Below are 57,671 nucleotides of genomic sequence, written 5' to 3'. Positions count from 1 at the left end.
CCTCACCGATGTAGATGTCGATGTGCTGAGGCCCGCCCAAGCCGGGAGTGAACTCGTCCCGGACCGTCCAGTGAGCCGACCGGATTCGCTCGCACACCTCGTCGGGTGGCTTTTCTCCCGAATCAAGTGTGCCGCACTCCGCGATCGTGAAATTCGTACCGGCTGCTAGTACATCGGGGTCGGCCGCAGCACTGACGAATGGTTCGAGCCGCTCACCGCGAGAATCTCGTGGGGCGTCGTCCAACCAATAGCCGAGATTGTGCGACCAGTTCAGGTAACGCCCGGCGTTCGGGCCACTCGTAATACGTCCGGTGCCCTCCGCCTGTACGGCGTCGACGAAGCCCTTGGGATATTCGCCCAGCGGCGAGTCGCCACGCTCACACTCGAGTCGCGAGCACCCGCGGACGGATTCCGCAGGATCGACGTGATAACTCTCGACGGCGGTGTAATAGACAGTGATGAGCCAGCCGGCGAGTCTCGGACCGGTGGACGATGGACGTGCCGAGCAGTTGGTCACCCCGAAGGCCAACATGGCACCGACCACCAGGGCGATGCCATGCAATGCGAGCCGGGTCGTGGTCATCTGAACTCCAATCGCCAGGAGAGCCCCGGCTGATCGACCGGGGCGCTCCAACCGTGAACTGTTGTCTGGGCATACCCGCTTGAGCTGCGGGAACGTCAAGCTTTCTCAGCAACGCGCTCGGTCTTCGCCCAGTCGTCACGACGAGCGAGGTGCCGGGCGATCCCCCGGCAACTCCCGGCGGCGCCGAGCAGGAGGAACACCGGGTAACTCAGTGAAATGAGAAGGCAGCGTTCCAGCGGTTCATCCCGCAGCCGCAACCAGTGCACCAGGCCCCAGATCGTCCCGGGCAGCAATAGCGCGGTCACTCCGATGGCCAAGGACTCCGGCATATCCGCCACGCTCGCGACGAGCGGAGTCGGGACCAGTTCGCCGAACTGGCCGTAGACGCTCAGGCCAAGCAAGATCAGCGCGACCACCGAGGCCGGCGGCACCAGCCACGGAGTGATCAGGTAGTGCAGGAAGTCGAGTAGTCCGAGACTGGTGACGCGCTGTGAGCCGAGCAGACCGGGCACGTGCCGCAGACACTGCAGGTTTCCCTGCGCCCAACGACCGCGCTGCCGCACCAGGCGGCGTACGTCGACCACGGCCTGCTGGGACACGTCTGCCTGTCTGACATAGCGGATTCGGATACCCGCCCGGTGCAGGCGTAGCCCCAGCTCAACGTCCTCGACCAAGCAGGACGACCACGGCGAGTCCCCGAACAGCATCAACGCGGACAGCTTGGTGAACTGGCCGTTACCGCCCAGCCCGACACTGCCGATCGCATCGCGCAGCACCTGGGCGGAGTCGGCGATACAGCCGAACTCGACGTCCTGCAGCAGGCCGAGCCGGGTGTGGCGGTTGCGGATACGGACCCGGCACTGCACTGCCCCGACGGCAGGATCAGCCAGGTAGCGGCTCACCTCCGGCACGATGCCGGGGCTGGCCCTGCCGTCCGCGTCGATGACTCCGATGACCGTGCGACCCACGGTGCCCTCTCGCTGCGCGACCTCTCGGATCAACCGATACGCGGCGTTGAGCGCAGGTCCTTTGCCGATACGCGCGTCAGGAGGCTCGCGCCGCAACACGACTAGACGTTCGTCGTCGATGCCGGCCAGCACCGCCGGTGTCCCGTCCGTGCTGCCGTCATCAACCACCAGCACACGTAATTGGGCGTCCGATGCCTCGAGAGCGAGCAGTGCCCGGACGGTGCCTGCGATGACCAACTCTTCGTTGAGCGCCGGTACCACGAGCCAGAAAATTGATTGTTCCGCCGCCATGGCCGAACTCGGCCGAGGAGTTCTCAAGCCCAGAACAGAAAGGACGAGATTGTAGAGCGGCCAGGCGAGCAAAAGCCCGAGCATCAATGCGGGAAGGTTCATTTTCGGTTTATTCGCCTATCGCCGCCCGCAACCGCAGGGATAGCCTGCGCAGGACCAGGAAGGACGCGACAATGACGACGGCATGCCCAACGCCTTGAACAGCGCCAGTACCTGCCGAAAAAGCGAATCCAAGAGAGACCGGAATTCCTACCCGACTGACCAAAGCAGTCGACATCTTGACAATCCTTTTAGTGAGTGGATAACTTGCTGCGTCGATTCAGAGAGCATGGCAAGCTCTACGTACCGCTACTACTCAACCTCCTTGCACGGTCTCGAGCAACTCTTCTCGACGACTTCGCGCAAGATTCACTGAGCGGGAGTAAGAATGGACTGCGCTGTTCGGAGCAGGCCAGGGGTCACCCTTATGGAGAATCCCCGTCCTGTTATGGCCGCTGCCGCACACAAACCGGAAGCAATGCTTGTCGGCGGGACCCGGCCGGAGGCGGTCAAACTGGCGCCTGTGGCGGAGGCGATGCTGACGCGTGGCCGGATGTGCCCTGTCCTGGTGGCCAGCGGCCAGCACGAGTCGATGTTCGAGCAAGCCCTTGACGCGTTCGCCTTGCGTCCCAACGTCCGCTTGCGCATCGAGCGCCCGACCGGAAGCCAGCCCGAGTTGCTGGGCGAACTCGTGCGAGTGCTCGACCGGCAACTCGTGCAACGGAATCCTTCGATCGTCGTGGTGCAGGGGGACACAACGACCGCCCTGGCCACGGCGCTGACCGCGTTCTGGCGCAAGGTGCCGGTCGCGCACATCGAGGCAGGGCTGCGATCACACGACCTGCACGCTCCGTTTCCGGAAGAGGCCAATCGCAAGCTGCTCGCTCAGATCAGCTCGTTGCACCTGGCTCCGACGAAGCGCGCCGTGGAGAACTTGCAGGCGGAGGGCATCACCGGACCGAACGTGGTGCTGACCGGGAACACCGTGGTTGACGCCGTGCTCTCGATCGCCGGCCGCCCCATGACATACAGCGACTCCAGGCTGGCCGCGGTGGAGAACCGGGTGCGCTCCAAACAAAACCGTCTGATGCTGGTCACAGTGCACCGCCGGGAGTCCTGGGGCCAGCCGTTGGCAGGCATACTGGCGGGTTTGCGGAATGTGCTGGAACGCCACAAGGACGTCGAGGTCGTGCTGCCAGTCCATCCGAATCCCGACGTACGCAAGCAGATCATGGCCGGAGTGTCCGGGGTGGACCGGGTACACCTCACCGCACCACTGAACTACATCGAGTTCTGCCGGTTGCTCTCGATAGCTCAGCTGGTCGCATCCGATTCCGGTGGCGTACAGGAGGAAGCTCCCAGTTTCGGCGTCCCGGTCCTGGTCCTGCGGGACGTCACCGAGCGGATGGAAGCCGTGGAGGCGGGCTGCTCGACGCTCGTCGGGACCGATCCCCGGGCGATCGCGGACCACGCGTCGCGGCTGTTGAACAAACCGCCGCTACTGCCAGAGAACAGGCCGGTCAACCCCTTCGGCGATGGGCTCGCCGCATACCGGACCGAACACGCGATCGCCAGCCTGCTCGGCCTGAAGAGTGCCGATTCGACGGCCCCGCCGATGCTTCGGACCGCGGCAGCGGGGGGCGAATGATGCGGTCATCCACCGGCACCGCATGGGGACCCGCATGGCTGCGGTTGCTGCTTGGCGTACTGACAGTCATCTGCGGAGTGCTGACCATGACCTCAAAGCCAGTGGCACCGGTGTTGCTGTCAGCCGAACCGAGATGGGAACCCGTGCCCTCGGCATCGCTCGCCGGCGAGCCGGGCGATCCGGCTCCTGGTGCCCCTGAGGGCCGCCGAACACTCGTGCTGTACAACACCTCCACTCCCGGCCCGGTCACCAGCGGCGAGGTCTATGGGACAAAAGCCGCCAACCTCGTCTCGCACAGCAGCGCTTTCGAACTGCGTCAGGCCGCGAACTATCAGCCGGACGACATGACGGGCTTCTCGGCAGTCGTCTACGTGGGGCCCGAAGACGGCGGACCACTTCCAGACGCGTTCCTGGCCGATGTCCGCGCGGGCCAGACACCCGTGCTGTGGCTGGGATACGACATCAACCGCTTGTTCGACGGTGACAGTGGATACGCGGTGAGGACCGGCTGGCGGCCAGACGGCTGGGCCGAGCGAGCCATCGTGGGGGTGGACTACAAAGGGGTACGACTGAGCCGTGACTCCCAGGCGGGCGCATCCGTACGCACCCGCCTGCTGGATACCGCGAAAGCCAAGGTTCTCGCTGAGAGCATTCATGACGACGACAGCCGAACCCCCTGGGCGGTACGCTCGGGAACGTTGACCTACGTGGCCGAAATACCTTTCAGCCATGTGGGGTCGACGGACAGGTATCTCGCGGCCGCGGACCTGATCCGGGCGACACTTTCACAGTCGCCGCCGCAGCCGGCACGCGCGCTGGTGCGGCTGGAGGACGTGGGACCGACAGCGGACCCCGTACAGCTCAAGCAGATCGCGGACCGTCTCCACAGCCGGGGCGTGCCCTTCTCGATCGCCCTCTACCCGTACTACCGCGATCCAAAAGGGATCGCCAACTCAGGGACACCGACCGAGCTACGGCTCGTGGACCGCCCGGAAGTGGTGCGGGCACTGCGATACATGATCGACCGCGGTGGAACGATTGTGCTGCACGGGTATACCCACCAGTTCGGGGACGGAGCCAGCGGCTCTGACTTCGAGTTCTACCGAGCGCGGTTGAACGACGAGAAGGCAGTCGAGCTCCTCGGACCCGTACCCGGCGACTCCGTGCGATGGGCGAGCGAGCGATTCGCTCTTGCCCTTGGCGAACTGGCGCAGGTCGGGCTGCCTGATCCGGAGGCGTTCGAGTTCCCCCATTACACGGCATCCGCCGCCGGATACCAGGCCGCGACCGAGACCTTCGGCGTCCGGTACGACCGGGGAACCTACTTCCCGGGCTGGTGCTCGACCAAATGCGGCGACATCGCGCAAGCAGACCCGGCTGGGATGTACACGCAGGCGTTCCCGTACCTTGTGCGTGACGTCTACGGCGCGGTCGTCGTGCCGGAAAACCTCGGCTACATCCCGCCGTGGTCCGACGCCGTCGAACTCGATCACCGCATCGGGGAAATCCTCTCCGCCGCTCGGGCGCTTCGTGTGGTCGACGACGGAATCGCGAGCTTCTTCTACCACCCTTATCTGGGCACCGAGGTACTCGATCGGGTCATCGACGGCATAACGGCCGCCGGCTACCGGTTCGTGTCCCTCTCCGACGCCGGCCACCGCTGACCTGAGGTCCACACCCGACTGTCCAATATGGACGTGATCAACCGGGTGAGCCACGACTGGCGCAATCACCACCATCACAGGAGTACCTATGACAATCCGCCGTCGCGTTCGTCGGCTGTCGGCCATCTTCGTCGCGCTGAGTATCACGTTCACCGGCATGGCCAACGCGACCCCCAGCGCGCCCGGCATCGCCGTGACGCCAGAGAACCACCGTCCGCAGCCGATCCATGTGTCAGGCGGCTGGCAGTGGCCCGTCCTGCCGGCCCCACCACCCGCGACACGGCCCGATCCCAAGGACACCACGACAAGTCCAGCGACCACGGATGCCCCACTGCGCACACGGACCTACCCATCCGCTCCGGGAGCCGATCCCCGTCGGCGGACGCTCGTGTTGTACGACACGGGTGGAATGTATGGCTGGCTGGGCGAGTCGTACGCCGTGATGGCCGGAAACCTCGTGTCCCACAACAGCGCGTGGACCATGCATCCCGTCCGTTCGTACCGGGCGGGTGAGATGTCCGGCTATACCTCGGTGATATACATCGGCTCCACCCCCGACGAACCGTTGCCGAAGGCGTTCCTGGACGATGTGCTGAAAGGCGGCACGCCGGTCGCGTGGATGTTCGACAACATCTGGCGTCTCGCCGAACATAGTGCGAACTTCGCGACCCGGTTCGGTTGGCGGCCAGGCCACGTCGACACAACCGAGGTGACAACGGTCCGCTACCGGGACGTGGACTTCACCCGTGACCGTGCCGCGATTCCCTCAGGCATCGTGCGTGCCGACATCGAGGACGCCGACAAGGCGCGCGCGGTGGCGGAGGCAGTCCGATCGGATGGCAACCGCTTCCCGTGGATCGTGCACTCAAAGCACTTGACCTACTTCGGCGAAGTGCCGTTCACGTACACCGGACCGGATGACCGCTATCTCGCCGCGGCTGACGTGCTGGCGCGGCACGCCGACCCAACCGCCCCGGATCGCAAGCGTGCTCTCGTGCGCATCGAGGACGTGGGCCCGGATGGTGATCCCGCACAGTTGCGCGCGATCGCGGACTACCTGGCAGACCGCCGAGTGCCGTTCTCGGTCGCGGTGTATCCGCGATATCGGGACCCACACGGCGTGTACCACAACGGCAAGCCGACGGACAGAACCCTGGTCGATGCACCCGAAGTCGTCGCGGCGTTGCGGTACATGCAGGACAAGGGCGGCACGTTGATCATGCATGGCTATACCCACCAGTACGGCGACACCCCCAATCCGTACAACGGCGTCAGTGCTGATGATTTCGAGTTCTACCGGGTGCGCATCGACGACAAGGGGGAGTTGAACTACGTCGGTCCGGTGCCCGAAGACTCGCGATCCTGGGCGACCAGCCGGCTACGAGCGGCCAAGTGGGAGTTCTTGGCGGCAGGCTTCGAGACGCCTGAGATCTTCGAATTCCCGCACTATGCTGGCTCTGCCATCGACTACACCGTGGTGAACGACCGGTTCGTGGCTCGCTACGACAATGGTCAGTACGCCGCCGGGTGGTGTCACAACGGCGACTGCGGTTCTGGCACTCCCGACTACTCACGGATCTACGGCCAGAGCTTCCCGTTCCTGGTACGCGATGTCTATGGGTCCGTGGTGATACCCGAGTCACTCGGCTACGTCGACCTGACGCAGGCTAATGACAACCGCAGCCGGTTGCCCGCCCAAATCCTCGCGACCGCCCGCCGTGTCGCGGTTGTGCGTGACGGCGTGGCGAGCTTCTTCTACCACCCGTACTTGGGCACGTCGCACCTCGGCGAGGTGGTCGACGGTATCCAGGAAATGGGCTTCACATTCGCAAGTCCTGCCGACCTCAACTGCTGCCGATGAACCAGGCTTGAGAAGAGCTTCAGCGGGAAAACCAATCGGGACAGGAAACAGAACGTGCATGATCAAGAGCCACCTGAGTCAATCTCTGAGCTGATCAGGTCGGCTCGGCACAGGCACAAGCTCAGCCAGCGCGAGCTCGCCGATGCGTTGATCGCGGCCTCGGGACGGGATACGGTTACGCGCTCCGACATATCCAGATGGGAACGGGGTAAACGTATTCCAACGGGTCATTGGCTGTACTGGCTGAGCCACGTGCTCCAAATACCACTGGCCAGCCTGCGGCATGCAGCGACCATTGCCAGGAAGTACCGGTTGATGGCCGCCGTACTCCAGCGGCCCCCGTGGCATGCCGAGCCACCACACGAGCCCGAACGAAAACCGGGCGATGTGAAAAACCGGCGAGACGGCAGACCGATACAACGGGGGCCGCATCAATGGCCACTTTCTTGAAGAATGGCCCTGGTGGAATGGTTTGATGACACAGGGATCCTCGACGGACTTGAGCATGCGATCGAGGCACCTCGCGCATATTGCCATGTACATCAACAACTGAACCGCATGGAGCTCGGGCCACCCGCGGCCCGAGCTCCACCGCGTTGTACCGGTAGTCGGTGTTCATGCCTTGCGGCTCAGGGCGTAGGCGATGGCGTACTCGCCGGTGAGTGTGGTGCCTCGTCGAGCAGGTGGTGAACGTGCGGTCTCCCCCAGCGCTTGACGGGCACTGCACGCAGAACGTGTGGCCAGGACGAGATGCCGCAGCTCGGACGGTGAGGTTCCGGTCGACCGCCAGAACCCTGTCGGCGGGCGACTGTGGAATACAGGGGAACAGGGGAACAGGGGAACAACAAGGTCGAAAATCGACGCCACCGGGGCCGCGTCAACGGCCTCTTTCCCGAAGTTCCCCCCGATGGAAAAGTCTAACACAGGGTCCCTCGATGTCCTGGAGAAACGTGATCGAGGCACCTCGCACATGTTGCCATGTGCATTATTCCTTGAAGTTACCTACTGAGGAGATTCCCTTCATGAAACGCACGATTTCCGCCGTTCTCGCGGCGGGTATTGCGGTTCTCGGGCTCGTCGGACTCGGCGGCACGGCGAACGCCTCCGAGCCACAGGGCCAGCACAACGTGACACAGATCATCCCGGAAGACATCTTCATCAGCGAAATCGCCACCCGCCTCAACGGTTTGCCGAATCCCGAACAGCAGGAATTCATCGAGATCTGCAACCGCAGCACCGAGGCTTTCACGGTGCCGATGGGCGGTTTCCGGGTACGGGCCACCTTCAGCGCCGCTGAACGACAGGGCCTGGTCGTCGACATCCCCGCAGGCACAGTGCTGCAGCCCGGTCAGGCGTTCGTGATCGCCAGCCCCTTCTACACCTTGACCACCCCCGACCTGGTCTTCAGCACCCCGAAGTCTATCCCCGACCTCACCGGGTTCCAGCTGCTGCACCTGTGGCAGAACGTCCCCGAGGACGTCGTCGGGACCGCTCCCACCACTATCACGCCATTCGTGTCGCCCCCGGCCGCGAAACCGCTGACTCCCACCGACCCTCAGCTGACCTCCCTCACCCGGGTGAACTTCACCGGAATCAACGCGTTGGACTTCGTCAAGCAGCAAGCCACCCCCGGCTACTGCTGAGTCAGCACCACCAATAACAACTAAACCACCAATAACAACTAAAGCGTGGGGAGCTCGAGCCGCCACGGCGACCCGAGCTCCCCCACGCCTTACGACTACCACAAGCTCTGCGGACGCCATCCCGACCAGTCTCCCGAGGGAGGTTGCAATCAATGAGACATACAATTTCCGCCGTTCTCGCGGCGGGCATGATTCTCGGACTCACCGGTGCGGCGAACGCATCCGAGCCACAGGGCGAGCACAACGTGACACAGCTCATCCCGGAAGACATCTACATCAGCGAAATCGCCACCCGCCTCAACGGTTTGCCGAATCCCGAACAGCAGGAATTCATCGAGATCTGCAACCGCGGCACCGAGAACGTCAAGGTGCCGCAGGGAGGCTTCCGGGTACGGGCCACCTTCAGCGGTTTCACCAAGAAAGGCCTGGTCGTCGACATCCCCGCAGGCACAGTACTGCAGCCCGGTCAGGCATACGTGCTCGCCAGCCCCTTCTACACCTTGACCACCCCCGACCAGATCTTCTACCCCACTTCGACCCCCATCCCCGACCTCACGGGGATCCAACTGCTGCACCTGTGGCAGAACGTCCCCGAGGACGTCGTCGGGACCGCTCCCACCACTATCACGCCATTCGTGTCACCTCCACCTGCGAAACCGCTGACCCCGACCGACCCTCAGCTGACCTCCCTCACCCGGGTGAACTTCACCGGAATCAACGCGTTGGACTTCGTCAAGCAGCAAGCCACCCCCGGCCTCTGCAACCCATGAGTCAATACAGGTATGAGCTTTCCACAAAGTGAGCCGAGATTTGGCGAGTATTCGCAACCGACCGGTACGCGCCACTCGGGTACGCTGCCGGAAATCGTCGGCGGCTTCATACTTGACGAGTAATTCGACAGGATCGTAGGCAAGCGACTTGTCGATGGGAGGACAGCCGAGCGATGCGTCGACGTGGTTTTGGGCGCAGCCGAGCGGTCCCCGGTGTCCATGGCTACCGGGGGCCGTTCTGTGTATGTCAGCGGTCAAACCGGCCGACGCGCACCATTCTGACGAGCATGCGCACGTCCACGATGAGCACACTCTCCGGATGCTTGCTGTCCCGGACAGCCGCGAGAGATTCTCTGTCATCGCAATTTCGACGCAGTCCGACTGCGAGCCGCTTCGTGACGACTTGCGCCACGCCGCCGCAGATAAATCCATAGTCAGCTCTCCATCTCGCCCTTCCTGTGGGAGATCCACTGACTCGATTCTGTCTCACTCAGCTACCCCGGACAGGGTGTCGAAGTACGGCCGTGTCAGGGACGGCTCGTCCAGGCCGTTCCGATTTCGATCCGAAGCGCCGGAACAGCTTCCCCCGCCTTCCACGCCCCGAGGAGTCACGGCTCGCCTTACCGTGCCCGGTCGGCAGATGCGGCACCTACGTGGTCGGCGCGACGGCTGAGGAGGCAGCCGTACGACTTACCAAGCACAAGCACGCTGCTCACCCGTGAACCCCTGAACGTGGACGAGATCCAAGATCGCAGCGTGTCGCGCTCAGTTGACTGAACCGCCGGCGGTAGGAGGAACGGTGGAACCGTCGGCTCGGTGACCCGCGAGCCTGTCGCTCTCGCGGGCCAGGAAGTCCTCTACGTGGAAGAGGTTCTCGCCTGCGCGTTCCACGACGTGCAACAGCCGGCTCATCCGGGCGACTTCCTCCACCTGTTCGGAGAGGAACCAGTGCATGAACTGCTCGCCGACGTAGTCCCCCTCGTCGCGGGCGGCGCTGGCGAGCCTGGTGACCTGCTCGGTGACCACCTGCTCCTGGTGCAGTGCCAAGGCCACGAGCTCGTGCGCGTTCTTGAAGTCGTTGCGGACCTCGTCGACGCCGGGGATGGCCACCGGAAGATCGTTGTCCAGGAAGTACTGCACGATCTTCATGGCGTGGTCACGTTCCTCCAAGGACTGCCGGTAGAAGAATGCGCCCAGGCGGGGCAGATCCTGGTCGTCGAACCAAACGGCAAGGGCGATGTACTGCTGTGACGCGGTGAACTCATTGCGGATCTGCGCCCGCAGCAAATCGAGGAAAGTGGTGGTGTCACTCGTGGTGGTGGTGTTCGGGAGCATGGTTTGTCCTATCCGCGCGATCAATCCTTCATGAAGGAATTCTGGCCGCAGGGGTTGGGGCGAGGTAAGAGGCCAGCCACCCATATCCTGGCACTGGGGAATGATGTATTGAGATCATTGTCGCAAATGTGCCTTCGCGGAGAACGGATGTCACTCGCGCATCCCGAACCGGTTGTGCAGTGCGCGCAACGGCTTGGGGGCCCACCAGCTCCACCTGCCCATCATCCGCATGATGGCCGTTACCAGGACCGGCCGGATGAGAAGCGCGTCCAGCAGCACGGCGAGACTGGCGCCGAGCCCTAGGAGTTGGATGAGCGACACGCGCGAGGCGAGTAGGGCGAGCAGGGACACGCAAAGGATCGCCGCAGCGGCAACGATCACCGGTCCGCTGTGCGACTGCCCATGGACGACCGCCCCCTTGAGATCCGCGCCCGCGTCGTGCTGTTCCTTGATCCTGGCCAGGACGAAGACCTGATAGTCCGTCGATATCCCAAATACGGCGCAGAACAGCAGCACCGGGATCACCACCGCGAGCGGGGTCGGGGTGAACTCGAGCAGTCCGGACAAGTGCCCGTCCTGGAAGACCCACACCATCGCCCCGAATACCGCACCAAGGCCCAGCACGTTGAGCACTAGTGCGCTCACCGGCAGCAGCAGACTCCCCGTCATCATGAAGAGGAGCACGAAGGTACTCAGGGCGATCAGGGCGAGCGCGTACGGAAGACGGTCAGCGATCGACTCGATCACGTCGGCGAGTTGGGCGCCCTGCCCGGTGACCAGCACGTGACGGTCGTCAGGCACAGGAACAGCCCGCACGTCACGCGCGAGTTGTGCGCCCTCCGACGAGTACGGCTCGATTCCGCTGAGGACGGACAACCACATCACGTCGCCGGAATGGAATTGCAACTCCGCGCCCGGCATCGGCGGCTGCTCCAGGTCACCGCGGGCAAATGAGCCAGCCGCACTGTCCACACGGGTCACGCCCGGCACGAGGGACAGTCGTCGCCCGTACTCGGCAATGGCTTCCTTCGCGTCGACAGTGCTCCCCCAGTGTTCACCAACGACCGTGAGCGACCCGTTGCCGGTCGAGCCGAACTCGTCACGTACGCGCTCGGTGACCTCCCGGCTTTCCGCCGAGCGGGGAAGCACCCGGTCGTCCGCTATCCCGAACTGGACGTGCAAGAACGGTGCGCCAAGCACCAGGAACAGAGCAAGCACCGGCGTCGCGGTGAGGACAGGATGGCGCAGCACCGATCGCGCTACGCCACCCCAGAAGCCCGTTGCCCGCTGACGGTCGATTCTCCGGCAAGGCAACGCGAAAGAGTCGATTCGGTCGCCCACGAGGACCAACAACGCCGGCAGGACAATCGTGGCACCCACCACGGTCACGCCGACCACGGCAACACCCGCATAGGCGAACGAGCGCAGGAAGTACTGCTGGAAAACCAAAAGACAACACATCGCGACCGCAACGGTCGCCGCCGAGAACACAATGGTGCGGCCCGCCGTGCGCATGGTCGCCGCGAGCGCGTCCGTGTTGTTCAGGTACCGGCGGCGCTCCTCGCGGTAACGAGAGACGAACAGCAAGCTGTAGTCGACCGCGAGCCCAAGGCCAAGCGCGGCAGCAAGGTTCACCGAGAACACGGAAACATCGACGACGTAAGCCAGCGCTCCCAGAACGCCGAGAGCCCCGGCGATCGCCACGAGACCGATCAGCAGCGGTACACCGGCCGCGACGACCGTACCGAAAACGAACAGCAGCAGGACAAGTGTCAGCGGAATGGCAACCGATTCGGCTTTGACGAGATCGGCGGCGGCCTGTGCGTTGGCGTCGTTGTCGACCTGGGCCAAACCGCCGAACCGCACCCGAACCGGCCCGTGCCAACCGGCCAGTTCGTCGTGCAGTTGCTTCGTCACATTGGCGACGTGGTCCTCGTCGCCCGCGACTCGGGCCAGGATTAGGCCGGCGTCACCGCTGTGGCTACGGAGTTCAGCGACCGGAGTGTCCCAATAGGACGCTCCTACGGTGACATCGGGCGTCGCCTCGAGTCGTTGCGTCAGATCTCGCCCGATCTCGGTGACGTCCGGATCCACCACACTGCCACCGGGGTTGGCGACCAGGAGAACCAGATTGGGATTGGCGTGCGGGAACCGCTCGGCGAGGATCTCCTGGCCGCGGACCGACTCGGCCCCGGGGTCGTCGTACCCCCCGGTCTTGAGCTCGCTCAAGGCACCGATCCCGAACACACCCATGCCCACGGCGAGGAAGAAGGTCAGGAGCAGAATGCTCTTCGGCCTGGCGAGCGTCAGGCGCAACAACCGATTGACCGGCGGGCCGGCGGCGAGGCCCGCTTTTGTCGCCGCTGGGCGAAGATCGGCAGTGTTCTCCGTACTGTCTACCACTCGATTCACCTAACTACCTGACAATCAGGCTGAGCGGGCCATGGGTCTAGGGCGTGGTCGCCACTTGACCTGTTTCGAGGCGATCGAGTTCCTCGCCGAGGACGGCCACCGTGTGCGTGATCTGCTCGGGTGTGTGCTCGCTCGTGATGAAAAACCGCAACCGGGCCAGTTCCTCGTCGACAGCCGGGTACAGAATCGGGCAAACGCTGATACCGCGCTCGAACAACGCGTTGGCCAGCCGGACACAGCGCAGGGAGTCGCCGACGACACACGGGATCACCGGAGTTCCCGCACTGCCGCCGGTGTCGATACCGGCCTGGTCGGCCAGCCGGTGGAACAACAGAGCGCGCTGGTGCAGCCGGACCAACCGCTCGGGCTCGGCTCGCATCTGACGTATCGCGGCGAGACTGGCCGCCGCATTGGCTGGTGTCATGCCGGCGCTGTAGACGAAACCCGGCAACGTGTATTTCAGGTAGTCGATGACGGCGTGGCTGCCACCGATGTACCCGCCGCAGCTGGCAAAGGCCTTGGACAGCGTGCCCATCCACAGGTCCACGTCGGCGCGGTCCACCCCGAAGTACTCGCCGATGCCCCCGCCGGTGGCGCCGAGGACACCGATGCTGTGCGCTTCGTCGATCATGAGCAATGCGCCGTGCTTCTTCTTGACCCGGATCAGCTCAGGCAGATCCGGGATGTCGCCGTCCATGCTGTAGACACCCTCGACAACGATGAGCACACGCCGGAATTGGCTCCGGATCCGGGTGAGCAGCTCCTCGAGCGCGGCGATGTCGTTGTGCGGAAACGGCCTACGTGTCGCGCCGGACAACTTGCACCCCTGGAGAATGCTGTCGTGGGCGAGCGCGTCATGCACAATGAGGTCGCCCGGACCGAACAGGTGTCCGATCACAGTGACATTGGTGGCGTGACCGCTGACGAGTCCGAGCGCGTCGTCGGTCTTGAGCAGATCGGCGAGCGTCATGTCCAGCTCACGATGCAGCGGACGATCCCCGGAGAGCAATCTGGCCGCGGACACCGACGTGCCGTACAGATCGATCGCCTGTTTCGCCGCCGCGCCGACAGCGGGATGACCGGAAAGCCCGAGATAGTTGTAGCTGGAGAAGCAGATCAGCTCTTTGCCGGCGACCTGGGTGAGATCGCGCGCGGTGCCTTCATGGGTCAGGAAGTACGGGTTGGCCACCCCGGACTCCGTCAGGAGACGAAAGCGCTCCTGATGCCGCAAGATCTCGGGAAATGCTGATATGTCTGTGAATTCCGGCCCATCGCCGAATTCCTGCCGGTGCGCCGGCGGGTCGACCTGCTCCTGACTGGGCTGCACGGCCACACCCGGTGTCCGAGCGCCGAGCCGCGTGGCGATGGCCTGCACGAAGTCATCGATGGTGGTGACGGCGTGCAGGTCGCTCGCGTCCGCCCGCAGCTCTGGCCAGTGTTGCTGGAACGCGGCGAACAGGTCGGCGAGCATGATCGAGTCGAACCCGAGATCGCCGACCACCGCGTGGTCGCCCCGCAGATACTCGTACGGGTACGCGCTGATCTTGGCGATCGCGCCGAACACCCTGTCCCGGATGTCCTGATCTGCTGTGACCGGGATGGGAGGGGAGCCAGCGCCTGGCGGGCGTTGTGACGCGATGTCCTGATCCGGCTTGGCCATGACCGCCGGGACGACTGCGGGTGACGGGGAAACCTCGGCAGCCGCGGTGCCACGGACACCTGTGGCGGTGCGCAGAACGTCAAGCTGGTCACGAAGAAACTGGACGACATCGCTCATACCAACCTCCGGTTGCGAACAACGGCGTGCGGGCAGGCCCGGCTCGGCCTTGCGGATCGTGTACGGCTGTGTGGCCAGCGGGCTGGCCGGCAGGGTCACCAAGTTGCGTTCGGCTTCCTCGAACAGCGGCAGCAGATCCACCGGAATCCCCAGCGCTGCGAGTCGGCCGAGCCCCAAAAGGAACGTGCGTCCCTCGTCCGGCTCCGCTCCGGACAGGCTGACGAAGTGGTGGGCGAGGGGATCGGGAACAGACTGTCGCGCCATCGCGAGCAACCCGTTCCCCCCGAACGCCTGGACGAAAACACGGTTGCCGCCCTCTGCGGCCACCCGGATGGCCGCGCCGAACCGTACCGGCGACGAGCAATGCCGTCGCCAACAGCTACGCAGCTCGTCTGGGTCCACGCACACCTGGCCGCTCACGGTGGAGACGAAAACGCGGTCGGGTTGGTGCAGTGGGAGCCGGGCCAACTGCTCGGCGACCCGCGCGTCAGCCTTTGCCACGAGGGGCGAATGGAAAGCGTGCGAGACACGCAGCGGGATGGCCGGGACACCAGTCAGTGCGCAGCGCTCGGCAAGTTGGGCGAGCGCGTCAGCCGTCCCGCTCGCGACAATCTGCCCGGGCTGGTTGAAGCAACCGGGCCAAACCCAGTCGATGTCGGTGACCAGTTCGGCGAACTGCTCTTCGGTCGCCTGAACGGCGAGCATGCCTCCGAGCCCTGTGTCGCCGACATCGGCCATGGCCGCCCCTCGGTGTACGAGGAAGTCGGTCGCGTCCCCGGCATCCAGCGCGCCGGCGGCGACAGCGGCCGGGAACTCGCCCACGCTGTGGCCGAGCACGATGTCGGGGTCAACGCCACACCCAGCGAGCAGCGACGTCATCGCGATGCTCAGCACACCCAGTGCGGGCTGGCAGATCCTCGTGTCGGTCAGTGCGGGCTCGGCGCTCTGGTCCGCGAGCTGCGCGGGCCAGACCAGGCTGGTCAGCGAATTGCCGATACCCCGGTTGACGCCTGCTTCGAGCCTCGCCACCGCCTCGTGGAAGGGCGGGAAACGACGGCGAAGGTCACCGAGCATGCCGACTCGCTGAATCCCTTGGCCGGGGTAGAGGAACACGACCTTCGGCCGATCCTTCTCCGACGGCGCCGCTGCCACGCGGATGTCGGCGCCGAGATCACCACTGACCCCTGATCGCAGGGCCACAACCGCCGTACCCAGGCGATCGATCAACTCGTCTCGGGTCGCCGCGACGAGAGTCAGGCGGATTGACAGCGGTGCACGGGTCGCGAGGGTGTACGCGACCGACGCCGGTGTCAGATCAGGGTTCGTGGCGATCTTTTCCCGGACCGCGGCGGCGTGTTCGGCAAGCAGCAGGAGCGATCCGGCCGAGAGCACGAAGAGCCAGGGCTTCGCACCGATCTCGGCACTCCAGACGCGGGCTGTCCGTGAAACCCGCCGATCCGGTGCCTCCTCCAGCACGACATGGACGTTGGTGCCGCCGAAGCCGAACGCACTCACCGCCGCGCGCCGCGGATGGTCGGCGGGGCCGTTCCAGGCGAGCGCCTGGTCGGGGATTTGGAATCCCGCCTCGGCCAACGGCAAGTGCGAGCCAGGGGCTGTCTCAGGCTGTGGGGGGATGGTCGCGCGGTGCAGTGCGAGCGCGACCTTGACCAGTCCCGCGGCGCCTGCCGCGGGCAGTGTGTGTCCGATCAGCGCTTTGACCGAGGAGAGATAGCAGTGTGCCCTCCCAGAGCCCGAGTTTTCCGTCCGCGCGGCACGAAGAGCTTCGATCTCGACGCGGTCCCCTACCGTCGTAGCGGTGCCGTGCGCCTCGATGAGCTCGATCGTCTCGGGGTGCACTCCAGCGTCCTGGTACGCGGCACGAAGGGCGGCGAGTTGGCCTTCGACACGCGGCGTCAGCGGGCCTTCGGCCGCAGCGTCATTCGACATCCCCACCCCCTTGATCACCGCGTAGACCCGGTCGCCGTCGCGCATCGCGTCATCGAGCGGCCGCAGGACGGCAAGCGCACCGCCCTCGCCGAGCACGAACCCGTCCGCACGCTCATCGAACGGCCGGCACACGCCGTGCGCTGACACCGCGCCCACCAGACAGAACCCGAGCAGCGCGTCTGGGGTGAGGTTGAGAAAGGCACCTCCGACGAGGGCTGCCGCGCAACTACCCGACCGAAGGTGGTGCACCGCCTCCTGCAGCGCGACCAACGCCGACGAGCAGGCGGCATCGATGACGAAGGACGGCCCTCCGAGCCGGAACGCCGAGCTGACCGCGCACGCGCCCATGTTCAGCAGGGTTCCGGGCAGTGAGAACGCCTGGGCGGGAGCGAATGCCCTGGCAGCCGCGTCCTCGATCGCGGCGCACAAGCCGGGGTCGGAGTGTCCCGCGTGCAGCGAACCGTCGGCGAGCAACCTCGCCCGTAGACGTGTGGTCAACAGGTCCCGGTAGTCGGACTGGCTCATACCGATGAACACGCCGGTGCGCGATCGGTCGAAGGGGCGGCGTTCCCAGCCAGCGTCCTGGAGTGCCTCCCTGGCGAGGTCGACGAGCAGCCGGTGTTGTGGATCCATGGCTTCCGCTCGCAGCGGCGGTATGCCGTAGTGCAGCGGATCGAACTGATCCACACTTTCGAGGAAGGAGACCTGGTCTGTGTACGCCTTGAGCGGATCGCCGCTCTCGTCCGGGGTGTAGTACAGCTCATGCCGCCAGCGGTCCGGGGGAACCGGACGGAACTGGCGTGCCGTCTGGAGAATCGTCTGCCAGTACTGGTCCGTATTGGCCGCACCCGGGAATCTGCAGGCGAGTCCGACGATGGCGATATCGTTCACCCTGCGGCCCTAAGCATTCCATATTCTCCCTCGGGAATGTCATCCGGTCACGTTATTCGCGCAGCGCCGAACCGGGCCGAAGGGTAGAACGAAATCCCGTGCCCCGTTATTGCGCGAAGAATACTTCCAGTTTAAGACCCCTGACCGACGAACACAGGAGGCCACTCGACTGGCCCCTGGCCCGAAGCGCACGCTAGGTTTCGCACAAACTCTTCCACTTTTTCCGGGCGAAACTGATCGCATTGCCGATTCGACACGGCGAATGCTGGATCATCACCAAGAGCAAAGCTCGGAATCACACGGTCGCTTTCCTTCCACCGGAAAGGCTCATCGCGTCGCGCAGGTCACGGATGTCCGTGAGCTTCAGTCCGCGGCGACGCAAGTCGCGCAGCATCCGTCGGTCGGGAAAGGGACAGTAGGGCAGTACCGGAGCGTCCCGCCCCTCCGGTACTGCTCCCGTGCGAGCGATGTCGTCGAGCAGGGTTTCCAGCATCGTGCGGCCATGCATGTACAGAAGGACTGAGGCACGCGTCGCCGTCACGTCGGCGGGAAGCGAGACCGGCTCTTGCACGAGGATCGCGCCCGTATCGATCCTCGGCCCCAACCGATGCAGCGTCATGCCGAAGCTGTCCGGTGCACGCTCAGTGTGCGGGCGACCTCCACGCCATTCACGTCGTCAACCTTGAGCGTTGGCACGTGCAGGCGCTCGCACAGTGTCTTGAGCGGCGTTGCATCGGGTGAATCCCTGGTGCCGACCCAATCCTGGGTCAGTGGCGCGAGCGGCCTCAGGAGGTCCGGCAGACCGGAATTCACCATGAGGTAGGGCATGAAGCCCGAGCCGGAGTGCCGAAGATGTCGGCTCACCTGCCCCAGAAAGCCGCCAGTCGAGGGCCGCCTGGGGTTCGAGAGGCCGACGAACGCGATGTCCGCCACATGGTCTGCGACGAAGCGGCGTACCGTGCGCGCATTCGGAAGCGCCTCAAGAACAAACAGCGCGATCCGTGCTCTCGCCATCAGCGCCGCAGGATCTGAAAGCGGAATCCACGCATCCCGAGGCCTCACAGGGATTTGGAAAGAGCCTGCCGTCCTACCTTCACGACTCGACCTGACCTGGTCGGACGATGTCAGCGATGTCAGCGAACGCCGCGATGACCTGGTCGATCTGGGCTTCCGTGTGGGTGGCCATGTAGCTGGTGCGGAGCATCCCCCGGCCTGGCGCCACGCCTGGAGGCATCACGGGGTTCGTGTAGACGCCGCGATCCAGCAGCTCCTTCCAGGCGGCGGCCGTTGTTGACTCGTCGCGGGTGAAGACCGGCACGATGGAGGTCTCGCTTGTGCCGCAGTCGTATCCCATCGCCCGCAGTTCCCGGCGGACTCGGTCCGCATGTCGCTGGGTGCGGATCGGGCGGTCGGGCTCGTTCTCCAGTACGTCGAGGGCTGCCAGTGCCGCTGCTGTGTTCGACGGCGGCAGGGCCGCGCTGAACAACATCGACCGCGCATGGTGCCGGATGAAGTCGACCACCTCGGCCGAACCGGCGACCACACCACCCACTGATGCCAGTGACTTGCTGAACGTGCTCACGATGAGATCAACATCGCGCACGCGGTCGAAATGGGCGGCGGTCCCTCGTCCGCCGGGGCCGACCACTCCGAGGCCATGGGCGTCGTCGACGTACACCCGGGCGCCGCGGCGGCGTGCCACGCTCACGATCTCCGGCAGTTTCGCGAGATCGCCACCCATCGAGTAAACCCCGTCCACGATCACCATGGCAGGCGTGTCCGCGTACAGCTCCAGCACGGCTTCGAGGTCTTCGGGATCGTTGTGCCGGAACCGTGCGAGTTGGGAACCGGCCATGTGCACCCCGTCAAGGATGCACGCATGGACTTCCTTGTCGCATACGGCGATGTGAGCCGGGCCCAGCAGCGCGGTGATCGCGCCGACATTGCTCTGGTAGCCGGTGGCGAAGACCAGCGCGTCTTCCTTGCCGAAGAACCGCGCAAGCCGCTCCTCAAGTTCGAGGTGGATGGCCAGTGTGCCGTTCAGCAGTCTGCTGCCGGTGCAGGACGTGCCGAATCGCTGCACGGCCTCGACGGCCGCTGCGCGCACCCGCGGGTGGGCGGTCAGCCCGAGGTAGTTGTTCGACCCGGCCATCACAAGGCGTTTACCCTCCATGACGACCTCGGTTCCTTCGCTCTCCTCAAGCGGAAGGAAGTACGGGTAGATGCCGTGCGCGCGTCCCAGGGCGGCCATCTCGGCTGCCGGGTCATCGGCCACGACATTGAACACGTCGTTCACGGTGGTCACTTGTTCACTCTCCACTTAGGCCTGATAGCGCGGCGACCGAGCAGATCTCGCCGCCGTGCATGACCTGCCCCACGGTCGTCGCGAAAAGACCGTCCTCGACGACCTGGGCTATGACTTCGATCTCGCCGCCGGGAGGTACCGGCCGCGTGAACCGCGCAGCCTGTACATGCGTCATGGAGAAGCTCGTGACCGCACCGTTGCGGATGCCGCCGATGATGATGCCGGCCTGCCCGACGGTCTCGATCTGCAGTGCCCCTGGGTATACCGGCCGGCCGGGGAAGTGCCCGGCGAATATCTCTCGTGCTCGCGCCAGGTCGTAGCGGGCGACTACGATGCCGCGTTCGCTGTCCAGCATGGTCACGCGGTCCACAAGCAGGAACGGGTCCCGATGCGGCAACAGCGCTTTGATTTCGGCGCGGTCGAGCACAGTCGCCGTGGGCCGGTCGTCGACCAGCGGGCTTTTCTCGGCGCGCCTGTACAGAGCCGCGATCTCGTCGCTCATCGTGGCGATCATCGGGCCTCCTGACCAACGCCGGCGGCCAACGCCGCGCCATCGCTGGTGAACTCGGACCGTTCACGGCGGCCGACGAGAAATTCCAATGGGCCGAGCAGCGACATACCTTCATCCACCTTCAGGACCTGCCCGGTGACCGAGTCGAGCAGTCCGGACGACAAGGCCACGCAGGCCCGGCCGACACCGGCTGGGTCCATCGTGACGACGTCGACGCGCTCCTTGACCGATTTCACGACGTCATCGCCGACGACTGCCCGTGAGCTGGGCGTATCGACATAGCCGGCACGCACGACATTCACGCGGACACCATGCGGTTTGAGCCGCACCGCAAGATATCGGCAGAGCGTTTCAAGGGCGGCTTTGGACACACCGGCCAGGTCGTAGCCGTCGTGGCAGAGTTCGACACCGTCGCTCGACATCGTCGTGACGTACCGTGGGTACGAGCCGAATGTGGCGTGTGTGCTTTGCACCAAGTCGACGACAGGCCATGCCGAATAACCGAGTGACAGCTCCATGCTGGACCTCTTCAGGTCGTCCATGTCGTTGACGACCTTCGCGAAGGACACATTGCTGACCACGGTGTGGAGCTGACTGGCCTGTGACTTGATGTGAGCCATCAGGGCGCGCGTCGCGGCGTGGTCGCTCGCGTCGGCCTCGACGACGACCGGTGGTGAAAGTCCAGCGGCGTCGAACTCACCGATGAGCTCGGTCTCCTCGACACTGCCCCATCGGTGCGTGACGAACACACTCGCGTTGGCACGCGCGAACTCCATCGCTATGGCCTTGCCGAGGCCACGAGTGCCTCCGGTCACCAGAACCGCCCGGCCGGCGAAGTCTGGCATGATCATGCTGTCTCCTTTTCCTGGCCGGCGACGACCGGCGCGGGGTAGCTCTCGTTGATGCGTGTGCGGGTCTCCGGATGGCCGAACACCGTCGTATGCATGGCGAGTTCATCCGCGATCGCACGTTCGAGCTGGGCACGACGTCTCTTCGAGATGTGTCCTTTGAGCAGTCCCATCGCTGCCTGGGGTGCCTGAGCCATTTCGCTGGCGAGCGCATACGTCCGGTCTCTGACGTCACGACGAGGCACTACGGCGTGCGACAGCGGCACCCCAGCTTCGCGGATCTCCCGGCCCTTGATCATTCGCCCAGTGAGCAAGAGGTCCCGTGCGAGCGGCACCCCGAAGACCTCTTCGAGCAGCGCTGTCGAACCCATGCCCGGCGTGAAGCCGAGAGCAAGGAAATTGGCTCCGTAGAGCGACTCCTTGGCCAGTACGGCGACATCACACCACAGTCCGAGCATCAGGCCACCGCCGACCGCGTGCCCGGTCATCATCGCGAGCGTCGGGATCTCCAGGCTCAGCAGCAGTCGCGGAAAACCACCCATCAGCCGCGCGATGGCATGTGGTGCGTCGGCGCCGAGCAGCGTGTCGCGGGTTGCTCCGCTACAGAAGTGCTGCTCGCCACCTTCGAGCACCAAGACGCGGATGGATGGATCACGTTTGATGACATCGACAGCATTCGCGAGTGCCGTCAGGGCAGCGTCGCCGACATGGGGTGTCTCATCGGTGGTGATCCGCAAAGTGGCTACGCCGTCAGCGGTTTGTTCGAGTCCGTACAGTGCGCTGGTCACATCGCCACCTCGGCCAAGCCGCCAGTGGCCGATACGGCCTCACCGTTGATGTATCCGGCGCGCGTCGACGCCAGGAACAGTACTGCCGCGGCGATCTCTTCCGGCTTTGCGTTGCGCCGCAAGGGGGTCGCCTCAAGCAGCAGTCGGCGCAGACCCTCATCGAAGTGCTGGGTGAGGTCCGTTTCCACGTATCCCACAGTCACCAGGTTCGCGATGATGGACTTGTGACCGTACTCCTTCGCGATCGTCCGAGTGAGCCCGAGCAGTCCACCCTTGCTCGCCGCGTACGCCGCCTGGGATGTCGCACCGTGTTGCGACAACGAACTGATCGACACGATCCGTCCACCGCTGCCTTGTACCAAGAACTCCCGGACAGCTCGACGGCAGATGAGAAACGCGCCGGTCAGATTCGTGGCGATCACATCGTCGAACGCCTCGGTCGTGGTGTGCACCAGCAGCGCGTCGCGATTGATTCCGGCATTGTTGACCACGACATCCACCCGGTCGAACCGGTCGACGACCGCATCGAACAGATCCTCGACGTCGGACTCGCTGGCCACGTCCGCGGCGACCGCAAGCCCACGATCCTTGCCGGCCAGGCTCTCCACCTGGGTGATGACCTCATCAGTCGCAGGACCAAGCTTCCGTGCGCAGAAAGCCACCTGTGCACCCGCCGCGGCAGCCGCGAGCACGACCGCACGGCCGATACCGCGTGATCCACCCGTGACGACCACGACCTTGTCGCGCATGGTTCCAAGAGTGGTCACAGCTCTCCTTCGCTGTCGTCAAGCCACGGTGGCTCACCGGCCGCCATGCGTACGATTCGCCGCTGCGTTTCGGCTGTGGCGAGCAGCTTCGTGAACCGGCGCATTGCTTCGGCGTCGGCATTCGGGGCGTTCATCTCCGCGCTCGCCACCTTGACTTCGTGCTGTGCACGAATGTCCGTCCGCAGCCACCGGCGTGCGTGCCGGGCAACCGCGACGTCGAGGTCGTCGGCTATCTCGTCAACCAGGCCAATCCGGAGCGCGGTAGACGCGTCGACAGTCCCGCCGTCAAGTGCGAGCAGCCGGGCCTTGGCCACCCCAAGACGTTGGGTGAGCTGGGGCAACGCGATCGCCGGAACAAGTCCAACCAGGACATCCGGAAGCCCGAATGTGGACCTTGGCGTCGCGATCACCAGATCGGCCGCGGCCACAAGCCCGAGTCCGCCGCCAAGAGCGACACCGTCGACCAGGGCGACGACTGGGCATGCAGCACACTCGAGTGCCCGCAGCATATCCGCGTAGCTATGATGGATAGCCGCCCAATCCTCGGCTGGGTCCGACAGACGGCCCAAGTCCAAGCCTTCGCAGAACGCACCCGCTTCACCTTCGACAGTGATGTAGCGAGCCTTCGCCTCGGTCAGGGTGGTCACGATGTGTTCGATAAGCGGGCCGGTGATCGTGGGCCGGCCGGACACGGCCGACAGCTTGATCCGAAGTCGTTCGTTCAAGGTCACATCCAGCCGTATGTCCGGTAGTAGTCGCGCACGTCCTCGAGGACCAGCCGTGACCGGCCGGTGTAAGCCGCATCGAGAAGACCCGGCACGAGTGATGTGTCGGGCTTGAAATGCGCTTCGGTCAGGCTCCGCTCGGTGTCCAGCACAATCCGTTCGTACACGGCCAGATCCACGTGCCTGCGGCTGGCGAGGTGCTGGCCGATCTGGTGGCGGCCAACGGTTTCGCGCGCGCTCGCACCGAACCGGCCACTGAAGAACTCGGCACAGGAACCGGAACCGTACGAGTACAAGCCGATCCGCTCGCCGGCCGCGACCGATGGCGCGTGATCCACCAGTGCGGCCAGTGCTGCCCACAAACTCCCCGAGTATGTGTTCCCGAGTTCCTGACAGTACTTCAGCGAAGGCCGGACCATCCGCTCGAAGCTCTCCGCCACGGCGCTCGGTTCCGCATCCGGCTGATGGGCCTCGACGACGAGTCCGTGCGCCTGCTGAACGAGTGGAGTGATCGGCGTGTGATAGATGACATGGCTGAAGGTGTCGAGCACGTCAGCGCCGACGTCTTCGCGATAGCCATCCCACGCCAGTTCCAGCAGGTCGAGATATGCGCCCAGAGAAAGTCCAGAATGGATGGTCTCAAGGGATGGGGTCGGCCGCATCACGTCGTAGACCTCCCGCGCGGCCACACCACTTGCCGGCTCAAACGCGAGCACCCGCGGCTCGGCCGCGACAACCATGGCGACGGCGCCCGCACCCTCGGCCGGCTCCCCGGGATCGTAAAACAGTCGCCGGGCCATGTCGGTCGTGATCACGAGCGCTCGGCGGGTGGGATTGCACTGCACCCACGCGCTTGCCAGCCGCAGTGCGGCCGTGCCGGCGTAGCAGGCGTGCTTGACTTCGAGATGCCGGCAGCGATGTGAGAGCTGGAGGTACTTGTGAACATAGGAGCTCAGCGGTTTCGCATAGTCCACACCGGACTCTGTCGCTACCACCAGTAGCCCGTAACGGTCCGGGTCATCCGGATCAGTAAGCGGGCGCGCGGCATTCACAGCCAAGGTGACCGGGTCTTCGAAACTCGGCGGCAAGGATCGGCGCACCAGTTGCAGTCTCCGGATCTCACGATCGGAGGTGCCACGGGCCGATGCGAGCGCGGCGGCGTCCACAGCCAGTGTGCTGCCATAGAGAGTGAGGTCGTCGATACCAACTGCCAACTGCATAGGTGCTTCCTTCGACGTCATGAGGTCATCCGCGGCACGTCACGTACCGCTCCTGCCACATACACCGCGTCACCCGTCACGAACGATGCCTCATCTGATGCCAGAAAGAGGACGGTCCCCGCGACTTCCTCCGCGAGCCCGAACCGCCCGTAGGGTGAGAGCTGAGCCAGTGCTGCCCGAGCAGCCGCACGGTATCCGGTGGTCATGTCGGTCTCGACGAACCCGGGAACGACCGCATTGCACAAGATCCGGCGGCGACCGTACTCTTTGGCCACACTCCGGGTCAGTGACAGCAAAGCGGACTTGGAGGCCGCATAGCTTGCCGCTCCCGCGAGACCGTTGGCCGTGAACGAAGCCACGTTCACAATCCGGCCACCACTGCCCTGGGCCAGCATTTCGTCCACCGCGCGACGGCATACCACGAACGGACCACGAAGGTTGACGTCCAGTACGTACCGCCAGTCCTCGAGAGTGGTCTGCACGAGCAACGAGTCACGAGTGACACCGGCGTTGTTCACCACGACGTGCACCTCGTCCAGCCATCCGAGGGCGTTGTCGAACAACCGCTCGACATCTGCCTCCACGGCGACATCCGCCGGGACGAACCGCGCCTGACCGCCCGCCGCACGGGCAGCGGCCTCGACCTCGGCTCCGACAGGCGCGGATTCACCGCGTCCACAGAACACCACGCGGGCGCCTTCAGCGGCAGCGCCGAGCACGATCGCCCGCCCGATGCCACGCGTACCTCCGGTGACAACAAAACCCTTGCCGTCAAACCGGCCCGACATGTGCACCTCCCACATGGCTCGCCGCGGCCGCGGTCTCCTCGAACGTCGCCCGTGGGACGTCCGGAATGGTCAGCGATGCGAACTTCAGCCCCGCGGTACCCGGTCCGCACCCGATCACACGCTGAACGCCCAGCTCTACCAGGGTGCGCAGGCTGTCATCGAACAGCACCGGCGCTTCAATCTGGTCCACAAGGGACTTCCGGACCGCGTCGGCGTCGCGCAACGGCTGCGCTGTGACATTGTCCACCACAGGAATCCTCGGCGTCTGTACTGGTGTTTCGGCCACCAGTCGAGCAAACCGCGGAACCATCGGCGCAAGGAGCGCGCTGTGGAACGGCGCACTCACCGGCAGGGCGATAACACCGCCGCCAAAGTCCTCGCAGGCGTCCGCAGCGACCGCGACGGCGTCTGCTTCTCCGGAGAGAACGGCTCGGCCGGGTGCGTTGAAGCAGGCCACACCAACCACACCGTGCTCGTTGCCGAGCTTGCACGCCACCGCGAGTACCTCCCGCGGCAAGCCCGAGACAGCCACCATCGCTCCGGCTCCGCGCGGGACAGCCCGCTGCATCAGCTGCCCACGTACCGCGACGAGTCGCACCGCATCGCTGAAACTCAGCGCTCCGGCGATCACCAAGGCGGTGTATTGGCCGAGGCTGTGTCCCGCGAGTGCCACTGGCCAGACGCCACGCGCCATCAGGTGTCCTGCTTGCGCGACACCGAGTGTCAGCAGCGCAGGTTGCGCGATCTCAGTGCTTCGCAGTACCTCCTCGGGCCCTTCCTCGATCCACCGCGACAACGGCTGGCCCAGTGCCTCGTCCGCTGCGGCGAACTTGGCGCGACAGGCCGCGCAGGCAGCGGTCAGGTCGGCGCCCATGCCGACCCGTTCGCTGCCTTGCCCTGCGAACAGGAACGCGTTCATCCTAGACATCCCACGACCAGGCACGAGTTGATCCCGCCGAAACCGAACGAGTTCGAGATCGCCACAGTGACGGCGTGCTCACGGGCCTCGTTCGGGACGAAATCCAGATCGAGCTCCGGGTCCTTCTCGTCCTGGTTGATCGTCGGGTGCAGAACGCCATGCTGGATCTGCAGCGTCGTGGCGATCAGTTCGAGGACTCCAGCCGAGGTGAGGCTGTGCCCGATCATCGACTTCGTCGCGTTCACCGGAACACTGCGCGCCCGGTCGCCGAGGACGGCCTTGACCGCAGCCACCTCGACCGCGTCACCCAGCGGCGTCGACGTCGCATGGGCATTGACGTAGTCGACCTGCTCCGCGCGGACACGCGCATCCAGCAGTGCGTTGCGCATCGCACGCTCCTGCCCGTCCTGGTGTGGCCGGGTCTGCCGGGAACCATCCGACGCCGCAGCGCCACCGAGCAGTTCCGCGTAGACGGTCGCGCCGCGCCGGCGGGCGCTCGCCATCGTCTCGATCACCACCGCGCCCGCACCCTCACTGGGCACGAAGCCCTCCCGCCGGGCATCGAAGGGCCGGCTCGCGCGAGCCGGATCATCGTTGAACGACCGGAAGGTCAGCGCCTCGATCTCCACCCATGAATGGATGACCGCGGGCTCCATGGCAACCGGGGCACCCGTGACGACGACCACGTCCGCCCGGCCGGACCGAATCATGTCCAGTCCACTGAGGACAGCCAAGTTGCCGCTCGCACACGCGCCGCCGACCATCAGGCTCGGCCCGCGCAGCTGCAACAGCTCGCAGACCAGACCGACGACGTCGGTGTCCAGGACCACCATCCCCAGCAGGGGTGCCATGTACTCGGGATCGTCGGCGAAGATACGGCTGTTCTCCGTGATCATCGGCGTGTTCAGGTTGTGACCGGCCAGCACGTGCCCGACTCGATCAGGATCGACCGTGACGCGACCAAGCCCGGCGTCGACATACGCCTGGACCGCGGCAGACGCTGCCAACTGCCCGGAAAGCGGCGTGATGCGAAGGAGTCTCTTGACTGCCTTCGTCAGCTCGGCGTCATACCCACGACCCACACGGTCCAGATGATCGTGGTAGTCGAAGTCGCTCAGGTCACCAGCGACCCGGCACTCCACACGCTTGTCCATGTTCTTCCAGTTCGTGATCCCCGACCGTCCGGCGAGAAGCCCTGCCCAGAACTCGGGAACACTCTCGCCGAGACACGTCACCACACCCATACCGGAGATCACGACACGCTGATCAAAAGTCCGTTCCATCAGGCACCTCAAGCGGCTGCGGCGAAGTGCTCGAAGATGTCCACCAGCTCCTTGAGGTTCGACACCGTCGACAGCTCGGTGCGGGGGATCTTGATCCGTAGCTCCTTCATCGAGCGCGACACCACCTCCACCATCTCCAGCGAGTCCGCGCCAAAGTCCTTCATGCTGGCTGTCTCGGTGACCTCTAGGCCTTCAGCTCCTTCGATGACGGTGGCGATGTTCTTCTTGACGACAGCGAAGATGTCTTCGCGAGTGACAACAGGGCGCGTCATAGTTGTTCCCTTCTTGCGTCCACAGAGGTGCTCTTGCGCTTTCCTGTAGTCAGGGCATGCCTGACCAAGTCAGTGAGTCGTTCCGCACAACAGTTTGTTGCGCTGGGTGGTCACGCGGTGGGGTCGTGCTCGATGTGCAGGATCACCAGTGCGGCTGTGGTGATCTCGTCGGCGGATTCGGTGGTGCGCCGCCGGAAGGGCACCGGTGTGTTCGATACGCGGTTGCCGAACGCCTGCCGTCACCGGACTCCGGGTTCTGCTGCCGGAGACAGCGCGCCGGTACCGCGGCAGTGAGCATCACGCTCTGACGAATCACACCAGACTGCACAGAAACTCCTTGCTCCATTGGCAACTCCGACGAGACTCGCGACACTCTTGTCGGGTACAAACGACACACTGTCGATGCCATGCCGCGCACTCCCTGCCAACAACTGTCTGCGACGGTCGGGCTCGGCACCGAGGGTGGGCCTTTGTCAGTCTCACGTTCCTTGCGTGATCGCGAAAGGGGCCGCTGAACTGGTCTGCCCAGCCGACAGCGGTGACGTCGGGTGGTACCGGATTGGGGCAGTCGGCAACACCGAACGCGTTGCGATACAACAAAACATAGAACGCCGGGATGAACATGGTCCTTCTGGGGGTCAACTACCTACCACTGGATCCGTGACAATGCCGAGCCCTCACAGGCACCATGTCCGACGCCGGTGAGAGGGCACCATCCGGTCACCGGCCTACCATCGCGTCGGTTCCCTTGGGACGTCGCGCCTTCAGATGCCGAGAGGAATACAGTTCGAAAGGAGGCGTATCAGGTGGGCGGGACAATACTGCGTACTGTCAGGTGATCGGCCGTCTGCTCGACATGCAGATGGTGGACCTCGCCCGGCCTCGCCTTCGGCCATGCCCGGTGCTCCCGCAGAGCTACCGCGACGGCCGAGGGATGCACACGGGCAAGTCGCGCCACGTGGTCCCGTATCGCGATAGACGGTAGGTGGTCCCTTCCTCGGGCTCCTGGCGGGAGATCGTAGAGCTGTGCGACGGTTCCCACCAGCCAGTCGAACTGCTCAACGTCCGCAATAGACACTGTGGTCACGTCTCCGTCGGTCACCGAGATACCGAGGCCGTCCACGTAGCGCCGGTCCCGCAGGAACGCCCGTCGGTCGCCTGGTTCGGCCATACCCAGACTTCCCTTGGGCACCAATGCGTCGACCAGACGGATGGTGGCGAGCAGCCGCCATTCGTCCGACAACCATAGGTCGAAGACCGGCCTCATCCTGTTGCCGTGGTGGAATCCGGCGAAGCGTGCTTCGACGTACACCCTCCCGATGTCCGGCAGTGGCGCGAACGACTGGAACGTCGTGATCTCGTGGGGGAAGCCCACCCACTCCCGGCCGATCTCACTGGACCACAGCCAGAGCCGATCATGCGGAATGACGTGCGTGGCGGCGTCCAGCAGTCCTTGGTTGAGCATTCCGCGTGGCACACTGCCCCGGCCGGCGTCGAGGACTCCCGACGCTCCGGCGCTCCCCATCTGCAACGACACGAGGTGCTGGAAGCTCGGCCCGTGGAAGACCACTCCAGAGCTGTACGGGTCGGCCGCCGGCTCGGCATCGGTCAGTGGTTCGGGTGCACGGTATTCGGCCGGCAGCCTGCCGACCAGCACGGTGGCGCTGGCAACCGGTTCGAAACGGGAGAGCGCTGGTGTCGCCGCCTCACGCCACATCAGGAGCGTCACGTCCAACTCGTCGCCCCATCCACTCACCTCTGTGCGCAGGCGAACCGGTTTCCAGACCTGCACCCACCGCCGCAACCGAACGTCGCGGATGGCTGTGACGCAGCGGCCCGAGTGGACAGTGGCTGCGCGGGCGAGCAGATCGAGTATGGACATCATCGGCAGAGCCGGCACCGTGAAAGTAGGACAATGATCGAGCAACCAGGTGTCGACCGCAGGATCCAGTACTACCACTTCGTCGGCCGAGCTTGCCAACGCCCCACCGCTCGTGTCCTCCACCACACGCATTCCCAGGTCCTTCACGTGGTAGATGCGCTTGCCGTCCACCCACAGCCAGCCATGCGCGACCGCATGGCGGTCATGCTCGTCGACCTCGACGATGTCCATCTCGACCGTGACGCGTTTGTTCGTCGGCACGACCTGACCGCGGTACTTCCAGGTCACCTGGCGGCCGGGCAGCACGGGTTCGAATCGCGGATTACGCAGTCCCGCACCGAAGTCGCGCTCGATGAGGTAGAACTGCAGCAGCTGGCACATGCTCTCGACACCCAGCGAGCCCGGCTGCACGGGATCCTGGAAGAAGTGGGCCTTGAAGAACCACTCCCCGGGGTCGACGTCCTTCTCGGCGCGCAACCGGCCGAGCCCCGCCTCGCCGCCGTCTGGCCAGTAGCCGGTGACCCGGTCGAGCATGAGCAGCATCGGTCCGGCCAGTCGCAGTGAACCGCTGAAGTAACGGTCCGGCCGCCGCGTGAGGTCGACGACGCTGTCACAAGATGCCTCAAGCTGGGCGCGTTCGGCATCGGATCCAGGCAGGCCGACCTGATTCTCGAACGCCTCCGGCGCGAAGAACCCGAACCCGCTGGACAGCGTGAAGACTGGTTGTCCGTCGGCAAAACACTCGACGTCGAAGGACATGAGGATCACGCCAGCCGCCCGCGAGGCGCGGGTCAGCACGGCACGAGTGCGTAGCGTGCGTGTCCCCGGCCGGATCTCACCGGTCACGGTGCCTGTGCCGTCGAGGTTACGTATCAACAGGTCTGTGTCGCCGCCTGCCAACGCGCCGCCGACGTACAAGCCGACCCAGCCGCAGGCCTGGAGGACCACCTCCAGGAGCACCGCGAACGGCATGGCCGGATAGCCGTTCTGCTCGAAGTACCAGACTTCCTCGGGAACGTCGTACTCGACCTCGGCCCGTGTACCGGTTTTCATACCAAGGAACGGGCCATCGAGCGACACCACGCGGCTCATGAAACCGTAAGGCGGGCCAGGCATGCGAGTGATCCGACGCGGGCCGTCGAAGGCCTCGTAGGCGGGGCCGAAAGCCTCGGATGGCTTCCCCCATGCGAGGGCGAGCAATGACGCGTAGTCAAAACGGAAACCGTCCACTTCGGCCACTGGCTTGCTCTCGTGGTAACCCCGGAGCCCAGCGAGTTCCGCGGGCGCCACTGGCTCACCCGTGGTCTGAACAGCGGGAGGACCGAGCTGGCGCCAGTACGACAGCGGCCAGTCTGGCACGAGCCGCAGACCAAGGCGATGAACGTGAAACACCTTGATTCCATCCACTGTGCACAGTACGTCGGCGAACAGCGTGGGCTGCGGACCGGCCGAGATCTCGCGGACGAACACCTCGACGGTCAGGTCGCGATTGTCCGGAGTCACGCGGCCGTGGTTGCGCACGTGGTAGGCGTGGTCGGGCACTGGCTCGAAGCGCCAGCCGTCGCGGTCGACCGTATATCCCATGGCCGCCAGGTAGAACGCCGATGCCTGCAAGCTTCCGTCGAGCATCAGCGATCCGGGCATGAACGGGTCGTCGGTGAACCGGGCCTCGAAGAACCAGTCCCCCCGCGCGACGGGTGTTTCGGCTCGCAGATAGCCCCGCCGCCACGGTCCACCCGCCGGGTCGAACTCGGTCACCTCGTTGATGAGCGGCGTCCGGCCCTCCGACATCCGTGGACTGCGGATGTGGCACCGCGTTCGCTCCCATCCGGGTCCGAAACAGTCAGCCGGACGGCCATCTGCGAACGCGCGCACCGCGTCGGGATCGAATCGGCGAACCGAGCAAACGACAACCGGTGGATCGACCTGTTCGGAGTCACTGAGCACCTCGGCCGCCGGATCCCACTGCACGCCGCCGAGCGCAGCGAGTTCCGTCTCGGTGAAATAGCCGGCAACGCAGTCGCGGGCTGTCATGCGGAGTTCGTCGCCGACATACCAGGTGCCGCGAAAGAACGACAGGCGCACACCGTCGTGGTCGCCGTATCCGTCGACGTGAGTCTCGCCGCGAACCGGCTCACCGATCTGGGGTGGGCTGCCATGGAAGGTCAACTTGGCACTGAGCAGCCGGTGGAATCGCTCGCCCGCGCCGGGCTGATCGGCACCGGCATCACCGAGCACGGCGGCGATACCGGCGTCGATGCCATTGATTTGGTTGACGCGCGGCTGTGGTGAAGACACCGGCACAGGAACCTCGCCACGCCGCACGGCGTCGCGGAATACAGCTTGCGTACGCTGCTGGGAAAGCAGGAACCTCTGGTGGACTTCTGCCTGGAGCGCCAGGAATTCCTGATGGCGCACGGAGATCTGCCGATAGATGTCCCCTGCCACCGGCGACGCCGTCCGAGGGGGCGCCGTGGCCGATATGTCCGCGGTTCGTACCTCGGGGGCGGCCACTGACAACGACGGCGGACGCGGCATTGTCTGTGGAGAGGCATTTTCCGCTGCCGACGCACAGTTTCGCGCCAAGTGGTCGAACAGCGGATCCGTCCGCATGGGCACGCCCGCCGCGACGAGTTCCGCGACAGTGTTGACGAGGTGGTGCACACCACATCCGTCCATGGCGACCGCGAGATACTCCCGATCGCCCAGGATCCGGTGAATCCACCCCGTGCACAGCGCCTGTGGACCATGCTCGATGAACACGCGTACCCCGTCAGCCCATGCGCGCTCGACCGTCGCGGCAAAGTCAACCGTGGTCACCGCCTGCGCGGTGAGCGCGTCCGCCGCAGCTTCGGGCGTCGGTGAATACCAGTCCACAGTGGCACAGGAGTAGAACCGTACGCCCGGTACGTCGAAAGTCGGCCGGTGGTGCAACTGCCGCCAGTGCTCCCGGACCTCGTGCAACTCGGGCGCGTGCACCGCGATCTCGTAGTCGAGGGGCAGCGCACGTCCCGGTCCGAGCCGACTGATGACTCGTTCACATCCCACCGCCTCACCGCCCACGACGCACGAGTCAGGAGCGTTGATCGCCATCAAGTGCACCGCGGGCTCACCGTCGAGCGCCGCGCGAACGTCTTCCACTGGTGCGTTGACGATGTGGCTCGCCCAACGATCGCCTTCGATCCCGAGCCGACGCCACACGCGACGCACCGCCTCGAACTCACCCACCAGTGCGCTGGTGAACAGCGCGGATCCCTGTGCGTCCGCGACCAGGCCGGGGACGTCCCGCCACACCTGCATGGCCACGAGCGCATTGGATTCGCCGGACGAGTAGCCGATGACCGCGTTCGGCGAGATGCCCAGCAAGCCCCGGTTGATCTCGGTGTGCACCTGGGCGAGCAAGCCGGCTCCCCAGATCTGGTCGAGGGCGGGCACACTGTCCACTTTGGTGTCCATGTACGCCCATCCGGCGGCGTCCAGCAAGCCGCAGCGTGCCTCGATGGTCGCCATGATCTCGGGGAACTCGTGCATCAACTCCTTGCCCATGCCTTGGTAGGCGGCGGCACCGTTGGTGAAGACGAATGCGATCTCGCCCTTTGTCGGAGTCTCACAGAAGGCCACACCTTCGGGTCGCCGCCCAGCACCTGTCAACCACCCGCGGGCGGCTGCCGCGCGTGCGGCGTGCTGCACCGATCCCGCGGCGAGGATGACCAAGCGCGCCGGCCCTTGGCCGGATTCACGGCCTGCCGCCAGCGCCCTCAGTGCGTCGTGGCGATCCCTGCCTGAGTAGACGTGCATGCGGAGCGGAACGTTTCGGCCGCCGTCAGCGGCAGTCGGTCCGAATCCCATGTGGACTGCCTCACCTTCCCATGACCAGTGTCATTCCGGGCGCAGCACGAGATTCACGGCGAGCAGTTCCGCCCGCGGTGATCCATCGGCGTCGAGAAGACCGATGTCGCATACAGCACGGTCGAGGTGGACCTGTTTGGCCCGCACGACGCACCGCATCGGCCTGTCCGCCGGGCCTTCCCTGTGCAACCGGTACTCGCCGACCGACATGGGCAACGTGGCACCGCCAAGCACCTGCTCGCCCCACAGCAGGGACAACTGGAGGCAGGCGTCCGTAGCCGCGGGGTCGGTCCGCCACACTGTGCCGTTCAAGCCGGTCCAGCCCAACGCCTCCAGACCGACGACGTCAGCGGTCGCTCCCAAGCGCGAGACGCCGTGCAGCGAACGGATCGCCTGGAAACTTCGGCCGTGGAAAAGGACACGCCCGTCGTAGATCTCCGCCTGCTCCACCGGTTGGAGATCCGGCGGAGAATCCCATGTGGTCGTCGGTCCGGCGCCCGCACTGCCGGAGTGCACGGTCGCCCGGTAGTGCGGCCTGCCATCGTCGCCGAGCAGTTCCAGCCTCAGCGCCGGACCGTCGGCAGCGCAGCGCACGGCGAGACGTGTGCCGCCGTCTTCGAAACGGTCCAGGCTGATCTTGCGCAGCATACTGATGTCGCGAATCACCGCGGCACGCTCCGGTGAACGTGACTCCCGTGCTGCTGCAGCGAACCACTCGAGCACCATGGCCACCGGCACGACCGACGCACCCGCGATGCTATGGTCCGCCAGGTACGGATGTGTCCGCGCGCTCAGCCGGATCTCCGCCCTCATGGCGCGCTGATGGGCAGCCCCTGGCAACTGGCCGCCACCTCCGCCAGACGCGATGACGACCTGGACCTCGCCCGACGGGCGACCGAGTTCGGCGACGAACGCCTTCGTTCCGGCGGCAACCGGGATCAGCGGCACCTGACGGCTGCGGAAGTGGCGCTCAACCTCCGGCGTGACCACGCCGCCATGCCACGGTCCCCACGCGATCGACCGAACCACGCTGCCCGGCCGCTTCGCCGCCTCGGCGCTCGCGACCTGGTTGAGCACCTCGTTGGCCATCGCATAGTCGCTCTGGCCAGGATTGCCATAACGTGCCACCACCGAGGAGAACACACACAGCACATCGAGAGGATCATTCGCCGTCGCGTCCAGCAGCGACAGCAGGCCGGTGACCTTCGTGTCGAAAACCCTTCCGAACTGCCGCAGGGTCTTGTCCGCGACCCGCTTGTCAGCGAGCACACCGGCTCCGTGCACGACGCCGGTAATCGGCCCCCAACTCCGCCGCACCTCGTCGAGCGCCTCGGCCAATGCCTTGCCATCCCTGACGTCCACCGGGAAGTAGCGCACCTTGGATCCGGCTCGCTCCAAGGCCTCGATCGTGCCCCTGATCTCACGCGCGGCCCTGACCGCCTCGACCAGCGAACCCACGTCGACGGGAGCCGGCCGCTGCCCGGTCCGTCGCCGCTCGAGCTCGGTCACGATCTGCTTGAGCGAGGCGTCGTCCGTGGCGCCTCGCAACTCATCCGGCTCATCAAGCAACGGCGTGCGTCCAATGAGGACAATTCGCGGGCGGTGCGCCTCGGCGAGGGCACGCAGTGAGGCAGCCGTCACCCCACGCCCGCCGCCAGTCGCCACGATCACGGATTCCGGTCCGATCCTCGGCGTGGCAACGGATTCGACACGTGTCTCGACAAGTTCCACTGTGGTCCTGATGCCGTCCGCGCGCAGACCCACCTCCAGCGTCGGCCCACCGGCGAGGAGTTCCCGGACGATGTCCTCGGCGATCGCCGAAGCCGTCCGGCCGCCGCGCTCACAGTCGATCGCCTTGACACTGGCGGCCGTCCATTCCTGAGCGACGGTCCTGGCGAGCGCGGCAACGCCACCGAGCCAAGCCCGGGTCGGCTCACGACCGCCGAGCCCGAAGTCCCCTCCGGTGTCCTGCACGGTCACGAACACGCCCCCGTACTCCTCGAAACACCGCGCCACCGTCGACGCGGCGCGGAACGCTTCGACGTTGACGGCTATGGCCTGCTCCTCGGAGTCGACATCTCGCAGGCCGCCAAGGAAGACCACACCGGCGACGTCAGGGACGACGTCGGTGACGACACTGGCGGACAAGCCGTGTTCGTTGAGCCTGTCCACGACCAGCTGAGCGATACCGCAACCGTCATCCGTGACCGCCAGCGGACCATCGCCCAACCCGGCCATCGCCAAACCCGATGCCTCAGCGGGCACCGTCCGCACAGCGAGCCGGGTGAGCGACGACACCCCGTCGGTACCGATGCTCGATCCTGCAAGCAGGTCCTCGGCAGCGACACTCGCCTCTGCAAGCGGGTCTTCGGTGGCTTCCCTGAGCTTGTCGACGATCTGACCAACCGTGCGCAACTTGCCGAGCTCCATGGCATCCACATCGGGCAGGCCCGGCACCTTTTCCCGCAGCGCCGACAGGATCTCCACCCGCTTGATCGAATCGATCCCCAGATCAGCTTCCAGCTCCATCCCGGCATCGAGGATCTCCGGCGGATAGCCCGTCTTATCCGCGACCACCGACAGCAGCACCGACGCCAGGTCCACCGCTTCGGTGTCCACTGTGCCGACGCTCGACCCTGCAAGCAGATCCTCGGCACCGACGCTCGACCCTGCAAGCAGATCCTCGGTACCAACGCTCGATCCCACAAGCAGATCCTCGGTGTCCGGCCCGGCAAGCAGGTCCCGTGACGTCCGCGGCATCAGATCGGGCAACTCCTCGTGCTCCGTGACTGTCGCGCGCAGAGCCCGTGCCCACGTGTCGGCAAGCTTCAGGAAAGCGACGTGACTGTCGGCCATCGCCCGCTGATACGCGGCATGCGCGTCCATCGTCCGGCGCGCGAGATCCTCGTGAACACGCAGCCCCCCATCACCAACGACGTCGGCGCCAATGCTCGATCCTGCGAGCAGATCTTCGGTACCGATACTCGATCCTGCGAGCAGATCTTCGGTACCGATACTCGATCCTGCGAGCAGATCTTCGGTGGGCTTTGGCGGATTCGGCGGCGGCAGCGCCTCCGCACCGCCGACCGGGGGATACCGGCGGTTGTAGTTGACACCTGAGATCTTCAACACCGCCTTGGACTTCCGCACCGGCTGACGTCGCGCAGGTGGCGCGTAGCCGACCCACAACGCGTCCAGATCCATCGCCATGCCTCGCGCGCAGAGCAGTCCCAATGCGTCGTAGAGGCTCGTGACGCCGTTGCCGCCCTTGCGATCGAGACTCACAGCCGTGTGCTCGCGGTCACCGAGTATCTTGCCGACCAGGCCGGTCACCGCAGAACCCGCGCCGATCTCGATGAACGTGCGCACCCCATGGGAGTACATCGCTTCTATCTGATCGACGAACCGCACACCGGACGCGAGGTGATCCGCGACACGGTGGCGTACGGCATCCGGATCCGCCGGGTATTTGGCGGCGTCCGCGTTGCCGTACACGTCAATCCGCGGGCCGTGGATGTCCATCCTGGACAGGAAATGCCGCAACGGGCCACCCGCCGCCATGACCAATGGGCTGTGAAAACCGGTCGCGGCGTTGAGTCGCTGTGCCAACAGCCCTGCCTTGGCGAGCTTGCCTTCGAAGACCTCGACCGCCGAAGCACTGCCCGACACGACGACCTGTCGCGGTGCGTTGTCGTTGGCCACCCATAGTTTCTCATCACCACAGCTGGCGATGACCGCCTCGACATCACCGCGGGAGCCGGAAACGGCCACCATCACGCCAGGAACGGCCGCCGCGTCACGCATCAGCTCACCCCGGCGTCGGGCCAGCCGTACCAGGGCTGCCTCGTCGAACGCCCCAGCGACGTGCAATCCGACCAACTCGCCAAAGCTGTGCCCTGCCACGCAATCCGGCCTCAGCCCAAGCGCACGCAGCACGTTGAGCAACGCCAAGCTCGACACCGCGAGGGCCGGTTGCGCCCACTCGGTCTCGGTCAGCAGCCGTTCCTGCGCCGCCCGTTCGGCATCGGTGAAGACGGGAATCGGGAAGACCACCTCGTGTAGTGGCCGATCGCCGATGTCGATCGCGGCCGCCCAATCCCAGACCACGCCCGCCGCTGGAAAGTGCATTGCCACGTCGGCGCCCATACCGACGTACTGGCTGCCCTGGCCGGGAAACAAGAACGCGACATCGCCGGGTGCCGCGGGGCCGGCCCCGTAGTGCAGTCCATTCGGCGTCGAGAACGAAGCGCCCGGCCTCTTCTCGATTAGTGCGACAGCCTGCTCGAGCCTGCTCGCAAGCTCGCCCGCATCGGATGCCACCACTGCCAGTCGGACGTGGTCGTCGTGGCGGAACATCTGCTGCGTCTCCCGCGCGACCCAAGCCAAGTCGTGTTGACCCAGATCGTCCTGGGCGATGCCCCGAGCACGGTCCACGAGTTCCGTCATGGTGGGCGCACTGAGGAGCACGAGTTCAGCGGGCATCGTGCGGGCGCGCAACGCCGGGACGCCACCGGCGTTCCCGGCCCCGGGGATGTATTCCTCAAGCGTCACATGGAAGTTGGTGCCACCGAAGCCGAAACTGGACACCGAGGCCCGGCGTGGATGCGTCGAGCCGCGTACCCACGGGCGGGCATGCGTATTGAGGTACAACGGGCTGTTTTCCATACCCAGCTCGGGGTTCGGGCACTCGACCTTGAGCGTCGGCGGAAACACCTTGTGCTGCAAGGCGAGCACGGCTTTCAGCATTCCAGCCGCACCGGCCGCGCCTTTGGTGTGGCCGACCTGGGATTTCACCGAACCGAGCGCACACCACCGGCCTGCCCGGCCGGTCTGTTCGAACGTCGCACGCAGTGCGGCGAACTCGGCCGCGTCGCCCGCTTTGGTGCCTGTGCCGTGTGCCTCGACGAGTTCGACGGTGTCCGGGCCGTAGCCCGCCGCTTCGTACGTCCGCCGCAGCGCCCTAGCCTGCCCCTGAGGCAGCGGCGCGTAGACCGCGGTTCCGCGGCCGTCCGAGGACGCCCCGATGCCGCGAATGACCGCGTAGATCCGGTCACCGTCCCGTTCGGCGTCCTCCAGTCGCTTGAGCGCGAACATGACCAGGCCCTCGCCGAGGACCGTGCCGTCTGCGGCATCCGAGAACGGCCGGCAGTCCCCGGTCGGCGAGAGCGCCGGTGTCTTGCTGAAGCACATGTACATCGAGATGTCGTTGAACGCATCGACACCACCGGTGATCACCAGGTCGGACTGGCCGAGGGCGAGCTCGTTCACAGCACTGGCCACCGCAGCGAACGAGCTCGCGCACGCGGCGTCCGCGGTGAAGTTGGTGCCGCGCAGGTCGAACTTGTTGGCGATCCGGCCTGCGACGACATTGCCGAGCAGCCCGGGGAAAGTCGCTTCCTGCCATGGCACGTAATGGCTGGCGATCTTGTCGCAGATCGTCTGTGCCTCGGGCTCCGCGACACCACTCTCCCGCAACGCCTTGAGCCACACCGGACGCTCGAGCCGAGCGGACATCGTGGTGAGCAGTTCCAGCGCCCCGAGGCCGAGGATGACGCTTACCCGTTCGCGGTTCATCGCGGTGAGGTCACCGCCGTTCGCGTCGGTCAGCACCTTCTCGGCCACCATCAGCGCGAGCAGCTGGGTCGTGTCGGTGGCCTCCACGGTGTTCGGCGGTATGCCGTACGCGACGGGGTCGAAGTCGATCGGAGGCAGGAAAGCCCCTCGGCGGCTGTAAGTCTTATCCTGGGCTGCCGGGTCCGGATCGTAGTAGTCCTCGACCAGCCAATGGGTCGGCGGAACATCGGTGATCAGATCGCGTCCTTCCAGCACGCTACGCCAGAAACCCTCGACATCCGTTGAGCCTGGCATCAGGGCGCCGACTCCTACGACGGCAACGGGCTGCTGCCGGACATGACCAAAGACCTGCTCGCAGGATTGAGCATCGGCGCTGTCGCCGGACATCATCTTGATCATCACCTCGAAATGTAGGTGTGCTGGTTCAGGCCAGCGGGCGCGGTGCGAAGGTGAACGCCGCCGCCGGCACGGGAACGCCGTAGGTACGCACCTGGTGTGCGCGAGTGACGACCGCAGCCCCTTCGAGGAGGTTGCGGGCGATCTGCACGACGGATCGATTCGCCGGCTCGGCCAGGAAAGTGCCTGCCGTCCACCGGTTGAACGCGCCCATCGCCGGACCGCACCAGATCTGGTAGTCCGTACGGCGAGACACCTCGCCGTCAATGGCCCAACGACTGGACTTGCCCAGATACCAACGGAACAGCAGTGCCATCCGGTGCTTGGGATCATGCTCGGCCCTTGCCAGCTCCGCCGGGTCACGCCGCTGCCAGAAACAGGCTGTTTCCGACCAGATTTCGTCAATGGGAGCACGCAGGATGTCACGTTCGAGCTTGCCGCGGACTTCCGCCGGGATCTGCTCAAGACCGGAATGGTTTCGGTAGATGTCGTACAGCCGGGCGGCACGGGCGGCGAACATGGTGCCGCGACGCAACACTTGCAGCCGGACTCCCAGTTCGAACATGTCCGCCGCCGGCGCCATGGTCACGTCGGCAACGTCCGCCTGTGCGAGCATGCGCTTGGCATCGTCCGACAGCCCGGCCTCGACCGACGCCTGGTTCACCGAACCGGTCACGATGTACGCGGCACCAAGAGCGAACGCGGCCGCGACACCTTCAGGCGAGCCGAGGCCGCCCGCGGCGCCGACCCGGATCGGACGGGTATAGCCATGCCGACTGACCAGCTGATCTCGCAGCGCGATAACCGCCGGCAGCAAAGCGCCCAGCGGCCGGTTGTCGGTGTGTCCCCCGCTGTCGGCTTCAACGGTGACGTCTTCAGCGACCGGCACCCGTGCCGCCAGCCTGGCTTCGGCCTCCGTCAGCTCCCCGCGCGCTACCAGCGCATCGAGCATTTTGACCGGCGCGGGTGACATGAACCGCTCGGCGACTTCGAGGCGAGAGACCTTGGCGAACAGCTGGGTGCGGCGTTCGATCCGTCCACTGTGGTCGGCGCGGAGACCGGTTGCCGCACACCGAACCACGGGCAGGGTCAGCCCCATGAACGCCGACGCCGAGACCCGCGGGACTCCGCGGCGCACGAGCAGGTCGGCGACCCGCTCCTCGAACTGCGGCTCGCCCGGCGAGTGGATGAGGTTCACACCCCAGTTCGAACCGCCGCCCACCTGGCCGACGAGCTCGTCGACGGCGCGCTCGACACGAACGAGGTCCAGGCCCGCGGCACCGAAGAAACCGAGCATCTCCGCGTGGGCCATCTCGATCACCATCCGCGTTGTGGCGATGCCGTTGGCCATCTCCCCTGCCACATAGGGAAAGCGCGTACAGTGCGTCGTACAGAAGGAGTGGCTGCCGAGCCACTCCGGATACAACGGCGGCAGCATGCCGACGATCTCTTGCCGATCGCCAGACACCGGTGGGCTGCCCAGGGCGACACCCACACACGCGGTGGAGGTGTCCGCCACGATGTGAAGCGGCTCGCGGATCTCCGCCACGGCCGCGGCTATCCCCTCGGGACTGAACTTCACCCTCGGTCCATCAGCGGGCCGGCCATCCACCTGTGCCGGTTCGGTCGTCGCGAAGCCGCTCACCGCGCGGCTTCCATGCCACGCACGTCCCGCTGAGACGTCGGGAACACCCCGATTGTCGTCTGGGCCGAGTGAATCGCGCCGCTGAGGTAGGCACGTCGGCATGCCGAACGGCGGATCTTGCCGCTAGTGGTCTTCTTGACCGTGCCCGCTGTGCCGAGCACAACCGCGTGACAGGTGATCTGGTGATCCTCTTGGACACGCCTGCGAACAGCCCGCAGGATCGCCTCCTGATCTGTGGGGTCCAGCCGCCCCCGACGAACTTCGACGAACAGCACGAGCCGCTCGTCCGGTGAATCGTCATCCGGCGGGACCGAGAAAGCGGCGAGCCCACCTGGCCGGACAAATGGATGAGCCTCGCGCGCACTGTCCTCGATGTCCTGCGGATACAGGTTGTGGCCCCGCAAGATGATCAGGTCCTTGTGGCGTCCGGTCACGAACAGTTCACCCTCGAAGAAGAATCCGAGGTCACCGGTCCGCAGGTATTCGCGCGAGGGCTCCTCGCCTTGAGCCCTGGCCCGGAAGACTTTTTCGGTCTCGTCGATCAATCCCCAGTAGCCGGCCGCATTGGTCGGGGAGTCGACCCAGATCTCACCGACGTGCCCGGGCGGGCATGGCCGACGGGTCACCGGGTCCACGATGCGCACGCACGCCCCCGGCTTGGTGACCCGCCCACAGCTGAAGTACCTGACCGCGGGCCGATCCGAGGCACCGTCGAGCGGCACAGCGCGGCCGGCCTCGAGTTGCTGTTTGTCCAGTGTCAGTGCGGTCCTGCCACCCGCGGTCACCGACACGGAGCACTCTGCCAGCCCGTACCCGGCATAGAACGCGTCCGGCCGCAGCTTGCTGTCGGCGAAGGCATCCAGGAATGTACGAACCGTTGCCGGGCGTACCTGCTCGCCCGCCGAACCCACCAGCCGCAGCGAGCTCAGATCCCAGCTCCGCCGCTGCTCCGGCGAGGTCTTGCGGACCAGTAGCTCGTACGCGAAGTTCGGGGCCGCCGTGTGGGTTGCCCGGACCCGTGAGATCACGTCGAACCAGACCGCCGGCCGCTTCAGGAAAGTCAGCGGCGACATCAGATAGGTGTTCAGGCTGTTGCCCACGATGGTGTTGAGGATGACGGTGATCAGACCGAGATCATGGAAGTGCGGCAGCCAGGACACCCCTCGGGTATCCGGTCCCAGGCCAAGATCCTCGGCGTTGGCCCGCACCTCGTGCCAGAGGTTGCCATGGGTGATGATCACTCCCTTGGCCGATCCGGTCGAGCCGGATGTGTACTGCAGGAATGCGGGCGTGTCCGCGGTGGGCGTATGCCAGGCTGCCAGCGTGGCTGGGCCTGGCGGGCAAAGATCGGTCTGGTACCAAGGGATCTCGGGCCAGCGAACGTCGCCAGTCGCGTCAGCCATGCTCAGCGCCTGATCAAGTTCGGTGCTGAACAGGACGACCCGGGCGCCGGAACTGTCCACGATCGTGGTGAGGGTGGCCATGTCGTGCTTGAGCTTGAACGGATTGGGTGGGCACACCGGAACCGGGAGCACTCCCGCCGCCAGGCAGCCGAGAAACGCCTTCACGAAGTCCAACGAGGGCATGTAGACGAGCACCGCCCGGTCTCCCACCTGGACACCCCATGACCGCAGTGACAGTGCGATCCCGTCCGCGTCCGCGGCGAGTTCGCCCACGGTGAGCGTCTCGCGATCCCTGCCCTTGTCATCGACGAAAGTGAAGAGAACCGCCTCAGGGTCAGACTCATGGAGCCGTCGAAATGCCGAGACAATCGAACCGGCATCTTGGACATCGCCTCTGCAGTTCTTTCGCGCCATCGAGACCAAGTCCACTCCAATTATCGTCGGAATTTCCGGGAACGTGATCCCATAGTTTGCTTGGCGGCCAGGACCCGAAAAAGGGGCCGCACAGCTGGCCCCCCGCTGAATACCATCACACAGGGCCGCGTCGTGGAAAACGACCGCGGTTGAGGGCCGCGTGATTGGCCACTTTCAGCTCTTCTCCCGCGCCAGCACACTGACCCAGGTCATGCGGAGGCAATAGGGCGTGGTGCTTGAGCAGCGAAAGCGATTCTCTGCGGACTTGCTTCTTCGAACGGAACTGTCGAAAGGACCGATGTGTCTCCTGACGCCCATATCGTGTCCACAGGCACCGCGCTTCCCGGTGAGCCCGTCGACAACGAAGCCATCGCCCGAAGGTTCGGCACGGATGTCGCCTCGGCCGAGGCGTTCATCGGCACCAGGCAACGACACTTCGCCGTGGACCTGAACACGGGCCAGGTCACGCACACCCTGACCGACCTCGGTGCGCAGGCTTGCGCGCAAGCCATGGCCAGGGCCGATCTGGAACCACGGGATGTGGATTTCCTCGTGCTCGGCACGTCGTCTCCGGACGCGCTCGTGCCTGCCACGGTGAACCTGATCGCCGACCGGCTCGGAATCGACCAGGTGTCCACCTACCAGCTGCAGTCGGGTTGCGCCGGCGCGCTGCAGGCGCTCGACCTCGCCTGCCGACTGCTGGACGAGGAGCACCTGATTGGCTTGGTCGTCGGGGCCGATGTCTGTGTGAAGCACCTTGTGCTGGACCGGAACACAAATTCGGTCGGGCGGACGGGCCATGTGCTCTTCGGCGCCGGCGACGGCGCCGGCGCGGCGGTGCTGGCGTCCGAACTGGTGCCCGGCTCCATCGCGGTGCGCCGTGTGCTCAACCGGTTCAGCGAGCTCAGCCGAACTCCCGGTCAGGTGGTCCGTTGGTTCGGCGCGGCCGACCTCGCTCACCCGGAACAGCCCGTCGAGCAGGACCACAAGGCCATCGCGCAACGAGTGCCGCTCCTGGCCCGGCAGGCCATGCGGGAGGTGCTGGGAATGACCGGCTGGTATCAGGCATCCGTGTCGTACCTACTCCCGCCGCAACTGCCTGGCCGCGTGCCACAGCATGTGGCCAACGAGCTCGGTCTGGCGGATGTGACGGAGATCAGCTGCGTCGCGGACGTCGGCAACGCCGGTAATGCCCTGCCGTTCTTGCAGCTCGACCTGCTACGCGATCGGATACTGGCCAAGGAGCGGGCGGTCGCGATCGCGATCGAGCCGAGCAAGTGGATCAAGGCCGCCGTCACCCTCGAAGGGATGTGACGTGAGCTCACGAACCCCGACGCTGGTGTGTTTCCCGCATGCCGGTGGCGGCGCTTCGGCCTTTTGGTCGTGGCGACGGAACACCGAAACGAAGATCCACGTTCACCCAGTGAGCCTCCCTGGCCGGGACGGTCGAAACGGCGAGCCCCTGCCGGCCGACATGACGATTCTTGCTGAGTTGCTGGCGCATGACCTGGCCGATGTCCTCGACGAGCCGCATGTCCTGTTCGGGCACAGCATGGGTGGTCTGGTGGCGCACCAGGTGGCCAAACACCGATGGGCTGCGGGCAAGCGAATGGCTGACGCCCTCGTCGTGGCGGCGTGCCCGGCGCCACATCTGGTCTCGCCACTGGCCACCGTGGTCGATCTTGACGATGCCAGGCTGGCGATCGGACTCGACACCATCGGCGGGCTGCCCCCCGAGCTTCTTGATCGACCGCAGTGGATGAGTACTTTCCTGGAAGGCGTACGAGCTGATCTGAAGCTCTGCTTCGCCCATTCGTATCGCGCCGAGCCTCGGCTGCCATGTGCGATTCATGTGTTCGGTGGCGAACACGACCCGCTCGTTCGCAGGTCGGCGCTGGCCGGTTGGCGGCGGCACACGTCGGCGTCGTTCACCCTCAAGATGCTCGACGGGAACCATTTCCTGGCATCGGACGAGAATTCCGGGCTGCGGTCCGAAGTGTTCGCACTCGTCGAAAATGTCACCCATTCGGATGCCCCCCGGCCGCAGTAACGCCAGGGCCAGCCGTCCGACCCCTTTCGGCAGCGGCTCCATGTTCTCCAGAATCACCGAGCCAATAACAACAACGAAAGGCAGAACCAGCGTGCATCGAATCGCAAGGGTCATCCTCACAACCATGGCCGTCGCCGCCGTACCGGTCGCTCTCGCGGCGGGAGCGAATGCCGATCCGCATTCGCCGCGACCGGTGGCGTCCGGCCTGCATTTCGAATCGCAGGTCGACGGTATGCGTGCGGGGATCCGCATCGATCACTGTGGCGTGTCCCCGTGGCTGTCCGAGGAAGACCTCGGGCTCGAGCTGGGCACCGGTATCGGCGGCTGCTGATAGCCAGGACACAACGATCCAGTGCGGCAACGACCGACGGGGTATCGGCCGGCACGTCGACTGCTGGCGGCCGATACCCCGTCGGCGAGCGGGAAAGGGCACCATGAGCGGCACCCAGTTTCTGGAGCGACCCGGGGGGAAGCTCGCCTACTCCGTCACCGGAGCAGGACCACTTGTCGTTTGCTCTCCTGGGGTTGGTGATCTCAGAAGCACTTTCACCGACCTGACTCGCCTGCTCCTTGCCGGCGGCCTCCGGGTGGCGACGGTCGAATTGCGGGGTCACGGGGAGTCGAGCACCGACTGGCCGTCCTACACGGAAAACGACGTGGCGGACGACCTGCTCGCGCTCTCGAAAGAGCTGGACGATCGGCCGGCGGTGTTGCTGGGCAGCGACTACAGCGGCAGAGCCGCTGTCATCGCGGCGGCCAAAGCACCTGACGCCGTGGCCGGGATAGTATTGAGCCGGGCGTTCGTCAAGGACCCGCCGTACAACCCTACGGAGAGGGCGATGACGAGTCTGGCCGCGCTGCCGGGAGTGGGCCAGACGTTGTGGATGTCCCACTGGCCAACGCTGTTCGCCACGAAACCGGCCAACTTCGAGCAGCGACGCCACGAACTGGCTGCCAGCCTGGCCGAGCCCGGCCGGTTCGAGCCGGTCTGCGAAATGTTCAAGAGGGATCACGCCGCCGAGCAGGCACTCCCCGACGCCGGTTGTCCCGCACTGGTGGTCGTCGGCGATCGTGACCCGGACTGTCCCGATCCCGCCGCCGATGCGGCCGCCACAGCCGGTCGACTGGGCGGCCCGGCGACTGTGTTGGTGGTGCCGGGTGCAGGCCACTATCCACACGCAGAGGACCCTGAGAGGGTCGCCCTCGCGGTCGTCGCCTTCGTACGGGACTCGTGCCAGCTCGCTGAATGACCCGAACGGGTTCGGCTTGATTCGGCGTGAAACCCACGTCGAATCAAGCCGTCCCGGCAACTACGCGAAAGCCCGATCTTCTGACCAAATTGGACATCATCTGTCGTTGTCAAGACAGTCGTCGTCCAGACAACAGACTCCGGGTGACCGAGCTGGTCACGGTATCTTCTCGGTGTCCACGTGACCAAGGTCTGCTCTTGGCGCCAGTGGGCAAAGGTGGAACACGACGCGCGCCTCCACCTCACCGGCGTTGCGCACGCGGTGCCGGACGTTACGCGGCACCAGTACGCCCTGGCCCGCGCACAAAGTGATCGGCTCGTCGTCGAGGTCCAGGGCCACGGCACCGCAGACCACGTACAGGAACTCGTCGGAGTACGGATGGTAGTGCTCGGTGATCCGTTCACCCGCCTTGAGGATCGCAACGCCGAGAAATCCGGTCGCCGCCCCAACCGTGGAGGGCGTGAGCAACAAGCGAATGTCGCCACCTCGCTTGGTCACGGCGGGTACGTCATCTATACCGATTACGCGACGGACATTCGTGGTCATCCAGGACTCCTCGGTCGGCCGCGCCAGTGCACACGACAGCCAGGCGGCTGACGAACGGAATGTGTTAGCGCACTGGGCACTTCTCATCAACACACTCTCCCGGTTGGTTTCCAGGAGGAGCTCCCCACGGCGCGACCCACCCGCGAATCGGTGACTGCGCACAGGATCGCCACGTTGATCGTGCCTCAACCGGCCAATGGCGAAAAGCGGCCAGTCAACTGGCCCCTTGGAGGCTCCGGCGATTGAGCGCCTGGGCCCCGCCCATACGCTCAATCGCCGGAGCCTCTTAGTCTGGCCGATCGTCCGGTGTTCTCGGTGCCGGGTGTTGCTCCCCGTCGGCAGGCCCCGATTCGCGTTGCGCCTGGGCCCCCGGCAGGTCCGCGGGTGGCGACGGGGCGGGGACCAGCCCGCGAAACGCGGCCTGCAGCCCAGCCTGAAACCGGGTCCGGACGCCCAGGTGTTCGATCAGCGCACCCAATCTGCGCTGAAACGTCCGGTAGGACAGGCCGAGCTGCCGAGCCACCGCCTGATCCGGAAGTCCCGCCGTCAGCAACGCGATGAGCCTGGCGTCTTCGGGGGTGAGCGAACTGGCACCTGCCAGCTTCGCCGTGGGAGCGGGTATCGGCAGCGCCGTCCGCCACAGCGCCTCGAACAACGCTCCGAGAGCGTCGAGCATCGCAGAGGGATGGACGGCGACGACACTGTCGATCGTCGTTGGATTGGACTGCAACGGCAGCAATGCGAGGCGACGATCCGACAAGATCAACTTGACCGGCGCCTGTGGTATCACTCTCGCCTGTTCACCCAGCGCGATCGCCGGTTCGATCTCAGCCTGGATGCTGCGAGTCGCAAGCCCTGCGGTGTCGTAGAGCGCACGATAGGTGATGCCTCGCCGCAGCATCTCCGCCTCGACCGGGGCGAGCACGGTCGGGCCGACGGCGTACGGATGTTTGTCGATGAAACGAATCTCGTGGCTGGTGCTCCGAACGATCTGTTCCACGAGCTGAGCCACTGCCTGCTGACCGGAGACGACCTCGACCAGTTCAGCCGGCTCCCGTCCCGCTGCCGTACGAACATAACGACCAGCGAGTTGTTCGACATACAGCCGAGCGCGCTTGATTCGCTCTTGTTGCTCCAGAAGCAGCACCTCCAGCGCGACGTCCGGTGCGGTGGCGGTGAACTTGGGCGGAACAGACGCCGTGCTCTTCACAAGCCCAAGGCACAGCAGCCTCTCGAGCACCTTACGCAGGCATGCGTCACCAATGTCGACCCGCGTGCATATCTCGTCGAACGTGGCCGGCGGGTTATCGATGAGCAACTCGTAAACGGTCTGCGCAGTGCTGTCGAGGCCAACTATCTCAAGCATGAGGCGATCCTCTTGCTGCACATTGCTCTATTGGGGAATGGACTTCGGCGAGCAATCGCCACTGTCCAGCATGCGCCAGCCGTCGCCATTGGTTTCGACACGGTAGTCCGGACAGCATGGTATTGCTGGAGGTCGGCGGTCCCCCGATCGGTGTCGGCGCCAGCGTATGCGAGGGGGACTCAGGCGGGAGTCGGCCGTTGCGCGTCCCAGTCGACTCCCGCCGCAAATGTCATGTGCGGTGGATATGAGTGTCCTGCACCAGAAGTACCGTGCACGCCCTAGGCGCCCATGCGAAGCGGGCCCGTCGCCGTCCACGGCAGGCTCATGTCCAACACCTCCCCAGTGACCTTGTCGAGTTGCCGTTGCACGGGAATTTGCAGCACTTCGGACAGCGGCTGGACGATCTTCTTCCCCTGCACGTAGAACTCCAGGTCGTGCACCGGCTTTGTCACGGCATAGAGCACGTTGTCGGCCGCCGCGCTGACCGGCCCACCAGGCCAGCAGAACGACTGACGTTGCAATTTCGTCTCGGTGAAGCCAGGATCGACGCAGACTGCGGTGAGCCGAGTCCCGGAGCAGGCAGACACCAGTGATGCGGTATGCGCGACCAGGGCGAATTTGGATTGCGCATACGCCACCACAGGGTTATAGCAACGGTTGCCGGGCGAATCTTGGTCAAAAGTCGCGACGTCACGATAGGCGTCACAGACGACATTGACGATCCGGCCACGCCTGGCCACGAGCAGCAGATCAAACAGCCCAGCGGTCAGGAAAGCCGGAGCCAGGTAATTCACCTGGAAGGCCAGCTCATGCCCATCCTCGGTCAACGTGTGCGAATGCCGACCGACCGTTGCCGCGTTGTTCACGAGAATGTCAAGGTGGCCGTAGATCGTGCGAATCCGCCGAATCAGACGTTCGACGTCAGCGAACCGCCCCAGGTCGGCGAGGACCGGAACGACGCTGGTACCCGGGTTCGCCGGTGCCAGTGTAGCGGCCAGCGCTGTCAGCGACTCCGGACATCGGCCGTGCACCAGTAGCGTGTCAACGAGTCCGGCCAAGCGCTGCGACACCGCTCGGCCGATTCCGTCAGTCGCACCGGTGACGAGTGCCGTCGGCCGTGTCTGACGCACTTCGACGTCCGCCTGTGGCGGATCTCCTCGCGCAACGCGCACTTCCGACCCGACTGTTGGATCCAAGAGGTGAGTCGCACTGATGTCCATTCGTCCATATCCGTCAGATTCTTCTTCGCGCGCCGACGGTGAATCCGATAGGTCACTTGAGTGCTCACGAAGTGTTCGTATCTCATGCGGTCAGACGCGGTAGCGCCTCATACTGAAAATGGGGATCACCCATGCAGAATTATCCCAGAGTGGAGTAGGCCGAGCAGACGAGCGCTCCAGAGCCGAGGGGCCAAACGGCTCCTCCGAACCGTCTCCACTCCTTGCCCCATCCAGCGTATCGTCAGCGAACCTAGACAACTTTGACGGGACACCATACGGGCCGCAAGGACCAGACGTGTGATGAAGGGGCACCCGTTTGAGCTAATTCCCGAATTACTTTCGGTTATAGGGCCGAGGCATCCTCCAAGAGGACCTTACTACTACGCACGGGTGACGTCCATCTGGATCTGCACCGATCCACCCGGACGGCTGGCGCGCCAGGAGAATTGGGTCTGAAAAGGTTCAGAACGTTCCGCCGACCTCGACATCGTCAGCAGCAAAACGCACAACCGGCAGCATGATGCGGGAGTGAGGACCCGGCCGGAGGAACTCGCATGACACTCGTGAGTCCGCCGGTTGCCGAACGGTGCAGGACACGAGTGATTACGACGTCGGCTTCGGCCCAACCAAAACACTATCGCCACATGAGCGCCGCCACTTCATTTCAATGTCATGTGTACCCCAGACCTGGTAGTAGAGAGGCATTTCGAGTTGGACATGCGTTACGAGGAGTTCTGCCTGGCAGACCCTTGGTTTTACGACACACCGGCCAGGTTGGGCTCCGACGCCGATTCGTTCGACCACGTGTGGCGTCCGCTGCCCACGGGCTGGGACTGCACCCGGCACGACATATGGGTGGCGATGAGCTGTCGCGGCGGAACTCTGCCGAGGCAGGGCTGGAAGGTGCACGTGTCGGCCAGGCTGGACAACGCCGAGCGCATATTGAAGGCGGTCTGCGACTACTGCTTCCCCCGGGGAATCGGCTTCAAGTTCCTGCACAGCAAGAAGATCTTGTTGACCAGGAACGCCAAGTACGCGCCGCGTGAGGACAGCGGCAAATTCGTAACGATTTATCCCGCGGACTACGCGGAGCTCGAACGGGTGCTGGTCGACCTGTCCGCCGAACTGGCCGGCGAGTACGGGCCGTACATTCTGTCGGACCTACGGTACGGAGCAGGACCGCTCTACGTGCGGTACGGCGCGTTCACCGAACGATGGCTGGCCGCTGACGGTGGCCAGCTCGTGCCGGCGATCGAGCGTCCCGACGGAACTCTCGTTCCCGAACAACGCACTCCGGTCTTTCGTGTCCCCGACTGGGCCGAGGTGCCTGACGTCTTGGCACCACACCTCGCACGGCGCGACCGTCCACATGAATCGGGCTTTCCGCATCTGGTGGAGCGCGCGCTGCACTTCTCCAACGGCGGCGGTGTGTACCTCGCCAGGCGCGACGGCGGCGACGAGTTGGTGGTGCTGAAGGAAGCGCGGCCGCACGCCGGTCTCGACGCCGACGGAACGGACGCCGTCGCGCGGCTGCACCGCGAACGAAAGTCCCTTGAGCGGTTGCAGGGCGTAGCAGGCGTGCCCGTGCTGCACGAGTGGTTCACAGCATGGGAACACCACTACTTGATGATGGAGTACATGCCGGGCCGTCGCCTCGACCAGTGGATGGCCGCCTTGTACCCACTGACCAAGTGTGATTCAGAGCAGGCCGACCTCGCCACCTACACGCGGCGTGCACTGGATGTGCTCGACCAGGTCGAGAAGCTGGTCCGCTCGATCCACGAGCGCGGAGTCGTCTTCGCCGACCTGCATCCCGGCAACATTCTGATCGGCGGGGACGACTCGGTCTCGCTGGTGGACTTCGATCTCGCGTTCGCCATCGACCAATCAGACGGCTGCCCCGTCCTCGCGGCTCCCGGATTCAGCCCGCCGGACGACCGCACCGGGCAGGCGATCGATGATTACGCACTCGCCGCCCTGCGGCTGCACATGTTCCTGCCGTTGACGCACATGATGCGGTTCCAGCCCGACAAGGTGAATCTCTACATGGAAGCCATCCAGGAGCGCTTTCCTGTTCCCGATGAGTTCGGCAAGGTCGTGCTTGCTGAGCTCGCGCCGACGCGCGGATCGGTCGGGGACGTCCAGCCGCGGGCGCGAGCAAAGGTGAACGTCGGGCGCGGAAGGACCCCGACAACGTCGGACTTCGATTCCGCACAGCCGGATTGGCGCGCGATCTGCGGGTCACTGATCGAAGCCATCCTGCTCAGCGCGACGCCGGACCGCCAGGATCGGCTGTTTCCCGGCGACATCGAGCAGTTCACTGTCGGGGGCACATGTTTCGCCTTCGGCGCGGCTGGTGTGCTGCACGCACTCTCGACCAGTGGCGGGGGTCGCTACGTGGAGCACGAGCGTTGGCTGCTGGAGTCGGTCCACCGAGACCCCCCGCACCGGCCGGGTTTCTACGACGGCACGCACGGCATCGCGTACGTGTTGCGCGACTTCGGCTACGTGCACGAAGCGGTCATGTTGATCGACGAATCGGCGCCACTGGTCGGGCCACTGCGTGATCACGGACTGCACAGCGGCCTGGCAGGGGTCGGTCTCAACCTCCTGCATTTCGGTCAGACCTTGCAGTCCGGGACGTATCTGGCGCAGGCGTTGTCCATCGGCGACCGGTTGGCTGAAAAGCTGACCATCGCGGCCGTTCGGCATGATGGGCGTGGACCTCGAGCCACGGCGGGCCTTTTGCGTGGCTGGTCCGGCCCTGGGCTGTTCTTCGTCAGGCTGTACGAGCACACGAATGACCGTTCCTGGCTCGACATGGCCGCGCGTGCCCTGCAGCGGGATCTCGACGAATGCGTCGCGCGGCCGGACGGCTCGCTACAGGTCCCCGGTGAGGGCGGGCAAACACTGCCCCACCTGGACGTCGGCACTGCCGGGATCGCGCTGGTGGTCCAGGAACTCGTCCGGCATGTACCGGACACGGAGTGCGCGACCGCGTTGCCGGCCATGCGGCGCGCCTGCTACCCGGAGTTCGTAGTCCAATCTGGATTGTTCGCGGGCAGGGCAGGACTGGTCGGCGCGCTCGCCACACTGCAGCGCGGACAGGCGGACTTCGACGGCGATCGCGCACTCACGCGCCACCTGGCACGACTGGGCTGGCACGCGGTGCCCTACCGCGGCGAACTCGCCTTCCCCGGCAACAAGTCACTGCGCCTGTCGATGGACTTCGCCACTGGCACAGCCGGTGTGCTCCGGGCCTTGACCGTCGCGGTGGATCGGTCCGGTGCCCTGCTGCCGTTCCTCGACGAGCGCAGTTCGGCGAAGTGATCAGCGTGTCCGCGATCTGCCCTATCCCACAACAGGAGGCCACATGAACCTCATCTTGAGCCTGCAGGGTCTCGAGGTCGAGCCCGCGGACGCCAAGCCAGATCCCGGTGCCGGCGCCTGCGGCAGCTGCAGCGGTAACACCGGCGGAGCCGGCCACCACCAGCACCCGGCATACCGACCAAGCGGCACCGGCTACCCCGCGTCACAGATAGAAAGCGATGACTATATCTATTCGAGTGAACTGGCGTGATACATCCGGGTGATGCACCGTTAGAAACAACCAATCGACGCGATACACCTACATGGGCACCACCAGTTGTACAGATGGCGACATCTCGCCGTCTGGCGATTTTTCGTCAATTCTTGAATCGAGCAGTGTGCGAGAAGTCACAACGACGATCACAACACAGTCGAGCACGGAGTTCGAATTGACCATCAAATGTCCATTTATAGTGGTTGCAGTGACAACTGCATTTGCGCTCTGCGGATTAGCGCTGCCGGGTCACGCCACGATCGTGAACACGCGTTCGCCGCAAGTACCCCAACCGTCCACCGAGCTGGACTTGACGATCTCCGAAGGTCTGGAGCCGGGCGTTACGCGAGCAAGGACACTGCGGTGTGACCCGCCGAGTGGAAGCCACCCATATCCCGAGACGGCATGCTACGACGTGGCAGTCGCCGAAGGTGACCTTGCCCGGCTCCCGGGGGAACCGGGCAAGGTGTGCAGCGGTGTATACAAGCCGGTGACGGTGAGCGCGCTCGGTGAATGGCGAGGTATCCCGGTGCGCTTCGCACAAAGCTATCGCAATGCCTGCAAGATGACGGCGAGCACCGGGCTGGTGTTCGGCTTCTAGTTCTTCCGGGTCTGTGCCGCGCAACTTGGTTCGCGCGGCACGCGTTGCGCGGCACAGTCCCTTGTGGTCACTGCACGGGATTCGCAGTCAGCGCGTACGTGCGCTGCATGGTTTGGTTCATCCGGTTGCCGGCGGAATCCCACACTTCAGCGCGCAGCGAGACGAATCCGTTCGTCTGGTCGAGCGCTGGATGTGTGATCTGAACCGTGTAACGGCCATCTCCCTTGGCCGTCACTTGAGCGCGCTGCCAACTGGTGCCATCGTTGGTCGAGTACCACAACCGGAACTCGGTGATCTTGCCTGCCGATTCGGCGCCCTCGTGATGTCCGGCCACCACGTCGAAGGTGTGCGTGCGGCCGGCAGGCGCTTGGTTGAGCAGGTCGAGCCCAAGTTGGTAGTCGAGCTGGATGATGGGTTGGTAGGCACACTTGGCCCAGATATCCGGGCACCCGTAGCCGGGTGGCACAGTGCGGGCCGGTGGCGCCGAGGAGAAGGTAGCCACCGTGTTGGTCCGGGGAGTCAGCCGGTTGATCGCCCCGTTGGGCAGGCCCTCCGTGGGTTTCGCCGGCCACTCGTCGTCGGTCTCGAGCCGGTAGATGTCGGACTGCTGACCGAGCGGGAACAGTGGCACCACCAGAGGACCGACACGGGCCGGGATCTCCTGGCCGCGGCGGTACAGCCGAACCTTGCCGGGCTGCTTTCCAGCCAGCCACGGTTCGATGAAGTGTCCACGGTGGGAATCCATCAACTGGACGGCGGGCAGGAAGTCACCTGTGTCGCCTCGGCACGGTGAGCACAGCCGGGGGAAAGCACCGTATGTATGTGCAGCTGCGCCGCTATGGATCGGTGCCTGGAACCAGCGCTCCTGGGATTTTGGTCCCGCCGTGGGAAACACGTCTTCGGACAGCAGGCTGAACGTCGTGGACCGATCGGGCACTCCGCCTTGGCCTGGCGCCATCTGGGATACGAAACGCTTCCAGAACACCTTGTCATCGGCTGGTCCGATGTACTCCTTCCACTGGGATGGACCCTGGAACCGGGTTCCGTTGAGCGCGATGCTGGACGGGACGTCCGTGGGCAACGCGAACCACCGCTTGCGGAACAGGTTGTCAGGCTTGTCGCTGTGGTAGCGGGTGTCGACCGCGACCAGCGTGGCCGGGTCGGCCTTCTTGACGTGCGACGCAGGCACTCCGTTGCGATCGCGGAAGTACAGGTTGTACATGTACTCCGGCTTGCCGCGGACAGTGATTGAGAGCGTGGTATCGCCGCGCTGGGAGAGCTCACGCAACCGCTCACCTTCCTCACGGCTCAACGACAGGTGCGGTTGCGAATCACCAGCCGCTCCCTGGATGGGCAGTGCACCCAGCGCATCGAGGAAGGTCAGGGTCGCTACCGCGCCGGCTTGCCTGGCCTGGGCCACCGCGGTCTGAACAGCTTGCGAAGCCTGCTCCGGCAAGTCGGCGCTGGCGACTCCGGCGGGAACGCCGATCCGGACCAGCGCCACCTTGTCCTTGGCCGCCTGGAAGTCCGTCGGCTTGGCCGAGTCGACAGAGACGACCTGCAACTCCCGGTGGCCGGCGAGTCCTGCTGCGATGCTGGACGCGTCGTACAGCGGGTGCAGCGTCAACTGCTGTGGTGCGCGGACACGCAGGTCCACCAGGGCCTGCCCCAGCGTCAGGTGATCCTGTGAGCCCACTGTTCCTCGTACCGCTGCCGCACTGGGTGTGATGTACGTCTGCCAACCGGCTCCAGGGGTGAGCACACCGCTGCTGAGGGCCATAGGTGCTCCCGGCAGATAGCGCTGCACTGCGGTGAACCGTTCTGTGGTGTCGGTCGGCTCCCTGGTCTCCACCTGCATGGGCACGGCTGTGCGCGCGTCCAACGCGATGGTGCTCGGCCCATTCACGGCGACCTCGGTGGCAGCCATCAGGGTGGCACGTCGGACATCGACCGTGTCCTCGAGCACGGCTGCGACGGTCGAATACCTCCCCTTCGGCACCGTGATGGTGCCGGTTCCGTTGTTCACCCACACATCGAACGTCGCGGGGATGAAGGGATCGTTGTTCTTAGCATTGGTCCAGTCGAAGTCGTCACGGGCGACGGTCAGTAGCTGCCGCGGGGGCGCAGTCCCCCGAGAGTCGCTCAGCTTCACGGTGAGCGGGAATTGCTCGGGCTCGTCGTAGAAGCTGATCGGTGTCCGGATGGCGGTACCGTCCGTCTTGTCGATGGCCGTGATCAACCCGCCGTACGCTCCTGCCGGGCCGATCGTGGGATCGATCCGCACCGCGAGTGTGGCCTTCCCCTTGGCCGGCACCACGACGGTGCTCTTGTCCAGTGACACCACACCGCCGGGCGCTGGGCCGCCGGCCCATGCCGTTGCCGACGCGGCCAGCGAGAGGGTCACATCCCGTTCGGTGATGTTGGCGTAAGTCACCGTACGCGTCGTCGCGGTCTGACCGTCCGGATAGGACAGTCGACCGAACGCGACCGACGGCGGCCCGACAACCTTGTCGGCCAACGCCCCAGGGATGTTGACTCGACCGGCGCCTTGCTCGTACCACGGAGCGCCGACGTCCTTGGCGCTCGTGGTGAGCGACGCCTTCAGTTCGCCGGATCGCCAACTGGGATGTTTCTGGGCTAGGAGCGCGGCCGCGCCGGCCACGTGCGGCGTCGCCATGGATGTCCCCGACAACTGGGTGTACTTGTCGCCGACGACTGGACCAAGGTTGGTCCCGGCGGCACGGGCGGCGACGATGTCCACCCCTGGCGCCACGATCTCCGGTTTCACCATGGCGTCGCCCAGCCGCGGACCACGGGCGGAGAAGGCGGCTAGGCGATCGGACTTGTCCACGGCGCCGACCGCGAGCGCGGAACTGGCCGCAGCCGGTGTCTCCACCGCCGCGATGCCACCGGAGTTGCCCGCGGCGGCCACGAACAGCGCGCCTGTCTCGGCGGTGAGCTTGTCGACCAGCTCACTGACCATGTCGTCGCCAGCGGAAGGGCCCCCGCCGAGACTCATGTTGACCACGCGCGCACCGGCGCGTACCGCCCATTCCATACCAGCCATGAGCTCTGAGAGCTCTCCGGAACCCGAGCTGTCGAGCACCTTGCCGTTGAGCAACCGCGCGCCGGGGGCCACTCCGCGGTACTTGCCGCCTGAGGCGGCCCCGGATCCGGCGATGGTCGACGCGACATGGGTTCCGTGGCCGTAACCATCACTGGTGTCCGGATCCGCGGTGAAGTTGCGCGAGTCAGCGATCCGGCCGGCCAGATCGGGGTGTTGGGCGTCGATGCCTGTGTCCAGCACCGCTACCGTCACTCCCTGGCCGTCCAATCCGGCCTTCCACGCCTCGGGCGCACCGATCTGGGGCACGCTCTTGTCGAGGCTGGCCTTGACCTTGCGGTCAAGCCGGAGTTTCGTGACGCCGCCATCAAGCACGCTCGTGCTGGCTCGGCCGCCTCTTGCCTCTCCGGCCAGAGCCCGCCAGAACGCGTTCGCCTCAGTTCGGTTCACGCGTACCGCTGCGGCGTTCACACTCGGCAAGGTCACTGTCCGGTCGCTTGCCGGCAGGTCGTCCGCCTGACGGGTGACCGCGTCGGCGGGCGCGTTGCGGTCGTAGCTCACGATCACGGGCAG

At 65.3% G+C, this 57,671-nt stretch carries 39 protein-coding genes and 1 pseudogene (2 of these 40 only partly in view); 13 read left to right on the top strand and 27 right to left on the bottom strand.

The window, feature by feature from the left end; all coding sequences use genetic code 11:
- Positions 1 to 583, bottom strand: partial view of an RlpA-like double-psi beta-barrel domain-containing protein gene (locus tag B9C43_RS31595; protein ID WP_084430536.1) — the 5' portion only. The gene continues 71 nt to the left of window position 1, outside the view; only the first 583 of its 654 coding nucleotides appear in the window; the start codon lies at positions 581 to 583; its stop codon lies beyond the left edge, outside the window.
- A 95-nt stretch (positions 584 to 678) separates the two neighbouring features.
- A complete protein-coding gene (locus B9C43_RS31590) occupies positions 679 to 1,812 on the bottom strand; it encodes a glycosyltransferase (protein WP_235038962.1) in 1,134 nt (377 codons plus the stop codon).
- Positions 1,813 to 2,308: 496 nt separating this feature from the next.
- Between B9C43_RS31590 and wecB the strand changes: the two genes are divergently transcribed.
- The 6 genes from wecB to B9C43_RS55845 all read left to right on the top strand — a co-directional run bounded on the left by wecB (position 2,309) and on the right by B9C43_RS55845 (position 9,467).
- Positions 2,309 to 3,529: a non-hydrolyzing UDP-N-acetylglucosamine 2-epimerase gene (gene wecB, locus B9C43_RS31585; RefSeq protein WP_235038961.1), complete on the top strand. Its 1,221-nt coding sequence runs from the start codon at positions 2,309 to 2,311 to the stop codon at positions 3,527 to 3,529.
- Positions 3,526 to 5,193 (top strand): DUF2334 domain-containing protein, encoded by a 1,668-nt coding sequence (locus tag B9C43_RS31580; protein WP_084430534.1) that lies wholly within the window; start codon positions 3,526 to 3,528, stop codon positions 5,191 to 5,193. The genes wecB and B9C43_RS31580 overlap by 4 nt, the downstream gene beginning before the upstream one ends.
- An 88-nt stretch (positions 5,194 to 5,281) precedes the next feature.
- On the top strand, positions 5,282 to 7,054 hold the full coding sequence (locus B9C43_RS31575) for a DUF2334 domain-containing protein (RefSeq protein WP_235038960.1): 1,773 nt from the start codon (positions 5,282 to 5,284) through the stop codon (positions 7,052 to 7,054).
- Between the two features lie 54 nt (positions 7,055 to 7,108).
- Complete coding sequence (locus tag B9C43_RS31570) at positions 7,109 to 7,504, top strand: helix-turn-helix domain-containing protein (protein WP_084430533.1); 396 nt, start codon at positions 7,109 to 7,111, stop codon at positions 7,502 to 7,504.
- A 572-nt stretch (positions 7,505 to 8,076) separates the two neighbouring features.
- Complete coding sequence (locus tag B9C43_RS31565; RefSeq protein WP_084430532.1) at positions 8,077 to 8,697, top strand: lamin tail domain-containing protein; 621 nt, start codon at positions 8,077 to 8,079, stop codon at positions 8,695 to 8,697.
- A gap of 152 nt (positions 8,698 to 8,849) precedes the next feature.
- Entirely contained in the window at positions 8,850 to 9,467 is a 618-nt protein-coding gene (locus B9C43_RS55845; protein ID WP_143446730.1) for a lamin tail domain-containing protein, read from the top strand.
- Between the two features lie 354 nt (positions 9,468 to 9,821).
- On the opposite strand, the pseudogene B9C43_RS58745 reads toward B9C43_RS55845, so the two are convergent.
- The 21 genes and pseudogenes from B9C43_RS58745 to B9C43_RS31460 form a co-directional block, all read right to left on the bottom strand.
- Positions 9,822 to 9,899: pseudogene (locus B9C43_RS58745) on the bottom strand (DUF397 domain-containing protein); the annotation flags it as partial.
- 333 nt (positions 9,900 to 10,232) lie between these two features.
- Positions 10,233 to 10,802, bottom strand: coding sequence for a ferritin (locus B9C43_RS31550; protein WP_084430529.1), 570 nt, complete (start codon positions 10,800 to 10,802; stop codon positions 10,233 to 10,235).
- Between the two features lie 150 nt (positions 10,803 to 10,952).
- Complete coding sequence (locus B9C43_RS31545) at positions 10,953 to 13,205, bottom strand: MMPL family transporter (protein WP_084430528.1); 2,253 nt, start codon at positions 13,203 to 13,205, stop codon at positions 10,953 to 10,955.
- A gap of 46 nt (positions 13,206 to 13,251) precedes the next feature.
- Positions 13,252 to 17,829 (bottom strand): type I polyketide synthase, encoded by a 4,578-nt coding sequence (locus tag B9C43_RS31540; protein ID WP_084430527.1) that lies wholly within the window; start codon positions 17,827 to 17,829, stop codon positions 13,252 to 13,254.
- Between the two features lie 295 nt (positions 17,830 to 18,124).
- Complete coding sequence (locus B9C43_RS57680; RefSeq protein WP_200825778.1) at positions 18,125 to 18,448, bottom strand: hypothetical protein; 324 nt, start codon at positions 18,446 to 18,448, stop codon at positions 18,125 to 18,127.
- The gene (locus B9C43_RS57675) at positions 18,445 to 18,843 is read right to left on the bottom strand and encodes a hypothetical protein (RefSeq protein WP_200825777.1); all 399 of its coding nucleotides are present in this window, start codon (positions 18,841 to 18,843) and stop codon (positions 18,445 to 18,447) included. Before B9C43_RS57675 ends, B9C43_RS57680 begins: the two co-directional genes overlap by 4 nt.
- 79 nt (positions 18,844 to 18,922) lie before the next feature.
- Complete coding sequence (locus B9C43_RS31530; RefSeq protein WP_200825776.1) at positions 18,923 to 20,134, bottom strand: aminotransferase class I/II-fold pyridoxal phosphate-dependent enzyme; 1,212 nt, start codon at positions 20,132 to 20,134, stop codon at positions 18,923 to 18,925.
- A gap of 4 nt (positions 20,135 to 20,138) precedes the next feature.
- Positions 20,139 to 20,648, bottom strand: a complete 510-nt coding sequence (locus tag B9C43_RS31525) for a 3-hydroxyacyl-ACP dehydratase FabZ family protein (RefSeq protein ID WP_051896846.1) — start codon at positions 20,646 to 20,648, stop codon at positions 20,139 to 20,141.
- Positions 20,645 to 21,496 carry an SDR family NAD(P)-dependent oxidoreductase gene (locus B9C43_RS31520; RefSeq protein ID WP_033388861.1) on the bottom strand — a complete coding sequence of 284 codons (852 nt, stop codon included), beginning with the start codon at positions 21,494 to 21,496 and terminating at the stop codon, positions 20,645 to 20,647. Before B9C43_RS31520 ends, B9C43_RS31525 begins: the two co-directional genes overlap by 4 nt.
- On the bottom strand, positions 21,493 to 22,281 hold the full coding sequence (locus B9C43_RS31515) for a polyketide synthase (RefSeq protein WP_160096814.1): 789 nt from the start codon (positions 22,279 to 22,281) through the stop codon (positions 21,493 to 21,495). Before B9C43_RS31515 ends, B9C43_RS31520 begins: the two co-directional genes overlap by 4 nt.
- The gene (locus B9C43_RS31510; RefSeq protein WP_051896848.1) at positions 22,278 to 23,048 is read right to left on the bottom strand and encodes an SDR family NAD(P)-dependent oxidoreductase; all 771 of its coding nucleotides are present in this window, start codon (positions 23,046 to 23,048) and stop codon (positions 22,278 to 22,280) included. The genes B9C43_RS31515 and B9C43_RS31510 overlap by 4 nt, the downstream gene beginning before the upstream one ends.
- Entirely contained in the window at positions 23,045 to 23,773 is a 729-nt protein-coding gene (locus B9C43_RS31505) for an enoyl-CoA hydratase/isomerase family protein (protein ID WP_160096812.1), read from the bottom strand. The genes B9C43_RS31510 and B9C43_RS31505 overlap by 4 nt, the downstream gene beginning before the upstream one ends.
- A gap of 2 nt (positions 23,774 to 23,775) precedes the next feature.
- Positions 23,776 to 24,993: a hydroxymethylglutaryl-CoA synthase family protein gene (locus B9C43_RS31500; protein WP_033388862.1), complete on the bottom strand. Its 1,218-nt coding sequence runs from the start codon at positions 24,991 to 24,993 to the stop codon at positions 23,776 to 23,778.
- Positions 24,994 to 25,010: 17 nt separating this feature from the next.
- Entirely contained in the window at positions 25,011 to 25,781 is a 771-nt protein-coding gene (locus B9C43_RS31495) for an SDR family NAD(P)-dependent oxidoreductase (RefSeq protein WP_033388863.1), read from the bottom strand.
- Positions 25,765 to 26,700, bottom strand: coding sequence for an ACP S-malonyltransferase (locus tag B9C43_RS31490; RefSeq protein ID WP_160096810.1), 936 nt, complete (start codon positions 26,698 to 26,700; stop codon positions 25,765 to 25,767). The genes B9C43_RS31495 and B9C43_RS31490 overlap by 17 nt, the downstream gene beginning before the upstream one ends.
- Positions 26,697 to 27,983, bottom strand: a complete 1,287-nt coding sequence (locus tag B9C43_RS31485; RefSeq protein ID WP_084430522.1) for a beta-ketoacyl-[acyl-carrier-protein] synthase family protein — start codon at positions 27,981 to 27,983, stop codon at positions 26,697 to 26,699. Before B9C43_RS31485 ends, B9C43_RS31490 begins: the two co-directional genes overlap by 4 nt.
- 8 nt (positions 27,984 to 27,991) lie before the next feature.
- A complete protein-coding gene (locus tag B9C43_RS31480) occupies positions 27,992 to 28,255 on the bottom strand; it encodes a phosphopantetheine-binding protein (protein ID WP_033388864.1) in 264 nt (87 codons plus the stop codon).
- Between the two features lie 802 nt (positions 28,256 to 29,057).
- The gene (locus B9C43_RS31475) at positions 29,058 to 33,986 is read right to left on the bottom strand and encodes a hypothetical protein (RefSeq protein WP_084430521.1); all 4,929 of its coding nucleotides are present in this window, start codon (positions 33,984 to 33,986) and stop codon (positions 29,058 to 29,060) included.
- Between the two features lie 30 nt (positions 33,987 to 34,016).
- Entirely contained in the window at positions 34,017 to 39,959 is a 5,943-nt protein-coding gene (locus B9C43_RS31470) for a type I polyketide synthase (protein ID WP_200825775.1), read from the bottom strand.
- A gap of 25 nt (positions 39,960 to 39,984) precedes the next feature.
- Positions 39,985 to 41,538 carry a PfaD family polyunsaturated fatty acid/polyketide biosynthesis protein gene (locus B9C43_RS31465; RefSeq protein ID WP_235038959.1) on the bottom strand — a complete coding sequence of 518 codons (1,554 nt, stop codon included), beginning with the start codon at positions 41,536 to 41,538 and terminating at the stop codon, positions 39,985 to 39,987.
- 59 nt (positions 41,539 to 41,597) lie between these two features.
- Positions 41,598 to 43,418 (bottom strand): fatty acyl-AMP ligase, encoded by a 1,821-nt coding sequence (locus B9C43_RS31460; RefSeq protein ID WP_235039001.1) that lies wholly within the window; start codon positions 43,416 to 43,418, stop codon positions 41,598 to 41,600.
- Between the two features lie 321 nt (positions 43,419 to 43,739).
- On the opposite strand from B9C43_RS31460, the gene B9C43_RS31455 reads away from it, so the two are divergent.
- From B9C43_RS31455 to B9C43_RS31445, 4 genes are all read left to right on the top strand, one after another.
- Complete coding sequence (locus B9C43_RS31455) at positions 43,740 to 44,732, top strand: 3-oxoacyl-ACP synthase (RefSeq protein WP_235038958.1); 993 nt, start codon at positions 43,740 to 43,742, stop codon at positions 44,730 to 44,732.
- A gap of 1 nt (position 44,733) precedes the next feature.
- Positions 44,734 to 45,468: a thioesterase II family protein gene (locus B9C43_RS60200; RefSeq protein ID WP_051896036.1), complete on the top strand. Its 735-nt coding sequence runs from the start codon at positions 44,734 to 44,736 to the stop codon at positions 45,466 to 45,468.
- A gap of 124 nt (positions 45,469 to 45,592) precedes the next feature.
- Positions 45,593 to 45,799, top strand: coding sequence for a hypothetical protein (locus B9C43_RS56925; RefSeq protein WP_160096808.1), 207 nt, complete (start codon positions 45,593 to 45,595; stop codon positions 45,797 to 45,799).
- A gap of 103 nt (positions 45,800 to 45,902) precedes the next feature.
- Complete coding sequence (locus B9C43_RS31445; protein WP_160096806.1) at positions 45,903 to 46,718, top strand: alpha/beta fold hydrolase; 816 nt, start codon at positions 45,903 to 45,905, stop codon at positions 46,716 to 46,718.
- Between the two features lie 156 nt (positions 46,719 to 46,874).
- On the opposite strand, the gene B9C43_RS31440 is transcribed toward B9C43_RS31445, so the two are convergent.
- The 3 genes from B9C43_RS31440 to B9C43_RS31430 form a co-directional block, all read right to left on the bottom strand.
- Positions 46,875 to 47,264, bottom strand: coding sequence for a cupin domain-containing protein (locus B9C43_RS31440; protein WP_033384948.1), 390 nt, complete (start codon positions 47,262 to 47,264; stop codon positions 46,875 to 46,877).
- Positions 47,265 to 47,550: 286 nt separating this feature from the next.
- Positions 47,551 to 48,630 (bottom strand): hypothetical protein, encoded by a 1,080-nt coding sequence (locus B9C43_RS31435; protein WP_084430515.1) that lies wholly within the window; start codon positions 48,628 to 48,630, stop codon positions 47,551 to 47,553.
- A 278-nt stretch (positions 48,631 to 48,908) separates the two neighbouring features.
- Positions 48,909 to 49,760 carry an SDR family NAD(P)-dependent oxidoreductase gene (locus tag B9C43_RS31430; RefSeq protein WP_160096804.1) on the bottom strand — a complete coding sequence of 284 codons (852 nt, stop codon included), beginning with the start codon at positions 49,758 to 49,760 and terminating at the stop codon, positions 48,909 to 48,911.
- Positions 49,761 to 50,567: 807 nt separating this feature from the next.
- On the opposite strand from B9C43_RS31430, the gene lanKC reads away from it, so the two are divergent.
- Genes lanKC through B9C43_RS31415 form a run of 3 tightly spaced genes read left to right on the top strand, consistent with a single transcriptional unit; the run spans position 50,568 to position 54,034 of the window.
- Positions 50,568 to 53,180: a class III lanthionine synthetase LanKC gene (lanKC, locus tag B9C43_RS31425; RefSeq protein ID WP_235038956.1), complete on the top strand. Its 2,613-nt coding sequence runs from the start codon at positions 50,568 to 50,570 to the stop codon at positions 53,178 to 53,180.
- Positions 53,181 to 53,223: 43 nt separating this feature from the next.
- Positions 53,224 to 53,430 carry a hypothetical protein gene (locus B9C43_RS31420; RefSeq protein WP_033384922.1) on the top strand — a complete coding sequence of 69 codons (207 nt, stop codon included), beginning with the start codon at positions 53,224 to 53,226 and terminating at the stop codon, positions 53,428 to 53,430.
- Positions 53,431 to 53,482: 52 nt separating this feature from the next.
- A complete protein-coding gene (locus B9C43_RS31415; protein ID WP_084430512.1) occupies positions 53,483 to 54,034 on the top strand; it encodes an SSI family serine proteinase inhibitor in 552 nt (183 codons plus the stop codon).
- Between the two features lie 67 nt (positions 54,035 to 54,101).
- On the opposite strand, the gene B9C43_RS31410 is transcribed toward B9C43_RS31415, so the two are convergent.
- Positions 54,102 to 57,671: the 3' portion of a S8 family peptidase gene (locus B9C43_RS31410; protein WP_160096802.1), read on the bottom strand. 237 nt of this gene lie beyond the right edge of the window; the window shows 3,570 of its 3,807 coding nt (coding positions 238-3,807); its start codon lies beyond the right edge, outside the window; the stop codon is at positions 54,102 to 54,104.

The sequence above is a fragment of the Kibdelosporangium aridum genome (genome assembly GCF_900176515.1).
In the GTDB taxonomy this organism is placed as follows: Bacteria; Actinomycetota; Actinomycetes; order Mycobacteriales; family Pseudonocardiaceae; genus Kibdelosporangium; species Kibdelosporangium aridum.
Note: the sequence above shows the minus strand (reverse complement) of the source record. Positions and strands in the feature narration are given on the sequence as shown.

What these genes read in the sequence shown, in the direction of transcription:
- wecB (WP_235038961.1), top strand. Translation starts at nt 2,309, where the DNA reads ATGGAGAATCCCCGTCCTGTTATGGCCGCTGCCGCACACAAACCGGAA.
- B9C43_RS31580 (WP_084430534.1), top strand. Translation starts at nt 3,526, where the DNA reads ATGATGCGGTCATCCACCGGCACCGCATGGGGACCCGCATGGCTGCGG.
- B9C43_RS31575 (WP_235038960.1), top strand. Translation starts at nt 5,282, where the DNA reads ATGACAATCCGCCGTCGCGTTCGTCGGCTGTCGGCCATCTTCGTCGCG.
- B9C43_RS31565 (WP_084430532.1), top strand. Translation starts at nt 8,077, where the DNA reads ATGAAACGCACGATTTCCGCCGTTCTCGCGGCGGGTATTGCGGTTCTC.
- B9C43_RS55845 (WP_143446730.1), top strand. Translation starts at nt 8,850, where the DNA reads ATGAGACATACAATTTCCGCCGTTCTCGCGGCGGGCATGATTCTCGGA.
- B9C43_RS31550 (WP_084430529.1), bottom strand. Translation starts at nt 10,802, where the DNA reads ATGCTCCCGAACACCACCACCACGAGTGACACCACCACTTTCCTCGAT.
- B9C43_RS57680 (WP_200825778.1), bottom strand. Translation starts at nt 18,448, where the DNA reads ATGACGCTGCATCGGTTGGGGCCGAGGATCGATACGGGCGCGATCCTC.
- B9C43_RS57675 (WP_200825777.1), bottom strand. Translation starts at nt 18,843, where the DNA reads ATGGCGAGAGCACGGATCGCGCTGTTTGTTCTTGAGGCGCTTCCGAAT.
- B9C43_RS31525 (WP_051896846.1), bottom strand. Translation starts at nt 20,648, where the DNA reads ATGATCGCCACGATGAGCGACGAGATCGCGGCTCTGTACAGGCGCGCC.
- B9C43_RS31520 (WP_033388861.1), bottom strand. Translation starts at nt 21,496, where the DNA reads ATGATCATGCCAGACTTCGCCGGCCGGGCGGTTCTGGTGACCGGAGGC.
- B9C43_RS31500 (WP_033388862.1), bottom strand. Translation starts at nt 24,993, where the DNA reads ATGCAGTTGGCAGTTGGTATCGACGACCTCACTCTCTATGGCAGCACA.
- B9C43_RS31495 (WP_033388863.1), bottom strand. Translation starts at nt 25,781, where the DNA reads ATGTCGGGCCGGTTTGACGGCAAGGGTTTTGTTGTCACCGGAGGTACG.
- B9C43_RS31490 (WP_160096810.1), bottom strand. Translation starts at nt 26,700, where the DNA reads ATGAACGCGTTCCTGTTCGCAGGGCAAGGCAGCGAACGGGTCGGCATG.
- B9C43_RS31485 (WP_084430522.1), bottom strand. Translation starts at nt 27,983, where the DNA reads ATGGAACGGACTTTTGATCAGCGTGTCGTGATCTCCGGTATGGGTGTG.
- B9C43_RS31480 (WP_033388864.1), bottom strand. Translation starts at nt 28,255, where the DNA reads ATGACGCGCCCTGTTGTCACTCGCGAAGACATCTTCGCTGTCGTCAAG.
- B9C43_RS31475 (WP_084430521.1), bottom strand. Translation starts at nt 33,986, where the DNA reads ATGGGATTCGGACCGACTGCCGCTGACGGCGGCCGAAACGTTCCGCTC.
- B9C43_RS31470 (WP_200825775.1), bottom strand. Translation starts at nt 39,959, where the DNA reads ATGATCAAGATGATGTCCGGCGACAGCGCCGATGCTCAATCCTGCGAG.
- B9C43_RS31460 (WP_235039001.1), bottom strand. Translation starts at nt 43,418, where the DNA reads ATGGCGCGAAAGAACTGCAGAGGCGATGTCCAAGATGCCGGTTCGATT.
- B9C43_RS56925 (WP_160096808.1), top strand. Translation starts at nt 45,593, where the DNA reads ATGGCCGTCGCCGCCGTACCGGTCGCTCTCGCGGCGGGAGCGAATGCC.
- B9C43_RS31445 (WP_160096806.1), top strand. Translation starts at nt 45,903, where the DNA reads ATGAGCGGCACCCAGTTTCTGGAGCGACCCGGGGGGAAGCTCGCCTAC.
- B9C43_RS31440 (WP_033384948.1), bottom strand. Translation starts at nt 47,264, where the DNA reads ATGACCACGAATGTCCGTCGCGTAATCGGTATAGATGACGTACCCGCC.
- B9C43_RS31435 (WP_084430515.1), bottom strand. Translation starts at nt 48,630, where the DNA reads ATGCTTGAGATAGTTGGCCTCGACAGCACTGCGCAGACCGTTTACGAG.
- lanKC (WP_235038956.1), top strand. Translation starts at nt 50,568, where the DNA reads ATGCGTTACGAGGAGTTCTGCCTGGCAGACCCTTGGTTTTACGACACA.
- B9C43_RS31420 (WP_033384922.1), top strand. Translation starts at nt 53,224, where the DNA reads ATGAACCTCATCTTGAGCCTGCAGGGTCTCGAGGTCGAGCCCGCGGAC.
- B9C43_RS31415 (WP_084430512.1), top strand. Translation starts at nt 53,483, where the DNA reads ATGGGCACCACCAGTTGTACAGATGGCGACATCTCGCCGTCTGGCGAT.